Raw genomic sequence first — 57671 nt, forward strand, 5'->3', positions numbered from 1 at the left:
ATTCCGGCACAGCTTCTGCATTGCCAATTTTACCCAAAGCCGATGCCGCGTAGTATCTCACGTCAGATTCAGAGTCCTTGAGGGCGGCGATTAATCCCCGCACAGCTTCTGCATTGCCAATTTTACCCAAAGCCGATGCCGCGTAGCCTCTCACGTCAGAATTAGAGTCCTTGAGGGCGGCGATTAATTCCGGCACAGCTTCTGCATTGCCAATATTACCCAAAACCGATGCCGCGTAGCCTCTCACGTCAGATTCAGAGTCCTTGAGGGCGGCGATTAATTCCGGCACAGCTTCTGCATTGCCAATTTTACCCAAAGCCGATGCCGCGCAGCCTCTCACGTCAGATTCAGAGTCCTTGAGGGCGGCGATTAATTCCGGCACAGCTTCTGCATTGCCAATTTTACCCAAAGCCGATGCCGCGTAGTATCTCACGTCAGAATTAGAGTCCTTGAGGGCGGCGATTAATTTCTGAGACATCTGCGGATTGACTTTTCCCAATGCCACTACAACCAATTCAATAAAAATAACGTTGGGGTAACGTCGCCACAACTTGTAAATTTTCTTGATTATCTCGGCAATTAATTCTGGATTTTGGCTGATTCCACCAGAAGCCTCTCTATTCTGCTGAACTTCAACAATACATCTCCCCGCTAATAATAACAGCGTCTGAAAAATATCATCCTTTTCTTTAAACAACGCTTCTATCAACAGCATGGGACTATTTATTAAACTTGCCAATAAAGTCAAAGTTTCATGAGAATCATATTCCCAAAATAGTTTTTTTGCTAAAGCAATACCATCACTCTGATTATTTGCGATGGCTTGATTGAGATAATATGCTGTGAAATATTCCTGAAAAGTGCGATGTAAAAATAAATATTGCTCTCCCTCTCGTGAAAGCTTTTGAATAATTCCATCTGCTTCCGAAAGTTCTTTAATTAATTCCTCAATAGTCTTCTTTTGGAAATCGCGGATTTCTTGCTTGTTTAAAGATTTTTCAATTCCATTATGCAATTCATCACGAGAAAAAACTTCTTTGCCTTCGCTGCTAAAGTTATATGCCAGTTCAGCCAATAATTTCTTTTTAGCAATCACATTTTCGGAGGATAATCGATTATTATCATTCCTCCATTGATTCAACATATAATCTACAGCTTTTTCATAAACCTGGGCGCGACGTGCGGGAAGCGTCAGCCCTTTGGTTTGATATAAGCTACACAGCAAAGATAAAAGTAGAGGATTTTGCGCTAAACCAGCAATTTGTGGTTTATTTTGTATTTCAACAATCAGCCCTTCTGCGGAAACAGAATCATCCTCAATATAACCAGCCGCATTTTTAAACCAAATTTGAATATATGCTTCTGTTTGCTTTTGACTAAAAGGAACAATTTCAACTTCCTTAGCACTATCTACAAAAGCACCACTATAACCGACAATTCTGGAAGTGCAAATAATTGGACAGTTATAAGTTCTCAGAAAACGGTTGAGCCTTTCTTTTAAACGAAGGCGATATTGTTGTGGAACTTCATCCAAAGCGTCTAAAAGTAAAAGACATTTACCATTCTTTAATTTATCTTCTAATAAATATTTGATAGATTTTGCTGTTATTGGATAATCTCTCTCAATAATTCGAGGAATAGCATCGATAATTTCTTCTTTAGCTTCAGCCAAATCAGATAACCGCAAAAACAAGAGTTATCGGAAATTTAGAAAACGAGTATTAATTATGGCGAGGAGAAAACGCAATTCACGTAGTTTGGGCAAAGCTGAAGTACGTTTAGCAAGCATTAAATCTATTAGTCCAACTCTCGATGTCGGAGAAAGTTTAACAGTCAAAGATTATACTGAGAAAATTGAAAGCCTCCGAAAATCTCTAGAAGCATATAATACCACCCTCTCTACTATTGATGTCTTACTAACCCAGCTCATCGAAAATGAACAAGATTTAGCAGACTATTCTGAGAAAATTTTGCGTGGTATTGCTTATAAATATGGTAACAATAGCCATGAATATCAGATGGCTGGAGGTACTCGTAAAAGCGATCGCAAGCGTACTGTGCGTCAAAGCGTGGTTTTGTCCAAGTAATACCATTTTGGATTTTAGGTCGCACCTTTGGTGCACTGAAAGCGCAACGCCAGATTTTGGATTGAGAATTGCTGTCTGCGTCTAGGTTTGTCAATCCAATCTCGGCTTTGTCTGCAAAGCGATGGCGTACCCGCCCTTTCCGATGGCGATCGCAATTGGATTAATATTGTACCAAGTAAAAGTGCGATTGCATTCCAAATGCAAAGCTGAATTAACAGCTTGAGTTTGCGAGGTATAGGAGAGGTAGCAAACTCTAAGAGTAGGCGATCGCTAACGCACATAATTAAATCATCCCCTCTATTTCACTCACTATGGCGATCGCAACTCAACCCCAACTAACTTTAGAAGAGTTCCTGAAACTGCCAGAAACTGAGCCAGCATCAGATTTTATCAACGGAGAAATTATTCAAAAACCAATGCCCCAAGGTGAACATAGCCGACTACAGACTAAATTTTGTAATGTGATTAATAACGTAACTGAAAGTCAAAAAATTGCTTACGCTTTCTCAGAACTGCGTTGCACCTTTGGCGGTGCTTCTATCGTCCCTGATATGTGTGTGTTTCGCTGGGATAGAATTCTTAAAACTTCATCTAGCAGAATTGCTAACCGCTTTGATATTCATCCCGACTGGGCAATTGAGATTCTGTCCCCAGACCAAAGGTTAAAAAAAGTATTGAGTAAATTATTGCATTGTTCACGCAATGGTACTGAACTCGGCTGGTTAATCAACCCAGAAGACGAAAGTGTGCTGGGGATTTTTCCTGGACAGCGATTGGAATTATACGAAGGTGCTGATAAATTACCCATCCTGGAGGGTATCGAATTAGAACTGACTGTAGAACAAGTTTTTGGCTGGTTGAGTTTGACGTAAAAAAGCGATCGCATTTCCTAGAGAAAGTTGGAAAGGATTGTATCTGTAGGTTTATTGTAGAAACTGGACGGTACAGCGCAAATTCGTATGTACCATAAAAATTTGTATGCCGTGTTTTTATGGAAAATCAACTAGGATTTGTTCTGAAACTGCTTTTACTCTCGGCTTTGTTATCGGTATTAATTAAGTATGCAGGGCCAAGTCTATCAATTCTGCCGACAGCAACCAATGCGCTGATTATAATATTTTTGCCGATTGTGATTATGGCGATCGCGCTACTGTGGCGATTCCAAGCACAGAAACAAAATTAACTCAAACCATTTACGCACAAGTTACTAAAATCAGCTAACCTAGCTGAATTACAACAAAATTGCATCTCGCCAACCGTTGGAAGTCAGCCTGTGAAACTCGGTCAATGGATCGGCTTAATCGCCATAGTTCTTTCTTTATACATCCTGTGGCAAATTCGGGAAGTACTTTTGCTCGTGTTTGCCGCAGTTGTGTTAGCCACCACCTTAAATCGGTTAGCGAAACGCTTCCAACGCTCAGGTATGAAGCGTGGATTCGCTGTCCTTCTCTCAGTCGCTATCTTTTTTGCCGGAATCGTGGGTTTTTTCTGGCTAATTGTGCCACCTTTTGCCCAGCAGTTTCAAGAACTAACCTATCGGGTTCCCCAAGGTTTTGGACGCTTTAATAGTTGGCTTGACGGTCTGAGAACCCGCATTCCTACTGAATTGATTCCTTACATCCCAGATTTAAACAGTCTGATCCAACAAGCACAGCCCATTGCCAATCGGGTATTAGGAAACTCCTTCGCCTTTGTGTCTGGCTCCTTGGAAATTGTCCTCAAGGTTTTACTAGTGCTAGTTTTAACCGGAATGACATTAGCCAATCCTGTGGCTTATCGCAAAGTCTTTGTGCGGCTTTTCCCCTCATTTTATCGGCGACGAGTCGAAGGGATTTTAGATCAATGCGAAGTCTCCTTGGGGGGATGGGTAATAGGCGCTCTCATTGCTATGGGTGTAGTCGGGTTGATGAGTGTAATTGGCTTATCTATTTTGGGTGTAAAAGCAGCACTTGCTTTAGGGGTTTTGGCAGGATTTTTGAACTTAATTCCCAACCTCGGCCCAACGCTGAGTGTAATACCAGCAATGGCGATCGCTCTGTTGGATGAACCCTGGAAAGCAGTTGCTGTCTTGATTCTCTACTTTTTTATTCAACAGATTGAGAGTAATTTCATCACGCCGATTGTCATGGCGCATCAAGTCTCATTGCTACCAGCTGTAACCTTAATTTCCCAGTTATTTTTCGTGACTTTCTTTGGCTTTTTAGGATTATTTCTAGCACTACCTTTAACTGTCGTCGCTAAAATTTGGGTGCAAGAGGTGTTAATTAAAGATGTTTTGGATCAATGGGGAAATAACCATAGAAAAGAGACTGAGTTTGTGATGGTTTCTGAATCTCCTGAAGTAGATGACTATTGGACAGCAGAAAGTCCTGATATTAAAAAGGAGCGACCGATTGATCATGATATCTTGCAAAAAGAAGATTAGTTATATAGCAATCCGATTTGATTTGTGAGAATTGCAACCCTTAGATCCCCGACTTCTTAGAGAAGTCGGGGATCTTGTTTCTGCGCGTTTGATATCATGTCCGGTAAATTACTTGTGATTCCTACCTCACCTCTCAACAGCAGTCCCTCCCCTAGTGGCTACCGTGTAGATATAAGTCGGAAAACTTTACATATTGGCTTGGATCTCGTAGGGAGCATTATGGACATTAGTCCTAACGCATCGAAAATCTGTGATGGTGCAGTACTTTCAGGAATAACACTAATATAGCGATCGCTTTCCTACTCTTGGGGTAAACCGAAAATCTGGGATAGTGCCGTACCCTCAGGAATAATACACCCTAAAAAATTAGGTTTTTAGGACTTGTGTATACACCGTAGTATTTTTTGTGTTTCTTAGTCTAAGGTTGCTTTGAGACAATCGGTTCAGCTGCAATATCATCTAAATGGATCTGATCTAACAAATGCCGCCACTCTGCTTGCAGTGCTGCATCTTTAGGATTTTTCTGACGCAGTTGAGCCAGTATCGTCACTGCGTCGTACCATATCCCGTTTTCAGCATAAATAGCATACTGCTTTAGAAGTTCTGGTGTTTGTAGCTTTTTGACAACGGTTGGATTTAGTTCGACTCGGACAATCACCCCTTCGACGAAAGTCGGGGGGGAAATCGTTTGCTTGTTACAGTTAATGGTGAAAAACCAGCGATATTGTTTGTTTAGTGCCAAAGCAGGAGCAGTGGAAGGTAGAGAAATGCGGATGACTCCTGGTTTATCTGGTAGAGCGATCGGTGGGCGGGAAATCTCGTTAGAGTCCTGATCTTGCAGCACAAATTCAACTTCATAGGGCGAATCTTTGGTATACGGCACATAGAAAAACCAACTTGGGCGTTCTAGGGTTGTCTGTCCCCAGACATTGATCACTGAGTTAGCTGACTCAGTAAAGGGCACTAAAGCAGTCAGCTTAGGTTTAGTAAGTGGACATATCGGTTCCCCACGCTTCGCTCCACCACGAACCCGACCTCCAGGAGGGGGGCCAGGTGGAAGTGGAGGTAGATTAAAGCTTGTGGCTTGAGCAAGAGTCGTTTTAGCATTACGATCGCTAAGTGAAGAACTAAGAGTTGGTTTTGCAAGGACTGGAGTCAGGCTAACTAGTAAACTAGTGCAGCTAAAAGCTACTACTACAAACAGTTTTATCGGTTGTGAATTTGACTTCATAAAAACCTTCCCTTAAATATGTAAATCTTCTAGATTTAGCTGCTGATTCTCCAAAAATTTAATCAAAAAACCTTTCCTTATTCCCTATTTCTGGCTCATCGCCCAATGTTTTATTTTTGCATTATAAATTGACATCAAGCCAAGCGTGGCTACCAACGATAAAGCTGACGGTACAAACGGCACCCAAGCACCCAAAATTAACAGACTAAAGCAAACTATATACAGAACACTAGAGGCAATACTGGCTCCCAATGCCAACCAAAAAAACGAAAGCTTTCGGCAAGCCAGGATTCCCCCTAAGAAAGACCAGCCCCAAATCCAGCCCACCTCAGCCCACAGTGACCAAACCCGCAGCAACGGCCGCCCATCCTGGACAGCACTGAGGATCTGGCTGATCATATGGGCTTGTACTAACACTCCTGACATTTGCTCATAAAAAGGAGCGCCATAAGGTGTAGCCCAGGTGTCTGGAGAATCCCCCTTTGCTGTCACACCAATCAAAATAATCCTGTTTTTGATAGCACTGGCGTCAATCTGACTAGATAAAAATTTGGTTAGGTTTACCTGTTGGGCTATCTCCTTTGAAGAACGGTAGTTAAGTAAGATTTGACCGCCATTAGCATCAATATTTTGATAGCCGCCAGCGTGAGATTTCAGATTTGGAAAAATAGTTTTACCCACCTGCAAATTCCCTTCAGGGGTGAACTTTGTTTGAATTCCTAAAGGTCGCAAATAAAGATCGGCTAGTTTGAAACTGAAGGCATACTCAGCAGGACACAACGATGTCGCCTCCGGGTTCATGAACAGGAGATGCCGACGTATAACTCCATCATGATCATGAATAAAGTCACTGAATCCCAGATTTGTTTTGGGGATTTCTGGTGGCGGCTTAGTGCCTGCAATATTTACTGTGCCATCGCTCCCCTTACATACGCCAATCAAGTTCTGAGTTTTTTGCAGACGAGTAATTAAATCTTTGTCCTTGGCTTTGAAATCACGGTAGATATCCAAGCCGATCGCTCTGGGTTGGTACTGATTCAGTTTTGCCAGGAGTTTATTGAGTGATTTTTCGGAAATGGAAGCTCCAATCAAGGACTCGCCATTTTGTCGTTGAATTTCCAGATCATTATCATCAATTGTGATTACCAGCAGGCGCGAATCTCGTCCTTCCGCAGGGCGCGATCGCATCATCTGGTCAAAGGCTTGCATCTCTGGACTTTCCACCAATCCTAACCATCTCACCCCACAAACCAAGGCTGTAATCGCCAAACTCGATAACAAAGTTATCGTAAATCTGCGTTTGTGAGAGTAAGCTAAATTCGGTATATCTTCAGTTTTTGTAGACCTTAATTCATCCCAAGTAGGTGGTGTCTGGGCTGGATTTTGGCAAATCATTGGTAGCCAAGTCGCACAGGGAAATCGATCCTCAAGTCCTTGCAATCGTTCCCGCCCTTGGCGTACCGCTTGATATAAAGACTTCCCATTGGCAAAGCCTTCGAGAAAATACTGTAAAAACTCCTTAGCAACCTGGTCTGGAACCGGTTCGCGCATGACGATCATTTGAGGAATTTGCAAATCAGCTAATTCTCGCGCCAATCCCAATCCATCACAGGAGTTGAATATAGCTAGTTGCAAACCGTTTTCAATGGCTTTCCTAAGAGCGTACTTTAACTCGCCAATGGTAAGGCTATCAGTTTTATTCAGGTAAATTCGTCCACTTTCTCCATTTTTGTTACTGGAACTGTGCCCAGCAAAGAAGAGAATATCCCAGTTTTTTCCCCAGAGATGGTCAGTCAATTCCTTACGTTGTGGTTCTACCAGAAAGCTGACCTTTGCATTAGCACACTGTTGCAGTAAAGCTAGATCAGCCTGGGTGTCAATCCCCTGACTATTGCCCACAATTGCTAAAATGTTGACTAATTTATTTGGAGCGCGTGGCTTGTGAATGCGATCGTAGGATGGTGAAGAAAGGGCGATTTCAGCCTTGGGGTAGCGTTCTAACAAATCCCACAGATGCCAGGGTAATAGTTGCAATTGGCTATTTTCTGTTTGCAGAATCACCCGCACTTCTTCCGTGGACGACAATCTTTCTAACCATTTTTCCCTCAAAGGGCGAAACTCCTCTGCTCGCAGCCAGGTATTAAAACGTGCCCGCAAAATATGGGAAGTGTTTTCGCAGTCTTGAATCATCGATACATTCGTCACCTGCATTTGGTCAGCATGGAGGCGATAACGATTGCCTATCTGCCGATAACTAGACTGCCAATGACTGTAATAGAGCGGCATTTCAGGGAATGAAGGTAGCCTCCCCGTGATTTCTGTTGCAGCACGCTCGTGTTCTTCACCAATTTGGAGAGTAACAGCAAACCCCTGCTCAAAACTACCCTCTCCGAATTTCAGAACCACTAACTTACCCATGACTGTCACTAATCTCCCTGTGCAAAATCATGCCCTGTTCTAATGTCTCATAACAAGCTCCACAAGCTTTTACAGAATTTTTGAAAAATCCCTAAAAGCTGGCTTGAATTTTTCACTTTTAATTTTTAATTAACCAATTACCACTTAATAAATTACCAACAAACAGGGAAAATAGCTATATGTTTCAAATCCGAAAATATTCGGTAATGCTAATATCATTGATAGCTACCCTAACGCTAAATTGCTCTGTAGGTTCACCGCGAAACTGCAACTGAATATAATTGTCTAATTTTCTCGATTGAGCATTTAGAAATACTGCTCCCGAACTATCTAGAACGGTGAGATGAACTCCTGGGGGCAAGTAGATTTGATTCCCAGTGGCGTGCAATTGGAGACGAATACTGGTTTGTTGATCTTCTTCTAGGCTGATTTCCACAATTAACATGACGGGTTGGTTGAGAATTTGGATACCCAAATCAATCAGTTTTGCCCGTTTAGTAATTGATTCTGGTTCGTTAAGGGTATTTAGTTCCAAAGTTTCAGTACTGCGAAAGGCATAACCTGGTCTGAGTTCCGGCACGTTCCACAGGGATTCAATAGTCTGCCAACCTGTCTCAAACATACCAGCAAACCACTGACTTAAATTGACCAGTGAACTAACTGGGGATTGGCGCAGTTGACTCAGGTGGTCGATAAACGCTTCCAATGGTTGCAGTTGTTCTAAAGGCAGTGTTTCAGTTGCGACACTAGGCATAAAACCAAGCAGCCTCGCTTCTTGGAGCGATTCATCAAATTGAACTACTAAATAACCTACCCGTTCTTCCCAGGTTTCTGGAGGAATGGAACATATCTGCTGGTGTTCCTGTACAGGACGACACTCTAGACGACCAACTGAGGGCACCTCTAAGTCAGCTATATTCCCACAGAGGCGCATGATGGAATTCCAGCTGTCACTAGCTTGGAGGTCAGTAGGAATATCCATCATTTCCAAGTAGTCATTCACCACCCACACAGCCAGCGTATTTAGCCGAACTTGTTCTGCTTTTTCAGGATTTGGCTGCTGGTTAGCAAATTGCTGGGCAGTTATGTGAGCTGATTGGGAAATCGGCAATGTTAAAGCGAAATCGTCTAGCTCATAGGTGGGGTTATTCATAAGTCAATCCCTAGCGATCAATGCTGCTATATACATATCACCCGCATTCACTAAATTTATGCCACAAAATAGAGAATGATTATTAGAAAATTGGGGATTGAGAGGTTTGAGGTTCTGAGGTGGATGAACGGAGTTCTTAAAGAGATGAATGAGTCTCTAATTTTCTTTGTTCCCAGTCCCCAATCCCCAAATCACAACCAATTGCCAATTAACACATAGGCAGACCAAAAGCTAGGTGCCTTGTAGTTAGGATGTTGCAGCAGTTGTAACTGGGCAAGGTGGACAGCTTTGGCTTTGGTGATTTTGCCACTGTTGAGTTTTTGATAGAAGGCACTAACAAACATTGCTGTCGATTCATCATCAATCTGCCACAGCGAGGCTATGGTACTGCGTGCCCCAGCTCGGACAGCTGCTCCTGCAAGACCCAGTGTTGCACGCTTGTCTCCTGTTGCTGTTTGGCAAGCACTCAAAACTAATAGTTCTACTATGGTTTTACCCTGATTGCTGAAGAGAGTATCAAAATCCTTGACATTGATCTCACCATCAAAATCCAAAATAAAAGTGTCTTCAAGGCGGGAACTAAACTGGCCGTGAGTTGCTAAATGCACTATGTTGAATGGAGCAGCACCAATCTTACTCTCTAAATTCTTTTTCTTAAAATCTTTATCTAGTAAGCTAGTTGTCGAGATTCCTGCTTTGCTAATTCCGTCGAATTCAGATTCGATCGCAAGCAACGGTGCAAAGTTGGAAAAACCTGGTGGCGGCTTAGTCAGTCCTGCGGTTAGCGCTCTTAGTTGCTGTTTTACCAGTGGTTTAGGGCTGAGGAGTTGCAGACCCACGCTCAGAGCAATTGCATATTTCTCTACCAAGTATTTCTTGCCATCGTAGAGAGCTGCCATTGGTAAATTGCGTAACGGACCATCTAAGACGAACACTAGGGTATCTACCCGACTTTTTTGCAATTCTGACTCAATCGGTTTGAGTAGCCAGTTATAAACTTGGTGCGAGTGGGTTTGGACGGCTTTGGTAGCGGTGGGATCTACAAGATTTTTTTGCAGTTCTAGTAAGAGTTTCTCTACTTCTGTTCGGGAAATCTGAGTAGTGTAGCTTTGCAAGGGTTGTTTGGGAATTTTGACAATTACCTGGAGTTCTTTTTGAAGAATAATCGGATAGAGGATGGCAGCCGTAGCATTTTCTTTTTCTACCACTTGATCGAGGGCTACTCTCTGACCTTGCAGGCAAGCTTCCTGGAAGAAGTTGTCCAATTCTGCTAGTTGGAGTGCTTCAATCCGCTCTCGTGCTTTCTCCAATATTTTTTCATCTGATTTTTCTTTTTGGGATTTCAGCAGTAACTCTACTGACTCTCGGTAGACGGGTTCTACGCTGTCCCGGAAGGTGAATTGCACATCCTGATTCACTACATTACTGACTATTAAATCTCTGCGGAGAGACTGAAGGGTTTCCACAGCAAGATCATATGCCCTAATCGCACCATTAATATCTTTTTGTGCCCGAAGCAATCTACCTAACTGCCACTCCAAGGTATAGATAATTTCTGGTGCATTGCTGCTCTGTGCCAAAGCTAATCCTTGCAGGGTCAGGTCTTGCGCTTTTGACCACTGTCCGGTTTCTTCGTACAAACCGCCTAAACTTTTCAGAGCATAGGCTTCTGCTTGCTTGTCCCCTAAACTGCGGGATTGCTGGATGGCTCTGGCAAGTAATACTACTGAGTCTTTTGTGCTGAATCCAGAGTAGTAATTCTGGCTAGATGTTGGTAACACACCACTCTTGATTTTTAAGATACTTTGTGAATAGTTAATTTTAGCGTAAATACTAGCACGGCTGAGGGGGAGTTGATCGAGTTGAGACTCAATCAATGGTGAGAGAGTGTGAACCTCTGCCCATCGTTGATCTTCAATGAGTAGGCTCAGTTGATTGAGTTGCGCTTGGACTTTTGTCAGGGATGAAGGAGATGCTGTGACTGTTCGTTGATAATAGGCGATCGCTTGTATATTGTCTTGTTTTTTACGGGCATGATTCCCCAGACTGAACAGACTTGCCGCAATATCAGTGCTTGATTGCAGATGTTGAGCAATTATCAGACTTTCTTCTAGCGCCTGGTATGAATCTTTCAAATTTCCCACTACCAAAAGGGCATCACCGAGCGATCGCAAACTCACTGTCTTTTCTCTAGAGTCTGGTTGAGATTTTAACGTCTGACTTATCTCTTCGAGTGTTTTCACAGCCCGAGGGTAAAGTCCTTGGCTTCGCAACGCCTGTGCTTGATTGATTAGCGATCGCACCACACCGCTTTGATCATCTGCTTGCCTGTAAATTTTTTCCGTCCGCCGCCAAGTTTCTAAAGCCTCCTCGACCTGTCCCATTGTTAGTTGGAGACGACCTTGAATATCCAGTGATTGGGCAAATATTTTTTGCAGATTTTGGTTTTCATCCAGTCCTTTGAGCAAATTTAAGCTTTCTGTAATTGCCTGCTGTGCCTGAATCCATGCACCCAGTTGCTGGTAAGCTAGGGAAAGATTACTTAGTGTTACTGCCAGGCTGAGGCTGTCCCCTTGCTGCTTAGATGCTTGGACAGCCTGTTGTAACACTTCTACCGCCTTAGTAAAGTTTCCAACATTGTATAAAATTTGACCCTGCTTTAATAGTGAGGCGGGGTCAGCGGCCACAGCCAGCGACATAAGACTATTAATTGGTAGTTGGGATGAGGAATTAATTGAGCCAGGAACTTTTGCCAGTACGGGTGAACTAAGGATGCATAGCAAAGCTATTAGGAAGTACAAAGGCAAACGTAAAAAGTGAGCTAGCGTGGTCTTCTCCCAACACCCTGGCTGCTTTTGCCTTTTAATTTTTACAGAATTCGCGCCAAAAATCGTAGTTGGTTTAGTCACAAGCATGACAAAAGATAAGTGATAACCAAGAACGCACAGGATTAACTGTAGGTGTTTGGGCTACCAGGGTAATGTTACCATTCACATCCATTACTTATCTCTGAGCCTTCCACAATCTTATTTTTCGTGGGTTGGATGAGGTTTTACTGGCTAAAATCTCTACTTACCCGGAGCCGTTCGATTTAATTTGGCGGTGGCTTTTTCCACTACAGCCCAGACACCAAAACCGTGCTGTTGCCAGTGTGTAATAAAAAATTTTAACATTTCCTGTGTTACTTTTTTGACCTGATCTTTTGGTATCGGCCCTCTGGGTGAATACCTCATAACTGCTGGGTTGCTCAAAATGGGAGCAAGTTCATCCAGGTCTTGAGGAGTATATGGTCTTAGTAGCAGTCTTGCAGTTTCTATCTCAGGCATGATATCAGAGCAGGAGGCCAAACACTACTTTAAACAAGCGTATTTTTTTTTTGCAAACATTAATATAATGCTCTTACTATGAGCATCTACCAATCTCTGAAAAAATCTTATACACAACATCGCCGCAGTGAAAATGACTGGCGGTTGTTTTTGCGTTTAGTGCCTTATGCCCGTCGTAGTGGAGGACTGTTAACGCTGTCGATGTGCCTACTCATACCGATCGCGCTAGCTAATGCCATACAACCACTGTTGATTGGCCAAACTATCTCCCTAATTCGCAATGAACCAAGCACTTACGAATTTCTCAGGAATCGCCCCTTGTCGCAAGGGCTAAATATCCTAGAGGGATTATTGGTAATTTCGATCGCAATCCGATTGATTGTGACAGGCTACCAGGGTTATCTAGTCCAGAAGTTAGGGCAACAAATCACCCTAGCAATTCGCCAAGACTTATTCCAGCATGTGACATCTTTAGCAGTACGCTTTTTTGACCGCACGCCCGTAGGTAAATTAATCACCAGAATTACCAGCGATGTGGAAGTGTTAGGCGATGTCTTTTCTACTGGGGCAATTGGCATTGTGTCCAATTTGTTTTCTATGCTGGTGATTTTGGGTTTAATGTTTTCCATCCAATGGCAACTCACTTGCTTGCTGCTATTGATGTTGTTACCAGTTACGTGGTTAATTGTTTACATTCAGCAACAGTACCGCAAAGCCAATTACAAAGGACGGGAAGAACTTTCTACCCTGAACTCACAGCTACAAGAAAATGTCCTCGGTATTAACGTGGTGCAGTTGTTCCGCAGGGAAAAATTCAATGCCGAATTGTTTCGCGCCACGAACAGTCAATACACTCAGCAAATGGATCAAACCATCTTTTATGATTCATTTATTTCAGCAACCTTGGAATGGATTGGTCTGATTGCGATCGCAGCTGTTTTGTTGGTAGGTGGTTGGTTACTATTGGGAAAAAGCTTGACTTTTGGAACTTTATCTGCGTTTATATTGTATGCCCAGCGATTATTTGACCCTTTAAGGGATTTTGCGGAAAAATTTACGGTAATTCAAGCTGGTTTCACTGCCATTGAACGCGTAGGCGATATATTAGATGAACCGATAGAAATCCGCGATCGCGCCAATGTGCGCTTCTCAATATTTGATGCTAAATTCGGCTATATAGACGAGATAGTTGCAAATCAAGAATCCCCAGACCTGACTTCCCCGCCTGATCTGGGAGAAATTCGCTTTGATCACGTCTGGTTTGCTTACAAAAATGATGATTACGTAATTAAAGATTTAGATTTCACCATTCATCCTGGTGAAAAAGTGGCATTAGTTGGCCCCACAGGTGCGGGTAAAACATCAATCATCCGTCTTTTGTGCCGCCTCTACGAACCCACCCAAGGACGCATTCTCATCGACGGTATCGATATTCGGGAGGTACCACAGGCAGAATTGCGGCGCTACATGGCGGTAATTTTCCAAGAAGGCTTTTTGTTTGCTGGCGATGTTAAAAGCAACATTTCTTTAGGAGATGGCTATACTGTTGAACAGATTCAACAAGCAGCAGAGCAAACCAATGTTGCCCAGTTTATAGAAGAACTACCCCAAGGGTATGATACTCAACTTCGAGAACGGGGTACAAATATTTCTAGTGGTCAAAAGCAACTTTTAGCCTTTGCGCGGGCTGCCATTCGCAATCCCCAAATTTTGGTACTAGATGAAGCTACTGCTAGTTTAGATGTTGGCACAGAAGCTTTAGTTCAAGAAGCATTAAACGAGCTTTTGCTCAGACGTACTGCGATTATTATCGCTCACCGCCTGTCTACGATTCGCAATGTAGACCGGATTTTTGTTCTGAAGCGTGGCGAATTAATCGAGCAGGGAAGTCATGATCAACTACTGCAACAGGGAGGACTTTACGCTACTTTACATAACTTGCAGATGTTGGGAACTTAGATTGGGAAAGGTCGTATCATCGGGGTTGGTATTTGTTTGCGTTAGCGCGATCGCAATCTGCACTCAATCAACCAGAAGCAGCACTGGTGTTCGATATACAACACTACTGGCACTTTCAGCAAACCTGTAGACGTGCTGAAATCATCTATCTCCAGTGTGCGATCGCAAGTTGGCAACTATCCATTTAGCAACCATGCTGCGACGTTCTTGCTTAATTTATTTTACCTAAATCATTGTAAGTTTTAATCTCTCAATTAACTAGACAAGCTAAAGGGCAAAATCCCCTTGTTAAAAGTAGGTAAACTTATGCCACAGTGTACTAGATACCCATGTGACCTACGACTTTTGGCGCATCCACCCGCAGACTCATCTGCTCACAACGCACAGTTAACCAAGGCTGACCTAAACCTATTCCAGAAAAAGGACTTTCGGCGGGGATTTCTAACTTAGAACTAATCAAACCCAATATAGACTCAAATGCAGCAGGGAATATCAGCAAATCAGCACCCTTGGTGCTGAAAGTAGAGGCACTTAACCATTGTCGCCATGCCAAGTTCTGCCGATTATAGTTAAGACTACACAGCTTCCGGTTTTCCTGATGCACAGTAATACGCTCTCCTTGTTCCCAGGTAAACTCAGCTGGTTCCTTCGGTAGTCCCCAAATTTCTCGACCACCAGCCACTGAATCAGCATTATCTACATAAATGTGAGAAATCCAAGCGCCGATTTTGCTCTGGTAATTAACCAAAGCGGGGGCAATAATTAACTCACTGTACTCCAGTACCGAGCCTGACTGATAATTAGATAAATACACGCTAGCGAGAGTTTTACCAGGCCATACAGAAAGAATTTTTAGCTCTAAAGGAATCAAGGGGCGCACTCGGTCAATATTTACCAAATGCAGAGTTTGGATCGCGTAGCCTTGAAGTGTCCAAGGTGCTTGTGGATATGGCATAGAACGATTTTAGATTTTAAATTTTGGATTTTGGATTGAGAAAGTAAAAAGTAAAAATTTTTACTTTTGCTTTTTATCTTTTAACTTTTGCTCTACTTATCACCCATAGTACTTACGTAGATTATACGATTTATTGGCGTTCTTTTCTGACCAGAGGCGTTTACGTAGTGTCTTCAAGAGTTGGCGGTTCGAGAAATTAATTAAGAGCGATTTTTGTGTAAGTTCTAACCTATTATCTCTTAGCAAATCGGCATATAAAAAAATCCCCACCCAGGCATTTGCATGGGTGGGAAATATGAGGTGGGACAAAATAATCTTCCCAAAAGAGGTGGGGGAATTATTTGCTCTCTGTAAAATCAGCGTCAATCACATCGTCGCCACTACCAGAGCTAGATGTGGAACTGGAACCGCTATCTTGAGGTTCAGTACCTGGTGTAGCACCGCCACCAGCTTGTTGATAGATATTGCTACCAACAGCGAATAGGGCTTGTTGCAATTCTGGGGTGAGCTTCTTGATTTGCTCATCGTCTTCTTTAGCAACTGCTTCCCGCAGTTCTTTCACCAAACCTTCAACTTTGGTCTTGTCAGCAGGGGGAACTTTATCGCCCAATTCTTGTAGCTGCTTCTCAGCTTGGTATGCTAAGGAGTCGGCTTGGTTCTTGCGTTCAATCTTTTCACGCCGTTCTTTGTCAGATGAAGCGTTTTGTTCAGCTTCTCTCACCATCCGGTCAACGTCATTTTTATCCAGGGTGGAAGCACCAGTTATACTGATGGACTGTTCTTTAGCAGTACCCTTGTCCTTAGCGGTGACGTTAAGGATACCGTTGGCATCAATGTCGAACACTACTTCAATTTGAGGAACACCGCGTGGTGCAGCAGGAATACCATCGAGGCGGAAGGTTCCCAAGCTCTTGTTATCGTTAGAGAATTCGCGTTCACCTTGGAGGACGTGAATTTCTACGTTGGTTTGACCATCCACTGCGGTGGAGAAGACTTCCGATTTTTTGGTGGGAATTGTCGTGTTGCGGGGGATAATTTTGGTCATCACGCCGCCTAAGGTTTCTACACCCAAAGATAACGGTGTCACATCTAACAGCAAGATGCCAGTTACATCACCAGCCAGTACCCCGGCTTGAATGGCTGCACCAACTGCTACGACTTCATCAGGGTTGACGCTTTGGTTGGGGTCTTTACCCAATACCTGCTTCACAATCTGTTGGACTGCGGGAATGCGGGTAGAACCACCAACTAACACCACTTCATCAATATCGCCTTTGTTTAACTTGGCATCCCGGAGGGCGTTTTCCACAGGAATACGGCAACGGTCGATTAAGTCAGAGCAAAGTTCTTCAAACTGGGCGCGAGTCAGGGTTGTATCCAGGTGCTTGGGTCCATCCTGGGTAGCGGTGATAAATGGCAGGTTCATTTCTGCTTGGCTGACGCTAGAAAGCTCAATTTTGGCTTTTTCTGCGGCTTCCGTCAGACGCTGTAAGGCTTGTTTGTCTTTCCGCAGCTCAATGCCTTCGGCTTTCTTGAACTTCTCAGCTAAGAAGTCAACTATTTTTTTATCGAAGTCGTCACCACCGAGGTGGGTATCACCAGATGTGGCTAGTACTTCAAAAACTCCATCTCCTACTTCCAGCACAGATACGTCGAAGGTACCACCACCAAGGTCAAATACGAGAATGGTTTCGTTACTCTTCTTGTCAAATCCATATGCCAGAGAAGCAGCGGTAGGCTCGTTGATAATCCGCAGAACTTCAATACCTGCAATTTTACCAGCGTCTTTCGTCGCTTGCCGTTGGGAGTCGTTAAAGTATGCCGGAACGGTGATTACAGCTTGGGTTACGGTTTCGCCCAGGTATTTACTGGCATCTTCAACTAGTTTGCGAAGAACTTTTGCAGAAATTTCTTCCGGAGCAAACGGTTTACCAACTATAGGACAATCTAATTTAACATTGCCGTTGCTGCTGAGGACTTTGTAAGAAACTTCTGTAGCTTCGTTACTAACTTCGTCGTAGCGGCGTCCGATAAAGCGTTTGACTGAGTAAAACGTATTTTCGGGGTTCATCACCGCTTGGCGTTTGGCGATTTGACCAACCAAGTTGTCACCATTTTTCGCAAATGCGACCACTGATGGCGTTGTCCGAAAACCTTCAGCATTAGCAATTACTGTGGGTTTACCACCTTCCATCACTGCCACGCAGGAGTTCGTTGTTCCTAAGTCAATTCCAACTACTTTTGCCATTTTTAGGTGCTGGCTCCGTATAACTACAAATGAATGAATGAGAATATAAAGGACTAAATTTTGAACCAACAGGGTCAATAAATCAGCCAGTTCAGCATGAAGACCTTTGGTTTGGCTTTCCTGGGGTTAAAACTCCAGACTATGCTGATATATATACTGAAGCTTAGTGGTAGCCAGTCCATGAAGGGTGGTTTCCCGAACCTTGCTTAGGACGGTTAAACTAACTAAATAGTTTTTTTAGTTGGTTCATGGATTGATTTCCTTTTCTTTGTCTAATGTATGAGAATTAATACTTTCAGTAATTAGGGTGAACCGTAACGGCAGAGTGGTGTTTGCCGTCTTTAGAGGTAATAAATTACAAAAGCACTGAGGATAGAACGAGATTAAAAGGGGCGTAGGCGTAGCCCGTTGCAGGCATCGCTTCCGTAATTACGTATAATCGGCAATATTTGTGGATTGGGCACTTGTACTGAGCGACTTGTACCGAGCGAACGCAAGAGCGTCTCGTAGAGAAGTCGAGGTAAGCCGTAAAGCCTGCGGCATAGCTACGCTTAGGGCGCAGCCTCTCCAAGAGTTGTATAAGGCATTGGATAAAATATTACTCAGCACTGGCTCAACCATAGCTATCCGCTAACAGCACTCACTCAAGCCTAGAGAAAAGAGTTTCCCAATCAATCACAGGTGGTCTTTGTCCTTGGTTGACGAGTTCAAAGATTTTCCTAGCACTACTTGGCTGAAAAAGGCATTCCACACAAGCGCTGGCTACGTCAATCCGGCTGGCATCACCCGAAAGTGTATCCCCTGTACCTACTACCACACCGTATTTACCCCCTGTTTTTGCCTTCAGGAGGGTATTGAGGTCGTATGAGGTATAGGGCCCGTCAATGAGGCGTCCTGCGCGGATAACAGTGTAGGGTAATCCAGAATTAATAATGGACTCCTCGCCCTTTTGTTTGGCATCCAAGACGCCAAAAGCATTAAGAATACTAAAAGGAAACTTATCTTTACGGAGAATTCCACAAGAAGAGACGAAAACGAATCGCTTCAAATTCCGGGGTGCTGCTGCCACTAGGTTGCTTACACCTTGGGCATCGACCTTTGCCGGACTATTCTTTGCCTTTGCCTGACTAGATTGGGGGTTAAGAAAAATTGTTCCCCATTCAAGCAAGTTCGGGGATTGGTCAAAGTCCCATTTCGTAGAGGGAAAGGCAGTGGTTCCAGTACAATTTATGATGTGGGTGACATCTGGCATGGCGGCTGGCAGTGTAGCTGGCTGGCGGATGTCACCAACGGCAATTTCCACTCTTTGGTTAAACATCTCTTCAGCTTTTGCAGCATTGCGTGTCAAGACGCGAACTTTCAAACCCTTTTCTAGCAGCTTGCCTACCACCAGTTGCCCCACTCCACCAGTGGCACCAGCAACTAGTACCAAATCTTCAACTGAAGTTTCAAAAGAAGTCATAAAGTGCCTTAGAGATAGTCTATTGCTAATTTACTAAAAAATGCGATGTCTACGACGGGCACAGCTGCGGCACATCGCAAAAATAGACCCAGATTAAAAATTTTGCTAATGGCTGTTAATTCTGTAGCTTACAGGCTGACAACTGGGAATTTTAGAATCAGGGCAAACTCCCTAAAACTAAATCAGCACAGTAGCCAGCACTTGAGGTTTCGAGCAAGCAATGAAAATTAGCCAAAAATTAATTTCGGGTATTTTAGGAATGGCTACTCTCTCAGGAACTATTGGTGCAATTAGTGCCAATCAGCAATTGAATATAGCTAAGTATCTTGCTGAACAAGAGGCTGAAGAAGTTGCTGGACTACTGGGATATTTCGTAAGTCATGAGCTTGAGTCACAGAAGATGCGATCGCCAGATCAGATGCTAGCCCAGTTGCAAGAGTATGTTCAAGCACTACACAAGCAACGTCAGCATGATCTGGAGATTGTAGACCGCAATAAAATCATTCTGGCAGATGTAGTTCCGGAAGACATTGGTACGCAATTAAATCGCGATTTAAATAATGAAGTTGGTAAAACTATTTACGATGGTATACCAAGAACCTATGTTGAGACCAGTTCTGAATACCCAAAGGGGATTCAATTGATTGCTGTTGCTTTTAAGACTAGCAACGGTGAAACTATTGGTGCAGTAATTTTGGAATATACACCACTTTACAAAGCAGCGCTAGCAACAGCCCATAAAAATATTGTTGTCACGTCAGTGATTAGTTTGGGATGTGGCATACTGGCATTATCAGCAGGCTATTTAATCTCTAGAAGCATCTCCAACCCGATTAAACAACTCCAGCAAGCTGTGGTGAATCTGGCTGAAGGTAAGCTGGACACCAGAGTTAGTATTTGCTCCCAGGATGAAATTGGCGAGTTAGCTACTTCGTTCAACAAAATGGCGGACGATCTGCAACATTCCAGAGATGAGTTGGTCAATGCTAACGAACAATTGCGAGACGAAATTACCGAGCGCCATCAGGCAGAAGCAGAACTTCAGCAAGCTCTAAAAGACCTGCAAAAAACCCAAATCCAATTAATTCAATCGGAAAAAATGTCGAGTCTGGGTCAACTAGTGGCGGGAGTTGCCCATGAAATCAACAATCCGGTTAATTTTATCTACGGCAACCTCCAACACGCTGATGATTACACTCAACAGCTGCTGCAATTAATTAAGCTTTATCAAAATTATTATCCCTACCCAGAGCCAGAAATTAAAAATGCTAACGAAGAAGCAGATATTGAGTACCTAACAGAAGATTTACCTAAAATATTAACCTCAATGAAGATGGGGGCTAGACGCATTCGGGAAATTGTCTTCAGTCTACGAATTTTCTCTCGTTTGGATGAAGCTGAATTTAAAACAGCTGATCTCCATGAAGGAATCGACAGTACACTGTTAATTTTGCAACACCGAATCAAAGCACAAAATAATCGCCCTCAAATTCAAGTAGTCAAAGAATATGGTGAAATTCCTCAAATCCAGTGTTTTGCAGGGCAAATGAATCAGGTATTTATGAACCTCTTGGCAAATGCAATCGATGCTTTAGAAGAGGGTTTCCACAAAGAACTTTGTCCAAATCCCTTGATTCGTATTTCTTCTGAACAGGTAAATGAAAATGCCGTGATTCGGATTGCTGATAATGGAGCAGGAATTCCAGAAGAAATCCAGTCGCGTTTATTTGACCCTTTTTTCACCACGAAACCAATTGGTAAGGGGACTGGTATGGGATTATCGATCAGCTACCAGATAATTACTGAAAAGCATGGTGGATCTTTGGAGTGCATTTCATCACCGGGACAGGGTGCAGAGTTTGTAATTGCAATCCCGATTCGAGTCGGGAAATTAGCACAATTATCAATCAGCGATCGCCATGATCGGGTAACAAGGTAAGCGCGAGTGTTTTTCAGCCTATAAATAACTACGTAGGCGTAGCCCGTCGTAGACATCGCACTTAGAGGGGAAATTGCGCTCGAATTGTTCGGTTCTACCACTGTCATCAGTACACAAATAGCTATAACCTCTTAAGTAGTAGTGAAATGTCTACCTAGACGCTGTTAGTCACTCTTGAATTAAGGGGTGAAAGCCTGTGTACAAATGGATATTGCCAAGCCTGAGCGAAATCTTGGCTGAAAATCAATCAAGTGTAGCTGAATGTTCACCTGCTAAAGCAGAGCGGCAGTGGCGTGTCAGCCTCGCAGCGACAGAACATTTGCTATCAAATACTTTAGTAGGTGGTTCAAGAAACCTAACCCAAGGATTAGTTTTAGCTGCACCAGCGCCCTTATTTAGTCAGCCAAAACTGACTCAAAGTTTACAGACTGTAACTTTTACGGCAAAACCATTTAACCCCTTGGCGCTGATGCCATTTCAGATGCCAGATGCGATGCCTACAACGGACTACGCCAACGCATCTGTGAATGAAGAAATTGCTCCCCATGAATCAGTACTTCCCTTATTACCTGCCGATCCGCTGGGGGCAGAACAGTTTTGCTTAGTTTTCACAGATAAATTTAGATTAGTGCTAGTTTTAGCGACACACAAAAACGGTAAAAAAACCTTTTCATTTTCTTTTGAGCCAGAAGTAGTGCAGCAGGCTTGGCGATCGCTAGGAGCAAGGGTAATGCTGGCTAATCCAGAATTTTTTGCCCGCTTGGATGCATTAGTCCAACAGTATTCCCCGGTAGCACCAGATTGCCGCGTCGTGCTTGAGTTTAGCCAATTGTTGCTTCAGGAATTAACAGAAGTAGAAGAGACTAGGGACTCTTTACTAGGGACTGGGGAAGAAGCTTTTGAGCAGGGGAGCAGAGTTTTCCCCAATACAACTCTTGGAGAGGCTGCGCCAACGGCAACTCTTAGAGACGCTACGCGAACGCTCAGTACAAGTGCCCAATCCCCAAATCCTGATGTGGAATTGCTCCAAGCCTTCGCTCACGAAGTCCGCACACCTTTAACAACTATTCGCACCATGACTCGCCTGCTGTTGAAGCGGCGAGACTTAGATGCCAGCGTGATCAATCGTTTAAAAATTATCGATCACGAGTGTACTGAGCAAATTGACCGCATGGAGTTGCTGTTTAAGGCAGCAGAACTGGAAACTACTGCCTCAGTAAAATCTTCAAAAACTCAACTCACGCCGATGTCTTTAGATCAGGTGTTGCAACAGAGCATTCCCCGTTGGGAACAAGCAGCGCATCGGCGGAACTTAACTTTAAATGTTATTTTACCCCAGCAATTACCAACAGTGGTAAGCAATCCCACGATGCTGGATCAGGTACTCAGTGGGTTGATAGAGAATTTCACTCGCAGCTTACCTGCTGGTAGCCATATTCAAGTACAAGTTATTCCGGCTGGAGATCAACTGAAGTTACAATTATCGCCCCAATTCAGGTGCAAAGATTCCAATAAAGCTGCCACACCTGGAACGCCACCAATTCGCAAAGCACTTGGTCAATTACTGATGTTCCAACCAGAAACGGGTACGATTAGTTTGAATATCGCCGCAACCAAGCATTTGTTTCAGGCGATCGGTGGCAAACTGATTGTACGCCAGCGTCCACACTATGGGGAAGTTTTGACGATTTTCCTGCCTTTAGAAGTTAGCAATAAGCACAAGTCAGGAACTAAAAGCTAGGAGCCTAAGAGTAGGCCTTCCCAGTCGGAGACTTCTTTTCGAGACAACAAGACAATCTCTAAAAGTTAGTTCTAGACTGGTTTTAACGAATGCCATGCCCCTACCAATGTATTTGTATGATTATTAAAGTGAAATGGTGTAACCCGTCGAACTCACGTTAATTTATGCGAACATACTAGACCCGTCGAACTCACGTTAAATTAAACAGTAATTAAATTTCTCTGACTTGCCATCTGTAAAAATGGATGTAAATTCTCGCTAAGAGCCAAGCATACATTATTTGCAAAAATCAAAAGGAAAATATGGCAAGTTTTGAAGTAATTGAACGAAAAAGTTTACGTTTAGTCAAGGCAACTTTGCAAAACGAAACAGTCAGGACTGAATCTGGTGCTATGTACTATATACGTGGTAACATTCAGATGCAATCTAAAGCCCCTTCAGCAGGCGGGTTTTTAAAATCCCTAGCCACGGGAGAAAACATTTTCCGTCCTACATATACAGGTACAGGTGAATTATATTTAGAGCCTTCTTTATCGGGATATCACATCCTAGAATTAGACGGTAGTGAATGGATTTTAGATAGTGGCGCTTATTGGGCTAGTGATGGCACCGTAGAAGTCGGAATTGAACGAAACAAATTTTTATCAGGCTTAGTTGGTGGCGAGGGCTTGTTTCAAACAAAAGTCAAAGGCAGGGGTACAGTGGTGATGGCAGCACAAGGCCCTGTAGAAGTAATAAATTTACGAAATGACCGCTTAGTCGTCGATGGAAATTTTGCGATTGCTCGCACAAATACCTTAATTTATCGCGTTGAAAAAGCTACTAAATCTCTCTTAGGTTCAATGACTTCTGGTGAGTTTTTCGTCAATAGTTTTGAGGGAACTGGTACTGTATTGCTAGCTCCTGTACCTTATTGGCAAGTCATGATGCTGCGCCAAATTTCTGCCGCGCTACCAAAAACTTCTAGCTAAGAATCATCAGTAAACTTGGGGAAAACAAGGAATTAAAAATTAATTATTCACAATTTAACTAATTAGATTTTTCTTAAAATTTTAATTCCTTTTATTAACTTTCTGAGCCAGACAGATTATGCAAAAGTTTGTGATGCTGTTTTCTGGTTAATTTTAAATAAAGATAAAATTAGATAGCACCACAAAGTTAACTTAGGGAATAATCATAACTGATCACTCATTTTCTATTGCGATCGCTCTTGGGGTATTGCCAACAGTTGGCAGTTGGACTGTAAATGTGGAACCTTCATATAATTTACTTTTTACAGAAATAGATCCGCCACAGCGCAGCAACAATTGCTGTACAATTGTTAACCCCAACCCAGCACCTCCATAATTTTCAGTTGCTGCTGTACGCACACGATAAAATCGGTCAAAGATTTTGGGAATTTCGTTTTCAGCAATACCGATACCTGTGTCGCGGAATTCTAATTGAACATAATCGCCTTGAATCCGGGCACGCACCCATACTTGACCCCCATTGGGAGTAAACTTAATGCTGTTGTGCAGCAGATTAATCACAATCTGCCTCAACCCACCACTCACACACCAAATAGATGGAAGTTCAGTGGGTACGGTGTAGGCTAGCATGATCCCTTTTTCTTGGGCTACAGGTTGGTAGGTACTGACTACTCCAGGTACAATTTCTGAGACCTGCACCGATTCTAAAGCCATCCCCTCTAAATTTCGTTCTATTTGCACCAGTTCCAATAAACCAGTAATTAGGGAATTTTGCTGATCGCACTGGGTATTTAACATCTGTAAATAACGTTGTCGCTGCGGGGGTTTGAGATTAGGGGAATTCAATAACGAAAGTGCTGTCTTCATATGCGTCAGGGGTGTACGCAGTTCGTGACATAGATTATTCAGATATTCATCTTGGAGTTGGTCTTTGTTGTGCAATTCTTGATTTAGCTGCTGCAACTTGGTAGTGCGGGCTGTGATGATTTGACGATTAATTTCATCTTGTCGCAGGAGTTGTTTTGTAAACAGTTGATTCATCAGTGCGGCTTGGGGCGCAGTTGGACAAATAAAATCAATAGCTACTGGGGATGATTCTGGCGTAATCGCTTGTTGGATACCATTTAATACTTGCTGAATTACTCTTCCCTCAACAGTAGTTATAATCAGCAACGGCTGGTTTTTATTAGTATTTAGCTTCCCCGATGTCTGATTTTTGCGTTTTTTAAGTGGTCGATGAGCCAAAATTAAACTGCAAAACTGGGGCGATAACACCATCAGAAAGCTTTCCCGTCGCAGTTGGCTATCTGGTGGTAGGTGAACGGGGACATCATAAGCGGATAAGGGAGTATTTTCTTCCCCTGTTCCCCCATTTCCCCCTTTCCCACTCTCCTCAATCTGGCAAGTATAAATGAAACTAGATGCACCTACGGAGGATTGATAACGCGCTAATTCTGATTGCCAAATTTTTTCTGGTGGTAGCTTCACCCATAAAGTAGCTGCAATTTGCTGCTCAATTAGTAAGTCAATTTGCGCTCTCACCAGTGATAGCAGAGTAGCAGGACTGAGGGACAATGGTTTTGGAGGCACTTGCACTCCCATAACCAGTTGATAAACAGACAGATCCTTAGCCAGAGAAACATTCATGAGTCAAGCACAACAAGGATGAACCAAGAAATAATTCTGTCTTCGATTTTCACCTTTATATGTGCATTTTTTACAAAATTCCCACGGAAAGAAACATGAACTATGAATTATGGGCGATTTTTGTTGTGTAGAATACACATTTTCGGGTAGCACAGCTGTGCTACCCTACTTGGAATTAGGCTTGTATGTTCAGTCTTTGGTGTAATGCGTCGCGTGCGTGTTCTCGGTCGTCAAAATGGATTTTCTCAGTACCGAGAATTTGATAGTCTTCATGACCTTTACCAGCAAGCAATACTCCATCACCGGGTTGTGCTTGTAAAATAGCGGTACGAATTGCGATCGCTCGATCGCAAATTACAGTTGGCTGAACTGTGTCAGCAATTCCCGCCAAAATATCTTTCAAAATCCGTTCTGGGTCTTCAGTCCGGGGATTATCCGATGTCACCACAGCTATGTCTGCTAATTCAGCAGCAATTTTACCCATTTTTGGGCGCTTAGTGCGATCGCGATCGCCTCCACAACCAAACACGCAAATCACCTTACCAGGTATAAACGGACGTGCAGCTTTCAGTAAATTTTCCAAACTATCGGGTGTGTGGGCATAATCTACAATTACGCTAATATCTTGGTCAGGACTAATCTCTACCCGTTCCATCCGTCCGGGGACTCCGGGAAACTCAGGTATTACAGATCCGAGTAACTGCAAATCTAGCCCTAAGTGTAAAACTGCTCCTGCGGCTGCTAGAAGATTTTCTAAATTATATTGTCCGACTAGGGGCGATCGAAAAGCCACGTCACCTTTTGGTGTATGTAATGTACCACTGACACCATTCGGCTGGTAACTTAAATCACTCATCCATAAATCAGCGCTGTTATCATTGACACTGTAACTCCAAACGCGTTCGGAATCCAACGAGGCAATTAACCGCTTCCCGTAGGAATCATCAGCATTAATTATTGCCCGTCCCTTGAGATAATCAGGGCTAAATAACAACGCTTTGGCAGCAAAGTAATCTTCCATGTCGCTGTGATAGTCGAGATGGTCTTGAGTAAGATTACTGAACACCGCCACCTCAAATTGACAACCCAACACTCTACCTTGCGCCAAAGCGTGGGAACTTACTTCCATCACCCCGAACTCACTACCAGCATTTACGGCTTCTGCTAGCTGCTGTTGCAGTTCCACGGCGAAGGGCGTAGTGTAGGCAGCAGTTTGCTCAAAACCTGCCCAACGAGTGTAGAGAGTTCCCATCAAAGCTGTAGCTAGATTAGCTTTGATCAGCAGAAATTCAATTAGATGAGTAGTTGTAGTTTTGCCATTTGTACCAGTTACACCCACCAGCTTGAGTTTTTGTCCCGGATAACCGTAAAAAGCACTGGCTATCTGGGCACAAGCTTGAGTTATGTTACTTGCACTGATCACCACAGCCTGATTTGTGGGAGGATTTTTTTGTGCAGCTTCCGGGGAGACGATCGCAGCTACAGCCCCTGATGCGATCGCACTTTGCCAAAATTCTCCACCATCAACCCGCCCTCCTGGCATTCCAATAAACAAATCTCCCACACTACAAGCATGGGAATTCGTCTTCAAACCCCTAACTTCCACATCCTCTATCGGATGGCTAGGCAATTGTTCAACACTGTCTACCGCCGTTAGTAATTCCCGCAATTTCATTTTGTGAACCTCGTCACATTCTTAATCTTGCGCTTATTCTGCATTATTTTTTTTTAATTGGCTAAATACTTACGCAACATTTGCTCCAACTGTTGCACACTAGCACGAGGAGAAGGACGTGGCAATAGTTTCTTACTCCCCTCCTCTTCCTCCGTGCCCTCTGCGCCTCTGTGGTTCGATAAATAAAGTACTGGCACCTCATACTCATACGCACTGAACCAATCTTCACGAGTCGTAATATCCCTAATTTCCAACTCGAAACTAAGATTTTGGATTTGTTCTAGCTTTTCTTGCAAGCCTTCACATAAATGACAGCCGGGTTTACTGTATAAAATTAATCGCATTTGTAAATTAATTACCATGAACACTATTTTACACATCACCAAAAGCGAACAATGGGAACAAGCAAAAATCCTCGGAACCTATCGGGATGATACGTTAGAGTCGGAAGGATTTATCCACTGTTCGATAGCAGCACAAGTTATCTGGGTTGCGAATCGTTTTTTTGTTAATCAAAAGGGTTTGGTAATTCTTTGCATTGATTCTGATCGAGTTAAAGCTGAAATTCGTTACGAAGCTGCGGAGGTAGATAATTTATTTCCTCACGTTTATGGTGAGTTAAATATTGATGCTGTGTTTCGGGTGGTTGATTTTGAGGCGGGGGAAGATGGGTTTTTTGTGTTGCCGAAAGAGGTTATAAGTTTAAGATAACCAACCGCAGAGGCGCAGAGGGCACAGAGGAGGAGAGATGAGAAGAGAAGAGTTTAATGTATGTGAGTATGTTGATCAAATGGCGTTATTGTTGGATTTAGAGATAAGAGATGAGTATCGTGATGGTGTGGTGGCAAATTTTGAGAGAATTAGGGCGATCGCTAATCTTGTTAATGAGTTTCCTTTGGCTGAAGAAATTGAAGCTGCACCTATATTTGAACCATAATAGCTAACTTTAGTTGAAATGCCAGTCTGTGAGGGGTTTGAAGTTCCTTTGCTAATTCGGTGTAACAAAACCTTTTAGAAGTGTGCAAACCACTCGAAAACCGAAGTCGGGCGCTACATCCGAATTGCTTCCATCTAAACGGGCAGATGAACGGCAGACGCTTGACTGACTGGACCATGAACCACCCCGCAGCAGCCAAGGATTATTATTTCCACTTACCCAAGCACTTCCATCAGCAGGCATTCCACGGTAATCATTGTGGTATTTGTCTTGGCACCATTCCCAGACATTACCATGCATCTCATACAAACCAAAAGCATTCGCAGGTAAACTACCAACATCCACAGTCTCCTGACGATTTTCACCCTGGGGAGCAGAACCATAAGTATACTCGCCATTATAGTTAGCTATCTTAGTCGTAATCGTCTCACCAAAATAGAACGGGGTAGTCGTTGTCGCACGAGCTGCACACTCCCACTCTGCCTCGCTGGGTAAACGATAACTTTTGCTAGTCATGAGCGATAGCTTTTGACAAAAGTTAACTGCATCATTCCAACTTACTTGTTCGACAGGTCGTTTAGCCCCTTGGAAGTTAGAGGGGTTGTTGCCCATAACTGCTTGATACTGTTCTTGAGTGACCGTAAATTTACCCATGAAAAAAGGTTTAACGGTCATAGGATGCTGCGGCCCCTCATTGGGGTTTCGCTCTTTTTCTGTTAGTGGTGAGCCCATGAGAAACTGACCGCCAGGAATTTCTACCATCTCCAGTGTATTACCGTTACCAAGGTCTTCTATAAAAAAATTTGCCTGACCAGGACTGATTGTGGTGCTGTTTCCTTGCTTATCTACCTTCATGACTTCAAATTGGAAGGTTTTTAAAGCAAATTCCTTGGGATTTACACTTTTATCGGGTAATGCTGGAGTCTCATTCGGGGACGGTACTGGAATATTATTTGCGGGAATAGATGAGGTTGATGGCAAAGCTTTTTTCTGGGCGGAGTTGTTGAGCAAGAGTTTCTCAACCACAATTGCAAAGCTAAAACTAGCTCCCATTAACCCCACGGTTTGAATAACTCTGCGCCGCGACCAGTTAACTGGTTGTTGTGGTGGTGTTGGCGGTGGAGGCAGTTTTTTTGAAAGGTCTTGTAGCACTTCGGTTGCGTTGGCGTAGCGTAAACTGTAATGACGACGCACCATTTTGGTTAACACATTAGCTAGATGCTTGCTTACCTGTGCTTTATGACGCCAGAGAATTTCACCTGTTTTGGCATCCTCTTCAAAGTCCACTGCCGAAATACCCGTCAATGCTTGAATCACCGTCACTCCCAAGGCATATATATCACTAGCAAATATGGGTTTAGCATTCTTTTGCTCATTAGGCATATAGCCAGGAGTACCTATGATCACACTGGAAGTCACTTTACCTTCTACATTTACTATCAGAGCGCCAAGTTCCTTGACTGCCCCAAAGTCAATCAGAAAAATCTTCCCATCCTGATGCCGTCGCATCAAATTCTCCGGCTTGATGTCGCGGTGAATTACCTGCTGATTATGTACGAAGGACAAAACTTCCAAAACATCTTGTAATAGCTTAGTGACATAGCCTTCACTTAACTGCTTACCTGGAATGATTTCTTGCTTCAGGTCATGTCCTTCGATAAATTCTTGAACAATATAAAGGTTCTTATTTTCTCTAAAATGCGCTAATAATTGAGGAATTTGGGAATATTTACCCAACTTTTCCAGAACAGTCGCTTCTGTTTCAAAAAACTCCACAATCCGAGGCTCATTATGTTCAGGACGCAATTGCTTGACAACACATAACGGCTGACTGGGTTGTAGATAATCCTTTGCTAGAAAGGTAATTGCAAAGCCGCCGCCACCCAATTCACGAATAATTTCGTAGCGTCCAACCAGCATGCCCACAACAATCTTAGACTCCTAGAAATCTGATGAATTTGAGCATAATTGTTACTAACCGCATTTTACAAATCAACTTGACGTATTATACCAATTTTTCTGTATAATACCCTTCTTTAGATGTAATCAAATAAATGCACATCTCTTAATATTCCAGCATGAATTTTGATTCAGCCGATGCCATAACAATATCAGCTGCTGTGCGTGAAGCTAAAGTAAGTGCGGTGGAAATTACTCAGGCTGCGTTAGTACGAATAGCAGCGCGGGATAATCAACTCAACTGTTTTACAACTGTGACTGTTGAGACAGCTTTAGTAGATGCAGCACGCATTGACAGGGAAATTGCTCAAGGTAATAACCCTGGAATACTTGCTGGTGTCCCTTTTGCGGTGAAAAATCTCTTCGATATCGCAGGGCGAACGACTCTGGCGGGGTCGAAAATCAATGCAGAAAACCCAGCAGCTACCCAAGATGCAACAGCAATAGCGAAGCTGAAACAAGCGGGTGCTGTGCTGGTTGGCGCTTTGAATATGGATGAGTACGCCTATGGGTTTGTAACGGAAAACTCCCATTACGGTGCTACTCACAACCCCCATGATTTACAACGATCTGCTGGTGGTTCATCGGGTGGTTCGGCGGCGGCGGTTGCAGCTGGGTTAGTACCGTTGACATTGGGTTCTGATACTAATGGTTCAATTCGCGTTCCGGCGGCGTTGTGTGGCGTTTTTGGTTTTAAGCCGACTTATGGAAGGTTATCTCGGGCTGGGGTAGCTTTATTTTCTAGCAGTTTTGACCACATTGGCCCTTTTGCGCGTTCGGTGCAAGATATCGCTACGGTGTTTGATGTGCTTCAGGGAGAAGACGATCGCGATCCAATTTGTACAAAGCGTCCACCTGAATTGGTTTTACCACAACTTAATCAAGATATCTCTGATATCAGAATTGCTATTGCTGCTGATTATTTCACTAAAGGTACAGAAGCGGAAGCTTTAGCAGCAGTCCAAAAGGTAGCTGATGCAATAGAAGTCACTGAATACGTAACTATACCAGAAGCACACCGCGCCCGTGCAGCAGCTTTTGTGATTACAGCTAGTGAAGGCGCAAATCTGCATTTGGAAAAATTGCGTAGGCAAAGCCCACCGAAGGTATCGCGTCCCCAAGATTTTGATCCAGCGACGCGCGATCGCTTTTTAGCTGGGGCGTTAATTCCAAGTAACTGGTATCTCCAAGCCCAACGGTTTAGAAAATGGTATCGCGATCGCCTTCGGGAAGTCTTTCAAAATGTCGATGTAATTCTTGCCCCAACTACACCAATTTCCGCACCGCTAATTGGTCAACAAACGATGATTTTGGATGGTGAAGAAATTCTTGTCCGTCCTCATTTGGGATTATTTACTCAACCATTATCTTTTATTGGCTTACCCGTTTTATCAGTACCAATTCAGCGTCCAAATGCCTTACCTTTAGGTGTGCAATTGATAGCAGCACCATATAATGAAGCGTTAATTTTACGGGTTGCAGCTGCGTTAGAGGCCAAAAATGTAGTTTCAGCACCAGTGATTTTCAACGCTCTCAAGTAAAGCTAATCGTTTACGATGCTGTGAATCAGGTGATTATAAAATGGAAAAATTACGCCTTCGATTTCCTAGCATTGAGTCTTTTCAGCAGGAGGAATATCTACTGCTAGTTTCAAGGTTGAAGGGATCTGAATTCCCTGCACTGCAATTCTAGTCACTATAAACAAAGACATCGCCAACCATAACAGATGAACACTCTGCAACTTCCAAGCAAGGGCTGCTGTGGGAATAAACCCTAGCCCAGTTGCGATAAAAGCCGCATTACGGAGGATTAATCCTTCTGCTAAACCAAAGAAATAAGCTTCAATTGAGACGGCAAACGCATACAGTCCCAGCACGCTCATTAGCCAGGGAATGTAGGGATCGATTTGGGTGGTTATTTCTGTATGATTTGTGAGTAGTCCAAATACGGTTTGCGGAAACAGGATGCAGGTAAGGGACATGATGACTGCAAACATCAGAGTCACGCCTATAGAAACGCCAAGCAGTGGCACCATCTGCCCCTGCTCGTTTGTGCCATGAAAGTTGCCCGTCAATGTTTCCGTTGCATAAGACAAGCCATTGAGTATTTGAATCCCTAGCGTCATGAACTCAATCAGCAAGACATTTTCTGCAAAGGCGATTTTTCCCATCCCAGCAAACAGATTAGTAAAAGCCCAAAAGGTAAACCCGATCGCCAGTGTCCGGATAAAGAGATCCCGACTCAGGGCAAAAGTCTCATTCCAGGCAGATTTGTTCCAAAGCTGAGGCGCCACGGCACGGATCTCCTGCCACTGGATTTCACTCTTAACCCAAATTAGTCCTAGCATCATCATCAGAAATTGGCTCAAAGCTTGTGCCAAGCCTGCTCCCATGCTTTCCCAACCTGCTCGCACAATCATCTGGTAACTCAAGATGATGTTGACAACGTTGCCAAAAACCGACAAGACTAAGACTTTCTGGCTTTGTTCACGCCCCATCAGCCAGCCGAACAGTACCATATTCACCAGAACCGCAGGTACACCCCAAATCCGCGTGTTGAAGTAGTCCACCGCAGCCGCTTTCACCTCTGGAGTATTGTTCAAAACAATAAACCCCAACTCTCGCAGTGGGTATTGCAGGAGCAAAACAACAAATCCCAAGCCCAGGGCGATTAAAACATTCCGTAAGCCTAGCAGCAGCACTTCCTCTTGATCATTTCTTCCAGTCGCCTGGGCAGTCGTGCCGGTGACAGAGAGACGCAAAAAATTCAATGCTCGATAGAAGTAATTAAACACAACCGTCGCCAGTGCAACGCCAGTTAAATGACGAATGTCTTGCAAATGCCCTAAAAAGGAAACGCTAACCATTCCAGACAGCGGTACCATTAAATTGGAGAGCATATTGGCGATCGCTAATCTGAAATAGCGAGGAATCCATCGGTCTTGCAAATCATTATTTACTAACATTTGGAATCGATTAGCTGATGCGATTGAGCTATTTAACTAATTACTAATTCCTAATGGGCTACACCCCGCTACGTACCCCTACGGGGATCTTGCTACGCAAAGCGTCTTGTAGAGAAGACCACGCTGCCTCACTAAATTATCAAATTGGTGGTCTTGAATTAGTTGTAAATAAATCCTAAACTAATTTAATTACGAATTATGTAGCTTACTTCTCATTTTTGGCGCTACGTTAAACTCCAGGGGACTTTCCACGGGGTTTGGGAGGAACAGCAGGTATCCCAATTGCCGCGAAAACTTCTCCGGTTTATATCATCCGCCTATTTACTTAAGTAGCGGCTGAATAGCCTTGGCCCACTCATCAGCCATCTTATCGTAGCCGTGCTGCGTGGGATGTATTTGATCAGAGCGAATATCATTCTTTGTAAGTACGCGATTCATGTCAACCAACTTAATACTATGACCATGCGCTTGCTCATAGCTGACAATGTTCGGAATCCCTGCATTGATTTTTTGAATTCCGGCATTATATTTGTCATTAGTAGAAAGCCCAATTTTGGCAACTAGTAAATGTACTTTTGGAATATCATAAAATATCTGGTTAATCAGCGATTGTAGTCGCTCAGGTGCATTGATTAGATTGTAGTTTTGTACCGCATCATTAGTCCCAATGTACAATAGAATTATATCTGGATTGTAAGTAGCAAGCGCATGATCCACCAATGCGGCAATCTGATCAATGCGATAACCCGGATGGCCCTCATGGTGTTTGTCGCCGAGGCTTTTGGGGCCATTAGATTGGGAGCCGACAAAATGAATCTTCCATTTTTTTGCCAGCGCTATATTCCACAACTTAATGCGATAGCCACCTCCGTTAGGAACGCCAGCAGTGATAGACGCCCCCAGCGGCATAATTCTGTAGCCGTTAAGTGCTGCCTGAACTGGTAGATGGGGTGACAGGTTCTCAACGGTCAAATTGATTATAATTGCAAGCAAAACTCCTGTTAATATACGAAGTACAAATTTTGTCATTATTAAACATTTAGTACAAATTGATTTAGATTACATAACTAGAAGTTACGCACTACTGTTTAGTAGCTCAAAGGTAACGCCGACGCAATATCCAACTAATCCCAATTACACATATACCGAATAGTGTTGCTGCTGTTCTTGGTTCTGGAATTTGCTGTGGTGTCTGGAAAGAACCACTCAAAAAAGCTTGACCTCTTAAGGGACTAGTTGGATCTTGATTGAGTGACTCAATTTCGCTCAAGTTAAATATGCCTGTAGCACCACTGAACCTACCTGCACCACCAGTGATAGTTATAGTACCAGAACCTACTAATTTGCGGTTAATAAAGTCAAATGCAGCAGTCGCGCTACTCCTGCTAAATAATTTGTCATCGCCACTGCCAAAAAACTCATCTCTGCCGATTGGCAAGCCTTGTAAACCAAATTTTGTTGCGTCTTGAACAAATACGAGATTACCAGTATTGGGGTCAATTCGGCTGTAGTTGTTTATGCTAAAAAAGTTACTCAGACCATAGGGAGCATCAGAATTGAAACCTGAGACAAATGCTTTAGATACGTCGGTCGATGGGATAGGTGTGAGAGTAACTTCCGTGTCGTATACTACGTCAAATGGATAAATCGTCTGGGCGTTTGCTTTTGTTGTACTCGCACCGATACTGAGTAAACAGAAAACTACCGAACCAAGAAATATACTATGCGATCGCATATTAATTTTTATCACCTAAAACCCCTAATATTAATTTCTAACTTATCAGAGATTGTTATAAGCTTTATGCAACTTTAAGAAAAAATTAGAAAACTCGCTATTTTACTTGAGAGCGATCGCAGTTACAGATACCCCCTACTTCGCTGTATCGGCTTACCAGTTTTAAGATAATACATTCGGAACACTCAACTTGTTATAAGTAAACTTGAAGCTGTAGTTAATACAACTTAAGCTGTGGTTACAAATGCTCATGATATTATAAGTAAACTTGAAGCTGTAGTTAATACTGCTTAAGCATTATTTATAAATGCTCCTGATGTTATAAGTAAATTTGAAGCTGTAGTTAATACGGCTTCAACTGTGGTTATAGATGCTGAAGCTGTAGTTAATACAGCTTCAGTTGTGGTTATGAATGTTGAAACTGTAGTTAATACAGTCTCATGTTATCTCCAGGCGATCGCGCCAGCAAGTTAGTTTGCCATTGCTGAAGCTACTTGCGATGAAAGCGATGAAACGCCACCTGCGGCTTTAATTAAATCGGCTCCTTTCTCGCCGATCATAATCGTGGGCGCATTCGTATTGCCCCCGACCAGAGTTGGCATGATCGATGCATCAACAACCCGCAACCCCGTAACACCGCGTACCCGGAGTTCGGGATCGACAACCGCCATTGGGTCAGTTCCCATTTTGCAAGTGCCGACAGGATGATACCCTGTAACGCAAAATTCCCGGATGTAAGCTTCGAGAGCTTCATCGCTAATCACCTCAGTACCGGGACTGATTTCCTCACCTCGAAACTGATCAAAGGCACTTGTATGAAATAATTTACGCATTATTTTAATCCCTTCAACTAGCTTTTGCACATCAGATTGACTTTGTAGAAAGTTGATCCGAATAATCGGTGGGTCTTTGGGGTCAGCCGAGGGCAAACTGACACTGCCAATGTTTTGAGGATGAGTCAAACTGACTGTAACAGTGAATCCCAAACCAGAGAGGGTTTTGCCAGGAGATATCCACAGAATGGGACCGAAGAAAAACTGTAAATCTGGCGTGGCATCCAGATTACCTTCGGTATGCAAGAATAATCCGGCTTCAGCGTTACCGTTACTAGTAATTGCCGGGTCTAACGCAGCAATTACCTCCTGTGCCACAGGACTGGTAATTATCTGGTGTGCCACAGGAACGAGAGAGTGGTCTTGGAGGTTTTGACCAACACCTGGCAAATCAACGACGACAGGAATCCCCATTGCTTGCAGTTGTTCTGCATCACCAATGCCAGAAAGCATCAGCAGCTTGGGCGAATCGAATGCACCAGCACTTAAAATCACTTCTTTGTTAACCTTGGCTTGGTGCAGCCTTCCCTCGTGCATATATTCCACCCCAACGGTGCGGGTTCCCTCAAACAATAACCGAGTCACTAACGCTCCTGTTGTTATTGTTAAATTGGGACGCTTGAGAATTGGCAAGAGAAATGCAGCAGCAGCACTGTGACGTTTACCATCCTTTACCGTCAACTGATAAATTCCCGCACCTGATTGCTGTATCCCATTGAAGTCAGGATTGTGGTTATATCCGATCGCCACGGCTGCTTCTACAAATCGTTGCGATGCCACAGTAGGGGGTTGAATATCGCTGACGTTCAACTCACCATCAATCCCGTGGTATGCGTCGGCACCGCGTTGCTGGTTTTCAGATTTCTGGAAATAGGGTAATACATCTTGGTAACTCCAACCAGGATTTCCCAATGACTGCCAGTGGTCATAATCGTGATGATTGCCCCGGATATAAATCATGGAATTAATCGAACTGCTGCCACCCAAGACTTTGCCACGGGGACAAAAGATTTTGCGGTTATTCAGGTACGGTTCTGGTTCAGAGAAATATTTCCAGTCCAGTTCCGAGCGAGGTAAGTTGGGGGATTCTAACGGGATTTGAATCTCAGGTTTAGTATCTGGATTGCCAGCTTCGAGTAATAATACAGTTGTTTCACTATCTTGTGTCATCCGGTTGGCGACAACGCAGCCTGCCGAACCTGCACCAATCACAATATAGTCATATTGAGCCATGACATCCTCGCTTCTAAATTCAACTACTTTAAAAAATGGTAATACTAGCAATGAACGGGAGAGTGACGATGTTAGGAATCTCGCGTCATTTTAAAACCAATTCCATAAAAACCCAGTTTGCTCGATGTTCTAAAGGAATCTCTGTTTTTTCCAAATACGGCTCGATATCTTGAAAGCCAAATATCCGATAAAGTGCCTGTGCTTCCTTTGCAAAAGGGGCACTGTCTAAACGTATCCTTGATTCAAGAGGGAGTAGGGATCTTAATTAGGGAGTAGGGAGTAGGGAGTAGAGAATAGGGGGAAGAATGGGGAATAATAATTACTGCGTAATGACAATTCTTGGGATGGGGAATATATCTTACTCCCTACTCCCTCACCCCTACTCCCTACTCCCTCGTTAAGTTTTATGTCTCGTACTACGGATCTCGACATAATTCTTTTATTCTAGGGGGCTTTAGACCCGAAAATGCAAGTTTTTAAAACACTACTCCCTACTCCCTACTCCCTACTCCCTGTTTTTGTAACCAATGTAAACAGCTTCATTGATGATAGCTTTTAATAAAGACCGACCGATTCCTTTTGAGCGAAATTCTGGTCTTACATACATCCTTTTAATTTCGCCAACATCTTCACCAATCTTTCGTAAGCAAGCGCAGCCGAGTATTTGTGCCTCGCATTGTCCCAAAAGCAAGCGTCCTGAAGGGGGTATAAATTCGTGAAGTTGAGTCATATATTGCTCAAAGAATGTATTTACATCTAAATTAATGCCGAACTGATGGCTGAATATCAACTTAGTCTCGATAAAATATTCCCAAAACAGTTTCTGTATATGAGATTTATGTTCGTCAGTCTCTGCCTGCATAATTTTAAGCAAAGTTTATGCCTCCGCTAAGTAATTAAATAAGAATCGGTATTAAGAGAATTTACTTATAAGTTAATTAGTGCTAATTAAAACCTAATATTGAGATTATCCCAAGGGTGAGGGACATTATACATCATAAATTTCTGTTGCAAATAGTCCGGCTAGAACTAGCGTAAAGTGGACAATTTGACAATCTTTAATACTCAAACTACTTGGCGTATAGTCATAATCTGTCCGCACGCAAGACACTTGATATATGGTTCAGAATCTCGAAAGAACACGCCAGAGTGCAAAGTTTCCTGAAACTGCACCGGCTGCTAATCCCGTATTTTTTAGAACCTATAGCCGCCGGACAAAGGCGGGACTAAGGGAAACATGGGATGAGGTGTGCGATCGCACTCTACTCGGCTTAGTCGAGTTGGGCAAGCTAACTCAAGAAGAAGCTGTCATACTGGATCAGATGCAGCGCAACTTGAAAGCTATGCCTAGTGGGCGCTGGCTATGGGTTGGTGGTACAGACTGGATAACCAAGCCTAAGAACTTCTCTGGGGCTTATAATTGCACCTCTACCAATCTCGAAGACTGGAGTGCCTTCGGATTAATGATGGATTTGGCAATGATGGGCTGTGGCACTGGAGCCGTCCTAGAACCACAATTTATTAACCAGTTACCCCCCATCCGTAATCAACTGAATGTCACTGTAAAAGGTGAAATTGGCAGCACTCCTGTGCAACAACGGCGTGAATATACTGAAACTCATATAGAAGGCAATAATGTCACTATTCACGTTGGAGATAGCCGTGAAGGTTGGGTTGAATCATATCAAGCCCTATTAGAACTTTCCACTGATGAACAATTTTCAGCACAAGTTGAAGTATTAGTTGATATCAGCGATGTCCGAAAAGCAGGAGAAACACTTAACGGCTTTGGAGGAGTTGCTAATCCTGTCAAATTGCCTGGACTTTATCAGGGTTGTGCATCTATTCTTAATAAAGCTTTAGGACGACAATTAAATTCAGTTGAATGTTGTCTATTAATCGACCAAGGTGCTGTCACAATTGTTGCCGGTAACATTAGGCGCTGTCTACCTGAAGATGCTTTAGTTCATACTTCCAAAGGTCTTATTCCTATTTGCGATATCCAAGTGGGTGATCTAGTACAAACTCCTTTAGGATTTCGGCGAGTTGTTGATAAATTCGACCAAGGATTTCAGGATGTCTATGAAATTGAAACTAATGCGACTTACCCTAGAGCAACTTTAAACCACAGACAAGCAGTTCTTGCAGATGCTCAAGGGGGAATTACCTGGAAGTCGATTGCAAGTCTAGCTGAGGGCGATCGCCTGCTGCACAACACACAAGTTCTACCTGGTACAGTTACCCATCTAGCCCCTGATTTTACTGAATCTCGACCCTTAAACAGTCGTACAGCTAAGTCGTTTGTAATTCCCGAATTGACAGCGGAGGTTGCTTGGCTAATTGGGTTAACCCACGGTGACGGCTATATTGCTCTCGGTCGAAATAAGTATGATAAGCCTTATGGCCGGGTTGAATGGGCAATGAACAGTTTAGATACGGAACTCACAGCCAGAGTTCAAGCTAAAATAGATGCCGCTTTAGCTTTATTTGGATTGACTGCTACTCATGGCATCATCAAGGGTGAAAACACTGCAAAATCAATCTGCTCATCTGTTCGATTAGCTGAGTACTTCCATCGCTATATCAAGCAGCCAAATATTCACCTAGCAATTCCTAGTTTTATTTTGCAGGGTTCAGTAGATATCAGGGCGGCTTACTTAGCTGGATTAATGGACAGCGATGGTGCTGTGAATAACCGACCCCCTCACTTAGTTACTTCAGTCTATCGGTCATTTATTAGACAAGTTAGTGCAGTTTTATCCAGTTTGGGTATTGCTGGTAGAATTAGCATTTCCCATCCACAGCAGCCCGGATGGCAAGTTAAGTACAACCTCACAATTCCAGCCTTCAAAGAGCGTTATAACGCCCTTATTGCACCTCACTCAGTTAAAGGGTGTGTGAAAAAAGGATTGAAGATGTATGGTTTCACCCTTCCTGCTGCCATCATGCGGGAAGCTTACACCTATAGCGAGATGCGAGATATGGGATTTCAAGGATCTCGCACTGTTGATGCCAATTATGAACGCTATATCGTTGAAGCTGATATCTCGTTAGATATTCCAGTCACTGTTAAAGGACTGGGGAGTTATGATCATGTCCACACTTACGATATTGAAGTCGAAGAAGCTCATTGTTTCTATTGTGATGGCTATCTGACACATAATAGTGCTGGCATGAGGCAAGGTTCTGGTGAAGATACTTTGTTCGCCGATGCCAAAGATAACTTATGGCAGCAAGATGAAAGTGGCAACTGGCGAATTGATCCAGAACGCGATGCACTCAGGATGGCAAATCATACCAGAGTTTTTCACCGCAAGCCAACCCTAGAAGAATGTCTTAATGCCGTCCGCAAACAATATTATAGCGGTGAGGGAGCGATTCAATGGGCTGGTGAAGCTGTAGCGCGATCGAATATTGATTTGCTACCAACACAGGCTCTGAAAGTTAATTTTTTGCAAGCTTATGAACAAGGAACAGCAAAACAATGGTTACAGGAACGCTATCCTCAGCTTGATGCTAATGAGCTAGAACATCGTTTAGCTCGCTATGGGCTAAATCCGTGTGGTAATTGATTTTGCCTCACGTTAAAAACCTCGCAAAAACGGGGAAAGCTGAGATGCTAATCCCGTGGTAATCAAAGGAACTAAAAAGTCTTTGACACCGTACAGCGTAGAGAGTGAAACTAGATTACCCTAAAAATTGGTGTCTAGAATATAATTTCTCCAAGAGTGCGGGGGCGTATGTGAAAAACACTTTTATTATCTAAAGTCACATCTGCAAAATGTACGCGGAGCTACTGCAAATAATCAAGCAGTAGAACTAGGGGATAAAAAGCCTCTAGGGTAACAAATCTGGAAATCATTGGCAGTAACTTTCACTGTAATTTGTCTGAGGTTCACCTTAATCAAATCGACCCATATAACTACAAAGAACAAGAAGAGGCTTTCACTGCTGGAGCGCTATCTGTAGCAGCACTTTTAAATCACAAATTTCTGGAACCACGCTATCAATACAGCCGTGAATTAGACCCGATTGTGGGAGTTTCTTTTACAGGATTATTTGATTTCTTTGTCCATGCTTTTGGTGTTGATTGGCTGCGCTGGTGGGCAGAAGGAAGACCTGCTACGGCACAAGGATTAGCTTTCAAGCGTGAGGAAGAAAAATATCTAACTTTCTGGAAAGATATTGTACATCGGGTTGTTTGGGATTACTGCGATCGCCACAATTTCAAACGCCCAAATCGTTGTACTACAGTTCAACCTAGTGGCACGAAGGCTTTATTAACTAATGCTAGTTCAGGATGGCATCCCCCAAAAGCGCAAAGATTTATTCGCCGCATCACCTTCGGCAAAAATGACCCAGTAGCCTTAGCTTGTATTGACTACGGTTACAACGTCATTCCCTCTCAATCAGATAAAGATGAACAGGGCAATTTGCTCAACGATCCCTTTGATCCACGGGTGAGTGAATGGTTAGTAGAAATCCCTGTTTCTGTATCTTGGGCTGATTTACCAGGTGCTGATGAAATTGATGTTTCTAAGTTTTCAGTCTTAGCCCAATTTGATTTTGTCCTCCAGGTTCAACGTTGGTATGTGACTCACAACACATCAGCTACTTTGGAACTTCGCTCTGATGAAATCGAACCTTTGGCACAACGGATATACGAAACTATTCAGAATGATGAAGGATATATTTCAGCAGCTCTTTTAGCTCGTTTTGACGACCTGCAATCATTCCCACGTTTGCCATTTGAACCAATAGATAAATCAATCTACGATCGCTTAAATCAAGAGGTGAAAGCACGGCGCAAAACAGATGATTTTTGTGCAGTTTTAAGCCGTTACGATTCAGGCGAAATGACAGAAGCTGGGCCTAGTGGTTGTGACTCTGATAAGTGTATGTTTCCCGATCAGCAACCAAGCTCATAAGGCGAAATGACTATCAACTTCGGGTAGGTACTATTTATCTATAATAAAAAGCAGTGGTTTCATATAATATTTAACCACTGTTTTTTATATCAACTCAAATTTCCCCTTTACCCCAATACAGTTCAGTTAAGGCTTAACTCTTTATCAAAGTCAATTTTTTAACGAACCGCTAAGGGCGCATTCGCGTAGCGTCTCCAAGAGTTGAACGCAAAGGAAGAAAAGAAAGAGAACGAAAAAATGCTTAACTGAACTGTATTGCCCTTTACCCTTTTCCCCTCCTTGGTAATTATTTGGGTGGAGAAAAGCAGCACAAAATTGTTCTCCACTATGATCTTTAGCAAAAGGAGTCCGCCAATGAAAGCTTACGAAATTCAAAGCGATGCCGGGATTGATGCCCTCGCATTAGTCGATCGCCCTGAACCAAAACCAACTGCGGGACAAGTTCTGATTCAAGTCAAAGCAACATCCCTAAATTACCGTGATCTACTTATCGCCGAAGGAGCTTACGATGCTAAACAGAAATATCCGGTAATTCCCGTGTGTGACGGTGTGGGGGAAGTCGTGACAGTGGGGGAAGGTGTTACACGCGTGAAAATAGGCGATCGCGTCGCGGGTACTTTCTTCCAAGGCTGGATTTATGGCTCTTTCACCAGAGAGAAAATGAAATCCGCTCTCGGAAGTGGTAACGATGGAATGCTGACTGAGTATGTCGTATTACACCAAGATAATTTGGTGATATTACCAGACTATCTATCCTACATTGAAGGGGCAACTTTGCCCTGTGCAGGTGTCACAGCTTGGCAAGCACTGGTGACAGAAGGCAATATTCGCGCAGGTGATAGTGTTTTATTACTCGGTACTGGGGGAGTTTCGATTTTTGCTCTCCAGTTTGCCAAGATACATGGTGCTAGAGCGATTATTACTTCCAGCAGTGATGATAAATTGGCACGAGCTAGACAACTTGGTGCTGACGAGACAATTAACTACAAAACAACACCAGATTGGGAAAAGCAAGTTTACCAATTGACTAATCGCATAGGTGTAGATCATGTAGTAGAAGTAGGCGGTGCAGGCACTTTGCCAAAATCACTACAAGCAGTCCGCATTGGGGGACGTATTAGTTTGATTGGCGTATTATCAGGTAGAGGAAGTGAAATTGACCCCAGTCCAATACTTTTTAAGAATTTAACAGTTCAGGGAATTGAAGTTGGCAGTCGGGAAATGTTTGAGGCGATGAATCAGGCGATGCAACAGCATCAAATCAAACCGATTATTGATCGAGTTTTTCCATTCACTGAAGCACGAGAAGCTTATCATTATCTCAAAAGTGCGGGTCACTTCGGTAAAGTAGTTATCAACCTAATTCCTAATTAACTCGTTCTCATGCTCTGCGTGGGATGCATTCATGTGGGCTGCTACTTCAAGTCTAAAGAGGCAGAGCCTCTAGAAACCCATTCCTTGGCAGCAGCCAAGGAACGAGAGGACATAATTATTAATTACGTTTAAACAGCAGCGAGAGTAGGCGCAGCGAATTTAGCATATCGCTCGATGTAGAATTCCTTAGAGTGAGCGATCGCCTTCACAGATTCACGCTCTTTCAAAGCACGTTTCCACTGGCGTACACGGGTAAATTCCTCTGGCACCCCAAAGCCTCGATACTGCTTCAGTGCAGCCCAGCGCTCAAACCAGGGGAAATAGGTGAAATCGACCAAACTGATGGATTCACCAAACCAGTAGGGGCCTTCCCCAGATAGCTTTGCCAAACCTTCGTTTTCAATGAATTCCAGGTGTTTGTATAGTTCCTGTTTAGCTTCTTCTTGTTTTTGGGGATCTGAACTCCGCAGCAGGGTAGAAAAAGCGGGAACGAACCTGGTGTTAGCAAAATCAATCCAGATGCGAGCCTGTGCCTTTGCAATCGGGCTGTTGGGTAACAGTGGTGGATTGGGAAATACCTCATCGAGATACTCATTAATCACTGCTGACTCCCAAACTGGCTCATTACCATGAGTTAGCGCAGGAACTTTACCATAGGGGGATACTTTGGTAAACCCTTCAGGCTTATTCTGCAAATCAATTTCAATCAAATCGAAGTCAATGCCCTTCTCTTGGAGTACCAAACGGGTACGGTGAGCATAAGGACAAACAACTGCACTGTATACTTTGATTTGGGCCATGTTTAAGTTCCTTGGTAAATAGGACTTGTTAATCGGTATTGGGAATTGAATTTTCATCCAAAATCCCAAATCTTAAATTGTTAATGTCCTGAAGCCCTTTTGAGGCGGGTGTAGCGTGAAAAATTCTCGACACTAACCAAACTTTTAAATTTGACTACTAGATAAGGCTGGGACATTGGGCATTGGGCATTGGAAATTGGGCATTGGGAATTAGTTATTATTTATCTCTCCCCCTGCTCCCCCTGCTCCCCCTGCTTCCCCTGCCCCCTGCCTTTTCCTAAAGCCAGGGCACTTCTTCAGGTGCATAACGGAAAGCGCGGAAGACTGTATTTTGCTCCCCACGAGTTACCAGCGATTTCTCACCTGGAATATTCCGAGATGCAAAGTGGGGATTGATGTATTCCCAAACAATTTCTCCTGCAACTGTCACCTCGAATATTCGGCCATAAGCACCTTCTGTAATCAAGGTATTGCCATTCCCTAAACGTTGCGCTCCTGATATATAGGAACTAAAGAAATTTTGGGGCGGGTTGTCAGTATATTCCCAAACTATCTCTTTTGTTTGGCGGTTCACCTCAATTACACGGGAGAAATTAAGAGCGATGTGACGACGATGTGCGCCATTGTCGAAAATCAAGATATTACCGTTAGCTAGTTCGTTCGGGAAGTGCTGCTGTGCTAGCACGTCATCACCCAACGTCCAGATAATTTCTCCGGTTTTGCGATCGACAATGACAACTGTAGAGATATTGCGAAAGCTGACTATAATATTGCCATCAGCGAGTTCATCCACAGTATTCCCATGAGTCCATTCATGTCGATGATCCTGGGGTGTAATCGTAAATATATCTGGATCAAGGTGTTCGTGGGCGTGCCAAGTCCAAACAATTTCCCCTGCTGGAGTCACTTCATAAAGCACATCAGCATAAATATCACCATCTGCTTCCGTACCTGTTACGCCGCCTTTGATGCTCTTGACCAACGACTGAGGTATCTTTTCAATGGCTAGTAGAATTATGTTGCCATTGGCTAGCCTCCGTCCATCGTGATGATGGTCTGGATGCTTATATTCCCAGATGATATTCCCTTTGGGATCTGCTTCTAAAACAACGCCACTTTTGAATGCAGCCCACAAGGCAAAACGTAGTGGCTCTTGTGGTGGAGTCTTACCGTTATAAAAGAGGTTGCCATTGGGTAAGAGATAACCGTATAACCCTGGTGGATAAGGCAGATTCCACTGGTGTACTACTTCTCCTTCCAAGTTCAGGAGATAGACTTCACCTTGACCTGTCAGGGGTGTGAAAAGTGTGTATCCTTTGAATACTTTTTCGGGATTGTAAGCCTTTAAACCAGTACCCCGACGACGAATAGTATTTTGGTCAACCGATGTTGCCGTAAAAGTCATATTTTACCTACTAAATATCTAGTTTTTAATCTAAGAACTGGGACAGAGTGCATCGCGCACCTCTACTCGTTTCTGAACAATTCCCTGTTTGTATATCCAATCAGCAGCACTTTGTAAATCAGCAATCACTTTCGGTTCTAAGGGAAGCACTCCATCAACAGGTCGGCGATCAAATGTCCGCTTCACAACTTCAGGCGGTAAACCTGATACTTTTTGGTATAGTTTTTGATTCTCCTGGGGATGTTTATTTAGCCATTCACCCTCTTTAGCAAGAATCGCGATAACTCCCCTAATTGCCTCAGGTTTTTCTTTTAGTGCATCCCTATCCACCATATAAAGGGAGTAATGCGGGACTTGTGCAGGTAAAGGAATTTGGCGGGCATTGTACTTGATTTCAGCACTAGCAACCCAAGGGTCCCAAACCGCCCAAGCATCGACATGATGCGATACCCAAGCGGGTAGGGCTTCATCAGGTTTCATGTAAACGCGACTTACTTTATCTTTGGGAATATTTTCTTTTTCTAATAGTTTCAAGAGCAAATGTTCGCTGATTCCACCTCGATTCACAATGACCTTTTTACCAATAAGATCATCGAATTTCCGAATGGGGGAATCTGCATGAACTACAATCCCTTCTGAGTTGCGATTAGCTGGTCGGTAGGCAATGATGCAAGCATTAATCCCACCAGATAATGCAGACAAACCAGCAATATCGCCACCGGCTCCTAAATCAGAACTTTTAGCATTGATTGTTTCTAACACAGGTGCAAAAGATGGGAATGTACCAACCCACTCAACTTTAATATTCTTGGGGGCTAGTTCACGCTCTAAAGTACCGCGTTCTTTTGCGATCGCAGACAAACTTCCCTTAATATAACCAATGCGAACTACTGTCTGTTTCTCAGATGCAGAACTTTGTGCTGTTGAGGAACCTTGATGGTCACTCACAGGTTTAACACTGGAATTAGCAGAGTTAGTCGCACTACATCCAGAAACTATCAAACTCAAGCCCGATTGTGCTACCAAAAGCCAAACTACTGCTTTTAAAGTACACAGCAAATGAGAATTTTGATATTTCTTCATCAATGATTTACTGCTCCATAAAACTGAGACAATTCCAAACAAACGGTCAATTAATAATCAGAGCCAGAGGCTCTGGAAAGGCGTTACCAGGCTGGAGCCTGGTAACGAGGCAATGGAGATTATTTATTTCTCTTTTATCTTTAATTTTGAATTTTGAATTTTGAATTTTGAATTGTTAAGGTGCTGGGTTTGGAGACTGAGTATGAGCTATATCCAACTCTTCCAAAATGTCTTTGTCGAGAACTACATTTACACTTTCCAAATTCTCTTTGAGTTGTTCGAGTGTCGTAGCACCAATAATTGTGCTAGGCACAAACCAACGACTCCGCACGAATGCTAGGGCCAAATGCGCTGGACTTAGTTGATAGCGCTTGGCAATTTCCACATAAGCTGCTACTGCTTCACTTACTTTTGGTTTCAAATAACGCTGACCAAAATTTTCAAACAAAGTGACTCTTGCTTTCTCTGGTTTGCCGTTTAGGTATTTACCAGTTAAGAAGCCAAATCCCAAAGGACTATAAGCTAGTAACCCAATTTCTTCCTGATAAACTGCTTCTGCTAAGGCTCCGTCAAATACTCGATTCAGCAAGTTGTAAGCATTTTGAATCGAAACAACTTTAGGCAACCCTAATTGTTTAGCAGCGTTACTAAATTGGGCGACTCCCCAAGGTGTTTCGTTACTCAAACCGATATAACGAATTTTCCCTGCCTTAATTACATCGGCAAAAACTGCTAGCTGTTCAGGGATGGGAACCGTTTCTGCCACCTGAGTCGGTTCAAATACCGTTTGCCCAAACCGTGGCACGTAGCGATCGGGCCAGTGGATTTGGTACAGATCAATATAATCCGTTTGTAATCTTTTTAGACTATCATCTACGGCTTGTTTGATATTATCACGGTCAATTGCTTTGGCTCCACCACGTACCCATTTAAAGCCTCGACCAGGGCCAGCAATTTTAGTAGCTATAATCAGTTGATCTCTTTGTTGACGCTTTAACCATTCCCCAATGTAAGTTTCAGTTAATCCATAGGTTTCGCCACTTGTTGGGACAGGGTACATCTCAGCCGCATCAATAAAGTTGACTCCTTGAGCAATGGAATAATCTAGCTGCTCGTGAGCTTCTTCAATAGTATTTTGCTCTCCATAAGTCATAGTGCCCAGACAAATTTCAGAAACTTTTAAGTCACTCTTGCCAAGTTGGTTATACTTCATAATTTTTGCGTTGCTTTTCAGTTTATTCAAAAATAATATTTTTTTCGATATTTTGCATTTTTCTCAAGGCGCTCTTTTTAAGTAAATTAGCTCCAAATAACACCGAATTTGGTACTAAACCAATATAAGTTTTTCAGCAAATTAATATTTAGCTATTACTACTAAAAACCGATAGATAAATCGTAATTAACGGACATAGTTGTTTATTATTGCATAGATGAACCAGATAAGTAAGCTAGTTGGGAGTAAGAAAAAATCTAAAATTGTAGTAGAAAATACTTGCTTTTATTGAGGATTTGTGAAATGGAGTATTTTAGTCTGAGTCTATATTACTATAAATCAATAGATTTACCGTAGTATATCAGAAAGTTTTAAAATTATTTTATAATTAAGTCTTAATAAATGTTCATATTAATATATTCAGTCCTAAGTATATTGTCTTCACGACAATCAAAATATACTAGATATACTTGGAAGAGTTTATAACATCTGGTACAATGATAAAGATTTAGGGTTTTAAGGATTTGTATAACCAGGAATTTTTTGCTGCGATCGCTTCCAACAATTTTAAAGCTAGTTTCGCTCCAAGTTCCGCAAATCCTTCACGAAGCAGGCGAACCGATTACACAAGTATATTTTCCTGATAAGTCAATGATTTCTATAGTTACCACTATGGAAGATGGCTCAACGGCGGAAGTCGGGATAGTGAGCAGTGAAGGTCTGGTCGGTATCCCGGTAATTTTAGGAAACAGGATTACAACCACAACATCATTTGTGCAGATTTCAGGCGCTGCTATGCAGATGAATGCAGATATACTTAGAGCCGAGTTCAATCGGGGTGGAGCTATTCAAAACCTGCTGCTGTGCTACGTACAAGCTATATACTCGGAACTGTCGCAAGCAGCTGCCTGCAACCGTCTGCATACACTGGACGAACGGCTGGCTCGCTGGTTACTGACAGTCGCTGATCGTGTGCAATCAGAAGATTTTTTGCTCACGCAAGAATTTATCTCCCAGATGCTAGGTGTACGTCGTTCCGGCGTGACAGTAGCGGCTAGCACCCTTAGCCAAGCCGGAATGATCAGTTACAAACGTGGTCATATTAGCATTCTCAACAGAGAAGATTTGGAAGCAACTTCCTGCGAGTGTTATCGAGTCATACAAAATGAATTTGCTCGGTTATTGGGCAAAATGCCCAATAACCGAGTCAAAAATTTTTTTTGAGTTATGTGTGCGAAACCGAACAGACTCGCAAAAGTAACTTGATTTAAAGTATTTTGAGCAAATTTATTTTTTAATGTTCAGTGAGCGAAAAGACTCTTAAGCCGCAAGTAAATAGGTTAGTTGCGGCTTTGCCAACTAGTGATTATCAGCGTCTTGTTCCGCACCTGAAGTTGATTTCGCTTCCGACTCGGCAAGTCATTTACGAACCAAAAGAACCGATCGCACACGTCTATTTTCCCCTAAACGGAGTAGTTTCTTTAGTCAGTAGTATGAAAGATGGCTCGATGATGGAAGTTGGGATAGTGAGCAATGAAGGCATGATCGGTATCCCAATAATTTTAGGAGGTAACACAACAACCACAAAAGCCTTTGTGCAGGTTTCGGGTACTGCTATGCAGATGGATGCAGATGTACTTAAAACCGAGTTCAATCAGGGTGGAGCTATTCAAAACCTACTGCTGCGCTATGTACAAGCTGTATACACTGAACTGGCGCAAGGATGTGCCTGCAACCGTTTTCATACCGTAGAGCAGCGGCTGGCTCGTTGGCTACTGACAGTCTCTGACCGCTTGCAATCAGAGGATTTTCCGCTGACACAAGAATTTCTCGCCCAGATGCTAGGTGTACGGCGCTCCGGTGTGACAGTGGCGGCTAATAACCTGAGCAAAACCGGAATGATTCGCTACCAGCGTGGTCATATTAGCATCCTCGACCGAGAGGAATTGTCAGCAACTTGCTGCGAGTGTTATCGGGTCATCCAAAACGAATTTGCTCGGTTGCTGGGGAATTAGCCAAGGCGCGTAGGCGTAGCCCGTCGTAGACATCGCCAATGAATAATTTTAAGTTTTTATGTCTGAAACCGGACAGACGCTTGCCAATTAGTTCCATTAAGATTTAGTAAAGTAGGCATCAAATAGTATTTACAAATACCTGCCTTTTGATGCGATTGCTACCTCAACTATTTGAGCTACGCAGCAGTGAGAATAATGTCTAATCAATCGATGTCTTTTGAAGGTCTGCGATTGCTGGTTGTTGATGACGACCTTGATACGAGAACATTACTTACCTTCCTGTTTGAATTAGAAGGAGCAGAGGTAGTCACAGCTGCTTCAGCAAGCGACGCTCTAGCAATAATGTTATTTTTTAAACCAGATATCCTAATTAGTGACATTTATTTACCAGATGAAGACGGCTACTCACTGCTTTTGAAGGTCAGAAATCTGGAAGCAAAGCGAGGGAGAAAGATTCCAGCTATTGCTATGACGGCATCTGCTTTCGAGGAAGACCACAAACGTGCATTATTAGTAGGTTATGATATATACCGATGCAAGCCGATAGATTTAGACGAGTTAGCTTCTGTGGTTGCTAGTTTAACTGGACTCAAAGAATATGCTTGACATATTTAGATGCAATAAGTCAGAAGCCAGTAAGCAAGAAAGCTTTAACTAAATTTTATTTATTTTGAAATGTGATGTCTACAACGGGCTACATCATCGCCTGGTGATTTAGTATAAAAATCACCAGGCGATGCATTTTCTCAGGAATCTTTTGACTAATTTTATTTTTTATTAATTCTGCCACCAGTAAAAACCTTGTTAAAAGGTAGTGATATAAAATATACTAAGAATAAATACAGAGAAAAACTAAGTAATTCTCTGTGAGTACTCATTTTTTCATATAAAGGAGCGCATTATGGAATATCTTGCTTATTCCCACATGTTTATTGCTCAAGAAGAGGCATCTGCAAACACCAAATATAATCCGCCTAAATCTCAATTAAATCGGAAAAAACCTCTTAAATCTTCTGACATAGTTATTACTAAAAAAGAGGTATCTGGAATCAGCAAATTTAAATTCAATTGGAAAAAACTACTTAAATCTTCAGCTTGGTTAGCTTTAGCTGGTGTTAGTGTATTACTTATTGCTGCTAGCCAAATTCAAATGAGTTCGGCTGCATATGTAAGGACTAACGGCAGTTGTTTACGTATCCGTACAGGTCCAAGCACTAATTATTCATCTGTTGACTGTGTATCAAATGGCGCAACACTTCCAGCGATTGAAAGATATGAAAACGGTTTTGCTAGGCTTTCTACGGGTAGATACGTTTTTGCGCGATGGGTTGGTGATAGACCTAATTATGCTCCTGTGACTAGACCTGGTGGCGTTGGGGGTTCAGTTATTCTTAGCCCTGGTTCTAGAGGTCTGCTTGTAAGAGACGTTCAAACAGCTTTGGGTAATCTCAGAATTGATGGAGTTTACGGTCAAGAAACTGCTAGCCGAGTCCGAAGCTTTCAGGCAAGTAAAGGTCTACTTGTAGATGGTGTGGTGGGTCCCGAAACTAGATCAGCTCTGGGCATTTAGCCAATATGAATGCGTTGCACCCTAACCCGTCGTGCAATATAGCTATTTTCAATTCGGTGAGGTATAAGACCTAACCCCCTAGCCCCCTTCCCGAAGCGGGAAGGGGAAAAATTCCATTCCTCTCTCTTTTTAAGAGAGAGGAATGGAAGTGAGGTTAAAACTGTACCTTACTTGGTCGAGAACTGCTATAAATTGATTGCTCATAGCTTAAATGCTTTTGAGTCTACTTTAGTAGACTTAAGCTATGAGCTTGGGAATTGATTCCTAAGCGGGATGAAAGCGAAAGGACAAGACTTTGAGGACTTTTGTCAGTCAACCAAAAAGCCACCCTTGGAAAATCTCGTTTCGAGGTTATACCTGTTTTCTTGTGAGATGGAAATAAATCTAACTAAAAAAATAAAAACCGGGAGAAAAGCCGGTTTTTTGTACCCTAAAAAACAGAAATTTTGCACTTTGTTTAATGTAACTTTCTAAGTTGATTCTGATGAAAGACCCAAGTAATTTTGCACAATCTGCAAAATGCGCTCTGCTGCATGACCATCTCCAAAGGGATTAATTGCATTTGCCATTGCTTCATAAGCATCTAGATCACTGAGTAACTCAGCAGCAGCTGCAAAAATGTTCTGACTCGTAGTGCCTACAAGTTTGGCTGTACCGGCTACAACAGCCTCTGGTCTTTCGGTGGTGTCTCTCAAAACTAGTACTGGTTTTCCCAAGCTAGGGGCTTCTTCCTGCAACCCACCAGAGTCAGTGAGCAAAAGATGCGATCGCCCAATTGCTCCCACCAGTTGGCCATAATCTAAAGGATCTGTTAAGAAAATTCGGGGATGATTCCCTAAAAGCTCTTGTAATGGGACTCGCACTGTTGGATTGCGGTGCAATGGTAAGAGCATTGCTGTATCAGGAAACTTGTCTAAAATTTGTAAAAACCCCTGAGCGATCGCTAACAGAGGTTCTCCCCAATTCTCCCGACGGTGAACTGTTGCTAACAGAACGCGATATGAATCCCACTCTAAACCTGGTACATTGCAAACTGCTTGGGTTGCAGCTACATTCAACAGCGCATCAATTACCGTGTTACCCGTCATGTGAATTTCACCCAAAACACCACAACGATGCAAATTTTCCACAGCCCAAGGAGTCGGCGCAAAGTGCAACTGAGTAATTTGAGAAATCAATCGCCGATTAGCTTCTTCTGGGTAAGGATTGAAGATATCATCCGTTCTTAACCCTGCTTCTACATGACCAACAGGGATTTTTTGATAAAAAGCTGCCAAAGCTGCCGCAAAAGCCGTGGTAGTGTCTCCCTGCACGACCACTAAATCTGGCTTTTTCTCCTTGAATAAATTTTCTAACCCTTGTAAACTACGGCAGGTAATATCATTTAGAGATTGCTGAACCTGCATAATTTCTAAGTCATAATCTGCCTTGATGTTGAACAGCTGCATAACTTGCTCAACCATCTCCCGATGCTGTCCAGTTAGAATTACTTGCGACTCAAAATCTGAAGACTTCTGGAAAACCTGAATCACCGGAGCTAGTTTAATCGCTTCCGGACGAGTACCCAAGATAATGTAAACCCGTTTTTGATTAGTCATTAGTCATTAATCATCTGTCATTTGCCAATGGTTATAGTCAATGGTCTATGATTAATAGTCAATAGTTGGCGATAAATCATCACACAAATCATAAATATAAAAGGATAAATCACACAAAAAGTATGAAAAAACCCGGCTTAACCGGGCAAATGCACTATTTCTTGAATAAAACTCTAATTACTAAATCTTGATCTCCAATGTTCAAATCACAAAAAGCATGAAAAAACCCGGCTTAACCGGGCAGACGCACTGTTTGTTTGTCGAATTCACCTGTAATGACTATATTTTAATCTCACAAGTTAAAGGGCAAGCAGCGTAAACAGTAGTCTGCATTTGGTCTGCCTCTCCATGCAGCCAGCTTAACCATTTAATTTCATTAGGATGAACTCCTTTAAGAGTTAGTACACCCGCAGCCAATACAACTGCCATGACATTAAACATGATTAAAGCGCCTGCTACAAGCAAAACAGCACTAACAGGCATCACAGATTGCAAGACAATTGACAACAGACATCCGACCGTAGCCATCAAGACAACTAGTGGAAAACCGACAACCAACAAGCATACTGCTAATGTAAAAGTCCATATTAAAAAGCTTTTAATCATCAACAAGGAGTAGGTCTTTCCTTGATTAGAGCTTTGAGCAGAAACCATGACTTTTCCTCCTAAAAATACACAGCAAATTTGAATTTTCAGTCATATCTCGCTTTTGGCGAGTAAACTTAATTTGTTTCTCAGTGAAATTCAGTATATAAAAACTAATCGGAAAAATGAGCATTTATTTACTAAACTTTACAGTTAATTTTTTGTAATTGTGGATATAAAGTCAAGTTTATATCTATTAAAAAAACTTCTCTTCTGCATCTCTCTTCAGGTATATAACCTAAAAGGTATGAGCTTTTAACCTTGATCCCCTGGATATTGCTCCTATTCAAATTAACATTTCTTATAAAAATTATTAGTGGTTCTCATAATTCATAGATGGGTTAAATAAATGATCTGCTAGCGTTTGTGCTGTTAATTGCTGGCAATTTGTGTCCATGCCTGGGATAAATTTCTCATCTAAAGGCTTATAATATTTATATTTCAATTTTTGTCTTAAAAAATACATATTTACCTCAATATTTTTACTGAAGCGTTTTAACTCATTGCGTGTGTTAAATCAGGTTATATAGGATAAATAACTTTTCTAAATCTTTTGAGTAGTGGAATCTCAGGAAAAAAAGATACTAATTGAGGTGGATGAAATGGATTGACCGTGGTTCTAGAGTCTCAATCGCCCCCCATTACCGCTAGGGCTTGCACGCAAGCATTCTCCAAAAGTCATCGAAGCAAGTGACTAGACTTCTCGCTAATTCAACTTTTTAACTGCCAAATGTGAAGATATATGACAGAATCACAGTCTCCATTAAATTCTAACCCTGCTGCTGGACGTAACCTGCCACCAATGCCGCCACCACCGCCAACCTTTAGTACGCAGCGGCAGATGACACAAACATTGGATATGTCAATGGATAGAAGCAGCAACGCTCCTGTTGCAGGTCATCGTCCGGGTAGTCCACCGCCCATACCTAGTTCACTTCGCCCTAAAAACAGTAGTCCGGGACTCACTTTAGCGCAGTTAATTAGGGAAGCTTACGATCAGGGATATTCTGACCTTCACCTGGGTGTAGGTGAAGTACCCCGCTTCCGCAACCGAGGAGAAATTCAAGCAACGGATCATCCAGAAATAGATAAAGAAACTTTGATGAATTGGTTGCGGGAGGTGATGACTGAGGGGGAAATTCAGCGCTTTGAAGAACATTTAGAATTTGATGGAGCAACTCAGTATGACTTTGCTCGCGTGCGGATTAATGTTTTTGGCTCCCTCAAAGGGCCTGCAATGGTCTTGCGGTTGATTCCGCTGAAAATCTTAACTATGGAACAGTTGAATTTACCTCCAGTTTTTCGGGATATTTGTCATCACCACAAAGGTTTAATTTTGGTGACTGGGCCCACTGGTTCTGGTAAATCCACCACAATGGCAGCGATGGTTGACTACATCAATAAGGAGATGGCCAAGCATATCATTACCATTGAAGACCCGATAGAATTTGTTCATCAAAGCCGCAAGTCTTTAGTCAAACAGCGGGAAGTGGGAATGCACACCCGGAAATTTGACAACGCTTTGAAAGCAGCTTTGCGGGAAGACCCAGATTTAATTCTGGTGGGAGAAATGCGGGATAAGGAAACAGTTAACACCGCCCTAAAAGCTGCTCAGACTGGTCACTTAGTCATGGGAACCTTGCACACCAATAGCGCTGTCAAAACCATTGAGCGGATTCTCAATCTCTACTCTGGTGAAGAACAGGATGCAATGCGGGTGGCAATTTCTGAGTCTTTAGTGGCAGTAATTGCTCAAGGGTTATGCCGCACAACTGACGGGAAGCGGGCTGCTTTCCACGATGTCTTGATTAACACTGAGGCAATTAAAGAATGGATCAAAGATGGTAAATATGATGAAATTGGCGAGTTGATGAAACAAGCTGGCTTTGACGGCATGATCACGATGAATCAGTCGTTGCTCAATCTTTATCAAGACGGTCGGATTACTGAAGAAACTGCTTTGGAGATGTCACCAACTCCTAACGAAATGGCACAGTTTCTCCGAGGTCGAGTTTAAGTCTGTTCCTCTTCGCAATGAAGATGATTGTCTTGTTCCCAGTCTCCGACTGGGAATGCCTATTGGTGGGCTGCTGCCTCCGGTTCTAGCGGCACCGCAATCAAAAGCATTTCCAGTCAGGGAGTGGAAACGAGATTTACAGGATTTTTGATGGGTTGCCAATTTTTTAGGTGATCCTGGTTGAGGTTATAGCTAAGGTAAAAGGTAAAAGAGAGAATTTTTACTTTTAGCTTCCTAGACTCTGTGAATAACTTGACGACAAACAAACTATCTACACCCCAGTTGTTTAAAGGCATTGCGCTATTTACACCTGGAGGAGATTTAATTTACTGCATCGATCCTAGCAAGCAAGGTCGATGGCATTTGCATTTGTGTTCGGCTTTGCAAGAAATCCTAGATTTACCAGAGCCACCGCATTTTTTAGTGCCTTGTTATACTGCAACTATTGACCACTGGTTAGATCCGCGCACTCAACAAGTGCGAACTTTTGCTGAAGCTTATCCGGCTGTAATTAGACATCAAGCTTTGCTTAATGCCATTTTTGGCACAGGGGAGTTAGTATGGCAAGCAGCTCCCTGGCAGGAGGGGTTGTGCGATCGCATGGTGTTAACAACTTATCGTTCCTCATTTGGGCAGCTTTGGGAAGATCACGATTTAATTGTCCGTCTAGACCTTTCTGAACCTGTACCAAAATACAACCAACCAATGATAGTACAAAAAAAAGAAGTTATCACACAAGGATATGTTCTGCGCTTGTTTGTTGCAGGACATAGCAGTACCACCGAACGCATTCTGCAAAATTTACACGAATTGTTAGAGCGATCGCTCGGACACCCTTATACTTTGAAGGTTATTGATGTTTTAACTCATCCAGAACAAGCAGAACTCAATCAGGTTTCTGCAACTCCTACCCTTGTAAAGGTTTGGCCTCACCCAATTCGGCGAATCGTTGGAGAGTTGGATCATGTAGAAAAGATTTTACAGATGTTAGCTCCTAAGGAAAAATTTTAAGTTTTATAACGATATCATCATCCACTGGGAGTGCATAAGCATAGCCCAATTCAGATATCCCTCTGAACTTAGTTAGATACAGCTTGGCGTAAAACTGTAACAATTGAGGGTTAATAGTGAAACGCAGAGGTAACGCAGAGGTTTGATTTGTGGCAATTGTTTTCGCTAGGAATGAAATAAAGTGTGTACTAAGCTTATGTTTTTTCAAGAGCTACAGGCATAAACGGAACTCCTGCGATCGCATCGCAATTGATAATCGCTATAGCAATATACAGATAATTATGGACTCACTTAGCAAATTGATCAATCCAAGCGATCGCTTGCAATACAGTATAGTTGTGAACAAATATTGGATGGTAACTTTAGGGCGATTTTGTTAAAGTATAAAATCTGTCAGAACGCATCTGAGTCCCATTTCGCCAAACTTCCACTCTTTCAGGGCTGACTAAATAATAAAAACTACCATTATCGGCTCGATATCTGCCTTTGCCAATATTCAAAGCTGATATCTTTATAGGCTTACTTGGGTCTTGTTTCAACTGCCCAATATAAAATAACTGACCATTTTCTTCACAGACTTTTACACGAATACTTGCAGTCTCACCCTGAATAATGGTAACTCCATTGCATTCAGTATCAGTGCTTACAGGTGCAAAATCTATTGGAATTGGCTGTGAAGATGAAACTTGCTTTGCCATTGGGGGTGTCGAGACTGGGCGGTTCGGGTTATCCGCTTGCTGAACTTTAGAAGCAGGAGCAACACTTGCAGTTAAGGATGTCAATAGATGAAGGGGGTCAACTGCTATTCGACCATTTGGATGAACTTCAAAATGCAGATGAGGTGCTGTACTATTGCCTGTAGATCCCATCTCGGCAATAATTTGACCTTGAATGACCCGTTGACCCTTGCTCACTAACAAACGGCGATTGTGACCATAAACAGTGATGCCCCCGTCAAGATGTTTAATAGTTATAGCATTGCCTAATCCCCAATTATCCCAACCTGCTTTAACAACTGTACCGGATGCAGCAGCAACAATAGGAGTCCCAGATGCCCCTGCAATATCAATTCCTTCATGTTGATATTTGTGGAAGCCTTGAGAAATAAATCCT

Annotated in this window: 46 protein-coding genes and 1 pseudogene (1 of these 47 running past the window's edge); 21 read left to right on the forward strand and 26 right to left on the reverse strand. The window is 42.8% G+C overall.

Annotated features, from left to right (window positions below):
• On the reverse strand, positions 1 to 1672 hold a 1672-nt coding region (locus V7K46_RS02400), incomplete at its 3' end, for an NACHT domain-containing protein (RefSeq protein ID WP_335110690.1).
• A 55-nt stretch (positions 1673 to 1727) separates the two neighbouring features.
• Here V7K46_RS02400 and V7K46_RS02405 point away from each other — a divergent pair.
• Positions 1728 to 2087 (forward strand): hypothetical protein, encoded by a 360-nt coding sequence (locus V7K46_RS02405; RefSeq protein WP_335110692.1) that lies wholly within the window; start codon positions 1728 to 1730, stop codon positions 2085 to 2087.
• 14 nt (positions 2088 to 2101) lie between these two features.
• Here the strand turns inward: V7K46_RS02405 and V7K46_RS02410 are convergent, their stop codons facing one another.
• Entirely contained in the window at positions 2102 to 2368 is a 267-nt protein-coding gene (locus V7K46_RS02410) for a hypothetical protein (RefSeq protein WP_335110694.1), read from the reverse strand.
• Between the two features lie 30 nt (positions 2369 to 2398).
• On the opposite strand from V7K46_RS02410, the gene V7K46_RS02415 reads away from it, so the two are divergent.
• The 3 genes from V7K46_RS02415 to V7K46_RS02425 all read left to right on the forward strand — a co-directional run bounded on the left by V7K46_RS02415 (position 2399) and on the right by V7K46_RS02425 (position 4512).
• The gene (locus tag V7K46_RS02415) at positions 2399 to 2959 is read left to right on the forward strand and encodes a Uma2 family endonuclease (RefSeq protein WP_335110696.1); all 561 of its coding nucleotides are present in this window, start codon (positions 2399 to 2401) and stop codon (positions 2957 to 2959) included.
• Positions 2960 to 3078: 119 nt separating this feature from the next.
• Positions 3079 to 3270 (forward strand): hypothetical protein, encoded by a 192-nt coding sequence (locus V7K46_RS02420; RefSeq protein WP_335110698.1) that lies wholly within the window; start codon positions 3079 to 3081, stop codon positions 3268 to 3270.
• 90 nt (positions 3271 to 3360) lie between these two features.
• On the forward strand, positions 3361 to 4512 hold the full coding sequence (locus V7K46_RS02425) for an AI-2E family transporter (RefSeq protein ID WP_334975193.1): 1152 nt from the start codon (positions 3361 to 3363) through the stop codon (positions 4510 to 4512).
• Between the two features lie 418 nt (positions 4513 to 4930).
• Here the strand turns inward: V7K46_RS02425 and V7K46_RS02430 are convergent, their stop codons facing one another.
• The 5 genes from V7K46_RS02430 to V7K46_RS02450 all read right to left on the reverse strand — a co-directional run bounded on the left by V7K46_RS02430 (position 4931) and on the right by V7K46_RS02450 (position 12640).
• The gene (locus tag V7K46_RS02430) at positions 4931 to 5743 is read right to left on the reverse strand and encodes a DUF928 domain-containing protein (protein ID WP_335110700.1); all 813 of its coding nucleotides are present in this window, start codon (positions 5741 to 5743) and stop codon (positions 4931 to 4933) included.
• 84 nt (positions 5744 to 5827) lie between these two features.
• Positions 5828 to 8161 carry a CHASE2 domain-containing protein gene (locus V7K46_RS02435; protein ID WP_335110702.1) on the reverse strand — a complete coding sequence of 778 codons (2334 nt, stop codon included), beginning with the start codon at positions 8159 to 8161 and terminating at the stop codon, positions 5828 to 5830.
• Between the two features lie 184 nt (positions 8162 to 8345).
• Positions 8346 to 9314, reverse strand: coding sequence for a DUF1822 family protein (locus V7K46_RS02440; RefSeq protein ID WP_335110704.1), 969 nt, complete (start codon positions 9312 to 9314; stop codon positions 8346 to 8348).
• Between the two features lie 191 nt (positions 9315 to 9505).
• Positions 9506 to 12229 (reverse strand): CHAT domain-containing protein, encoded by a 2724-nt coding sequence (locus V7K46_RS02445; protein ID WP_335110706.1) that lies wholly within the window; start codon positions 12227 to 12229, stop codon positions 9506 to 9508.
• A gap of 153 nt (positions 12230 to 12382) precedes the next feature.
• Entirely contained in the window at positions 12383 to 12640 is a 258-nt protein-coding gene (locus V7K46_RS02450) for a GNAT family N-acetyltransferase (protein WP_335110708.1), read from the reverse strand.
• 78 nt (positions 12641 to 12718) lie between these two features.
• Between V7K46_RS02450 and V7K46_RS02455 the strand changes: the two genes are divergently transcribed.
• Both V7K46_RS02455 and V7K46_RS02460 read left to right on the forward strand, forming a co-directional pair.
• A complete protein-coding gene (locus V7K46_RS02455) occupies positions 12719 to 14599 on the forward strand; it encodes an ABC transporter ATP-binding protein (protein ID WP_335110710.1) in 1881 nt (626 codons plus the stop codon).
• 32 nt (positions 14600 to 14631) lie between these two features.
• Entirely contained in the window at positions 14632 to 14787 is a 156-nt protein-coding gene (locus tag V7K46_RS02460) for a hypothetical protein (protein WP_335110712.1), read from the forward strand.
• Between the two features lie 131 nt (positions 14788 to 14918).
• Here V7K46_RS02460 and V7K46_RS02465 read toward each other — a convergent pair whose 3' ends face one another.
• The 3 genes from V7K46_RS02465 to V7K46_RS02475 all read right to left on the reverse strand — a co-directional run bounded on the left by V7K46_RS02465 (position 14919) and on the right by V7K46_RS02475 (position 19264).
• Complete coding sequence (locus V7K46_RS02465; protein ID WP_335110714.1) at positions 14919 to 15554, reverse strand: acetoacetate decarboxylase family protein; 636 nt, start codon at positions 15552 to 15554, stop codon at positions 14919 to 14921.
• A 337-nt stretch (positions 15555 to 15891) separates the two neighbouring features.
• Entirely contained in the window at positions 15892 to 17802 is a 1911-nt protein-coding gene (gene dnaK, locus V7K46_RS02470; protein WP_335110716.1) for a molecular chaperone DnaK, read from the reverse strand.
• A 640-nt stretch (positions 17803 to 18442) separates the two neighbouring features.
• Positions 18443 to 19264: an SDR family oxidoreductase gene (locus tag V7K46_RS02475; protein WP_335110718.1), complete on the reverse strand. Its 822-nt coding sequence runs from the start codon at positions 19262 to 19264 to the stop codon at positions 18443 to 18445.
• A 220-nt stretch (positions 19265 to 19484) separates the two neighbouring features.
• Between V7K46_RS02475 and V7K46_RS02480 the strand changes: the two genes are divergently transcribed.
• The 3 genes from V7K46_RS02480 to V7K46_RS02490 all read left to right on the forward strand — a co-directional run bounded on the left by V7K46_RS02480 (position 19485) and on the right by V7K46_RS02490 (position 23915).
• On the forward strand, positions 19485 to 21203 hold the full coding sequence (locus tag V7K46_RS02480) for an ATP-binding protein (protein ID WP_335110720.1): 1719 nt from the start codon (positions 19485 to 19487) through the stop codon (positions 21201 to 21203).
• Between the two features lie 196 nt (positions 21204 to 21399).
• Positions 21400 to 22944 (forward strand): sensor histidine kinase, encoded by a 1545-nt coding sequence (locus tag V7K46_RS02485; protein WP_335110722.1) that lies wholly within the window; start codon positions 21400 to 21402, stop codon positions 22942 to 22944.
• A 302-nt stretch (positions 22945 to 23246) separates the two neighbouring features.
• On the forward strand, positions 23247 to 23915 hold the full coding sequence (locus V7K46_RS02490) for an AIM24 family protein (RefSeq protein ID WP_335110724.1): 669 nt from the start codon (positions 23247 to 23249) through the stop codon (positions 23913 to 23915).
• 213 nt (positions 23916 to 24128) lie between these two features.
• Here V7K46_RS02490 and V7K46_RS02495 read toward each other — a convergent pair whose 3' ends face one another.
• The 3 genes from V7K46_RS02495 to V7K46_RS02505 all read right to left on the reverse strand — a co-directional run bounded on the left by V7K46_RS02495 (position 24129) and on the right by V7K46_RS02505 (position 27599).
• Positions 24129 to 25562, reverse strand: coding sequence for a DICT sensory domain-containing protein (locus V7K46_RS02495; protein WP_335110726.1), 1434 nt, complete (start codon positions 25560 to 25562; stop codon positions 24129 to 24131).
• Positions 25563 to 25737: 175 nt separating this feature from the next.
• Positions 25738 to 27237, reverse strand: coding sequence for a UDP-N-acetylmuramoyl-L-alanyl-D-glutamate--2,6-diaminopimelate ligase (locus V7K46_RS02500; RefSeq protein ID WP_335110728.1), 1500 nt, complete (start codon positions 27235 to 27237; stop codon positions 25738 to 25740).
• A gap of 53 nt (positions 27238 to 27290) precedes the next feature.
• Positions 27291 to 27599: a glutaredoxin family protein gene (locus V7K46_RS02505; RefSeq protein ID WP_442939798.1), complete on the reverse strand. Its 309-nt coding sequence runs from the start codon at positions 27597 to 27599 to the stop codon at positions 27291 to 27293.
• Here V7K46_RS02505 and V7K46_RS02510 point away from each other — a divergent pair.
• Together V7K46_RS02510 and V7K46_RS02515 are read left to right on the forward strand one after the other, a co-directional pair.
• Positions 27598 to 27948, forward strand: a complete 351-nt coding sequence (locus tag V7K46_RS02510) for a DUF952 domain-containing protein (protein WP_335110730.1) — start codon at positions 27598 to 27600, stop codon at positions 27946 to 27948. The genes V7K46_RS02505 and V7K46_RS02510 overlap by 2 nt on opposite strands.
• A 37-nt stretch (positions 27949 to 27985) precedes the next feature.
• Positions 27986 to 28174, forward strand: coding sequence for a DUF4089 domain-containing protein (locus tag V7K46_RS02515; protein ID WP_335110732.1), 189 nt, complete (start codon positions 27986 to 27988; stop codon positions 28172 to 28174).
• Between the two features lie 51 nt (positions 28175 to 28225).
• Here V7K46_RS02515 and V7K46_RS02520 read toward each other — a convergent pair whose 3' ends face one another.
• Positions 28226 to 30094 (reverse strand): bifunctional serine/threonine-protein kinase/formylglycine-generating enzyme family protein, encoded by a 1869-nt coding sequence (locus tag V7K46_RS02520; RefSeq protein WP_335111303.1) that lies wholly within the window; start codon positions 30092 to 30094, stop codon positions 28226 to 28228.
• 158 nt (positions 30095 to 30252) lie between these two features.
• Here V7K46_RS02520 and V7K46_RS02525 point away from each other — a divergent pair, with 158 nt between their 5' ends.
• Positions 30253 to 31674 (forward strand): AtzE family amidohydrolase, encoded by a 1422-nt coding sequence (locus V7K46_RS02525; protein ID WP_335110734.1) that lies wholly within the window; start codon positions 30253 to 30255, stop codon positions 31672 to 31674.
• 65 nt (positions 31675 to 31739) lie between these two features.
• Here the strand turns inward: V7K46_RS02525 and gntT are convergent, their stop codons facing one another.
• The 5 genes from gntT to V7K46_RS02550 all read right to left on the reverse strand — a co-directional run bounded on the left by gntT (position 31740) and on the right by V7K46_RS02550 (position 37773).
• Entirely contained in the window at positions 31740 to 33098 is a 1359-nt protein-coding gene (gntT, locus tag V7K46_RS02530; RefSeq protein WP_335110736.1) for a guanitoxin biosynthesis MATE family efflux transporter GntT, read from the reverse strand.
• Positions 33099 to 33419: 321 nt separating this feature from the next.
• Positions 33420 to 34127: an SGNH/GDSL hydrolase family protein gene (locus tag V7K46_RS02535; RefSeq protein WP_335110738.1), complete on the reverse strand. Its 708-nt coding sequence runs from the start codon at positions 34125 to 34127 to the stop codon at positions 33420 to 33422.
• 67 nt (positions 34128 to 34194) lie between these two features.
• Complete coding sequence (locus V7K46_RS02540) at positions 34195 to 34848, reverse strand: hypothetical protein (RefSeq protein WP_335110740.1); 654 nt, start codon at positions 34846 to 34848, stop codon at positions 34195 to 34197.
• Positions 34849 to 35303: 455 nt separating this feature from the next.
• Positions 35304 to 36899, reverse strand: coding sequence for a GMC family oxidoreductase (locus tag V7K46_RS02545; RefSeq protein ID WP_335110742.1), 1596 nt, complete (start codon positions 36897 to 36899; stop codon positions 35304 to 35306).
• A gap of 505 nt (positions 36900 to 37404) precedes the next feature.
• On the reverse strand, positions 37405 to 37773 hold the full coding sequence (locus V7K46_RS02550; protein ID WP_335110744.1) for a GNAT family N-acetyltransferase: 369 nt from the start codon (positions 37771 to 37773) through the stop codon (positions 37405 to 37407).
• A gap of 244 nt (positions 37774 to 38017) precedes the next feature.
• Here V7K46_RS02550 and V7K46_RS02555 point away from each other — a divergent pair, with 244 nt between their 5' ends.
• The 3 genes and pseudogenes from V7K46_RS02555 (at position 38018) to V7K46_RS02565 (ending at position 43201) form a co-directional block, all read left to right on the forward strand.
• Entirely contained in the window at positions 38018 to 40471 is a 2454-nt protein-coding gene (locus V7K46_RS02555; RefSeq protein WP_335110745.1) for an LAGLIDADG family homing endonuclease, read from the forward strand.
• Between the two features lie 282 nt (positions 40472 to 40753).
• A pseudogene (gene nrdJ, locus V7K46_RS02560) lies at positions 40754 to 41827 on the forward strand (ribonucleoside-triphosphate reductase, adenosylcobalamin-dependent); the annotation flags it as partial.
• A 354-nt stretch (positions 41828 to 42181) separates the two neighbouring features.
• The gene (locus tag V7K46_RS02565) at positions 42182 to 43201 is read left to right on the forward strand and encodes a zinc-dependent alcohol dehydrogenase family protein (protein WP_335110746.1); all 1020 of its coding nucleotides are present in this window, start codon (positions 42182 to 42184) and stop codon (positions 43199 to 43201) included.
• 128 nt (positions 43202 to 43329) lie between these two features.
• Here the strand turns inward: V7K46_RS02565 and V7K46_RS02570 are convergent, their stop codons facing one another.
• From V7K46_RS02570 to V7K46_RS02585, 4 genes are all read right to left on the reverse strand, one after another.
• Positions 43330 to 44001, reverse strand: coding sequence for a glutathione S-transferase family protein (locus V7K46_RS02570; RefSeq protein WP_335110748.1), 672 nt, complete (start codon positions 43999 to 44001; stop codon positions 43330 to 43332).
• A gap of 277 nt (positions 44002 to 44278) precedes the next feature.
• Positions 44279 to 45406, reverse strand: coding sequence for an aryl-sulfate sulfotransferase (locus V7K46_RS02575; RefSeq protein ID WP_335110750.1), 1128 nt, complete (start codon positions 45404 to 45406; stop codon positions 44279 to 44281).
• 30 nt (positions 45407 to 45436) lie between these two features.
• Positions 45437 to 46489: an aliphatic sulfonate ABC transporter substrate-binding protein gene (locus V7K46_RS02580; RefSeq protein ID WP_335110752.1), complete on the reverse strand. Its 1053-nt coding sequence runs from the start codon at positions 46487 to 46489 to the stop codon at positions 45437 to 45439.
• 175 nt (positions 46490 to 46664) lie between these two features.
• A complete protein-coding gene (locus tag V7K46_RS02585; RefSeq protein WP_335110755.1) occupies positions 46665 to 47702 on the reverse strand; it encodes an NADP(H)-dependent aldo-keto reductase in 1038 nt (345 codons plus the stop codon).
• 543 nt (positions 47703 to 48245) lie between these two features.
• Here V7K46_RS02585 and V7K46_RS02590 point away from each other — a divergent pair.
• The 4 genes from V7K46_RS02590 (at position 48246) to V7K46_RS02605 (ending at position 51287) form a co-directional block, all read left to right on the forward strand.
• Positions 48246 to 48926, forward strand: coding sequence for a Crp/Fnr family transcriptional regulator (locus V7K46_RS02590; RefSeq protein ID WP_335110757.1), 681 nt, complete (start codon positions 48246 to 48248; stop codon positions 48924 to 48926).
• Between the two features lie 80 nt (positions 48927 to 49006).
• Entirely contained in the window at positions 49007 to 49717 is a 711-nt protein-coding gene (locus V7K46_RS02595) for a Crp/Fnr family transcriptional regulator (RefSeq protein ID WP_335110759.1), read from the forward strand.
• 195 nt (positions 49718 to 49912) lie between these two features.
• Entirely contained in the window at positions 49913 to 50323 is a 411-nt protein-coding gene (locus V7K46_RS02600) for a response regulator (RefSeq protein WP_335110761.1), read from the forward strand.
• Positions 50324 to 50618: 295 nt separating this feature from the next.
• On the forward strand, positions 50619 to 51287 hold the full coding sequence (locus V7K46_RS02605; protein WP_335110763.1) for a peptidoglycan-binding protein: 669 nt from the start codon (positions 50619 to 50621) through the stop codon (positions 51285 to 51287).
• 470 nt (positions 51288 to 51757) lie between these two features.
• Here V7K46_RS02605 and wecB read toward each other — a convergent pair whose 3' ends face one another.
• The gene (wecB, locus tag V7K46_RS02610) at positions 51758 to 52885 is read right to left on the reverse strand and encodes a non-hydrolyzing UDP-N-acetylglucosamine 2-epimerase (protein WP_335110765.1); all 1128 of its coding nucleotides are present in this window, start codon (positions 52883 to 52885) and stop codon (positions 51758 to 51760) included.
• A gap of 279 nt (positions 52886 to 53164) precedes the next feature.
• Positions 53165 to 53539: a hypothetical protein gene (locus V7K46_RS02615; protein ID WP_273769148.1), complete on the reverse strand. Its 375-nt coding sequence runs from the start codon at positions 53537 to 53539 to the stop codon at positions 53165 to 53167.
• A gap of 733 nt (positions 53540 to 54272) precedes the next feature.
• Between V7K46_RS02615 and V7K46_RS02620 the strand changes: the two genes are divergently transcribed.
• On the forward strand, positions 54273 to 55547 hold the full coding sequence (locus V7K46_RS02620) for a type IV pilus twitching motility protein PilT (protein ID WP_335110767.1): 1275 nt from the start codon (positions 54273 to 54275) through the stop codon (positions 55545 to 55547).
• Positions 55548 to 55790: 243 nt separating this feature from the next.
• The gene (locus V7K46_RS02625; RefSeq protein ID WP_335110769.1) at positions 55791 to 56558 is read left to right on the forward strand and encodes a circadian clock KaiB family protein; all 768 of its coding nucleotides are present in this window, start codon (positions 55791 to 55793) and stop codon (positions 56556 to 56558) included.
• A 362-nt stretch (positions 56559 to 56920) separates the two neighbouring features.
• On the opposite strand, the gene V7K46_RS02630 is transcribed toward V7K46_RS02625, so the two are convergent.
• A protein-coding gene (locus tag V7K46_RS02630) for a M23 family metallopeptidase (protein ID WP_335110771.1) crosses the window boundary here: on the reverse strand, positions 56921 to 57671 show its 3' portion. 164 nt of this gene lie beyond the right edge of the window; only the last 751 of its 915 coding nucleotides appear in the window; the start codon falls outside the window, past its right edge — the gene reads right to left on this strand; its stop codon occupies positions 56921 to 56923.

The organism is Nostoc sp., assembly GCF_036917395.1.
Classification (GTDB): domain Bacteria; phylum Cyanobacteriota; class Cyanobacteriia; order Cyanobacteriales; family Nostocaceae; genus Nostoc.

What these genes read in the sequence shown, in the direction of transcription:
- V7K46_RS02480 (WP_335110720.1), top strand. Translation starts at nt 19,485, where the DNA reads ATGAAAATTAGCCAAAAATTAATTTCGGGTATTTTAGGAATGGCTACT.
- V7K46_RS02405 (WP_335110692.1), top strand. Translation starts at nt 1,728, where the DNA reads ATGGCGAGGAGAAAACGCAATTCACGTAGTTTGGGCAAAGCTGAAGTA.
- V7K46_RS02430 (WP_335110700.1), bottom strand. Translation starts at nt 5,743, where the DNA reads ATGAAGTCAAATTCACAACCGATAAAACTGTTTGTAGTAGTAGCTTTT.
- V7K46_RS02500 (WP_335110728.1), bottom strand. Translation starts at nt 27,237, where the DNA reads ATGAAATTGCGGGAATTACTAACGGCGGTAGACAGTGTTGAACAATTG.
- V7K46_RS02435 (WP_335110702.1), bottom strand. Translation starts at nt 8,161, where the DNA reads ATGGGTAAGTTAGTGGTTCTGAAATTCGGAGAGGGTAGTTTTGAGCAG.
- V7K46_RS02410 (WP_335110694.1), bottom strand. Translation starts at nt 2,368, where the DNA reads ATGTGCGTTAGCGATCGCCTACTCTTAGAGTTTGCTACCTCTCCTATA.
- V7K46_RS02515 (WP_335110732.1), top strand. Translation starts at nt 27,986, where the DNA reads ATGAGAAGAGAAGAGTTTAATGTATGTGAGTATGTTGATCAAATGGCG.
- V7K46_RS02455 (WP_335110710.1), top strand. Translation starts at nt 12,719, where the DNA reads ATGAGCATCTACCAATCTCTGAAAAAATCTTATACACAACATCGCCGC.
- V7K46_RS02615 (WP_273769148.1), bottom strand. Translation starts at nt 53,539, where the DNA reads ATGGTTTCTGCTCAAAGCTCTAATCAAGGAAAGACCTACTCCTTGTTG.
- V7K46_RS02605 (WP_335110763.1), top strand. Translation starts at nt 50,619, where the DNA reads ATGGAATATCTTGCTTATTCCCACATGTTTATTGCTCAAGAAGAGGCA.
- V7K46_RS02440 (WP_335110704.1), bottom strand. Translation starts at nt 9,314, where the DNA reads ATGAATAACCCCACCTATGAGCTAGACGATTTCGCTTTAACATTGCCG.
- V7K46_RS02575 (WP_335110750.1), bottom strand. Translation starts at nt 45,406, where the DNA reads ATGACTTTTACGGCAACATCGGTTGACCAAAATACTATTCGTCGTCGG.
- V7K46_RS02450 (WP_335110708.1), bottom strand. Translation starts at nt 12,640, where the DNA reads ATGCCTGAGATAGAAACTGCAAGACTGCTACTAAGACCATATACTCCT.
- V7K46_RS02420 (WP_335110698.1), top strand. Translation starts at nt 3,079, where the DNA reads ATGGAAAATCAACTAGGATTTGTTCTGAAACTGCTTTTACTCTCGGCT.
- V7K46_RS02475 (WP_335110718.1), bottom strand. Translation starts at nt 19,264, where the DNA reads ATGACTTCTTTTGAAACTTCAGTTGAAGATTTGGTACTAGTTGCTGGT.
- dnaK (WP_335110716.1), bottom strand. Translation starts at nt 17,802, where the DNA reads ATGGCAAAAGTAGTTGGAATTGACTTAGGAACAACGAACTCCTGCGTG.
- V7K46_RS02580 (WP_335110752.1), bottom strand. Translation starts at nt 46,489, where the DNA reads ATGAAGAAATATCAAAATTCTCATTTGCTGTGTACTTTAAAAGCAGTA.
- V7K46_RS02525 (WP_335110734.1), top strand. Translation starts at nt 30,253, where the DNA reads ATGAATTTTGATTCAGCCGATGCCATAACAATATCAGCTGCTGTGCGT.
- V7K46_RS02565 (WP_335110746.1), top strand. Translation starts at nt 42,182, where the DNA reads ATGAAAGCTTACGAAATTCAAAGCGATGCCGGGATTGATGCCCTCGCA.
- V7K46_RS02495 (WP_335110726.1), bottom strand. Translation starts at nt 25,562, where the DNA reads ATGAATGTTTCTCTGGCTAAGGATCTGTCTGTTTATCAACTGGTTATG.
- gntT (WP_335110736.1), bottom strand. Translation starts at nt 33,098, where the DNA reads ATGTTAGTAAATAATGATTTGCAAGACCGATGGATTCCTCGCTATTTC.
- V7K46_RS02490 (WP_335110724.1), top strand. Translation starts at nt 23,247, where the DNA reads ATGGCAAGTTTTGAAGTAATTGAACGAAAAAGTTTACGTTTAGTCAAG.
- V7K46_RS02570 (WP_335110748.1), bottom strand. Translation starts at nt 44,001, where the DNA reads ATGGCCCAAATCAAAGTATACAGTGCAGTTGTTTGTCCTTATGCTCAC.
- V7K46_RS02505 (WP_442939798.1), bottom strand. Translation starts at nt 27,599, where the DNA reads ATGGTAATTAATTTACAAATGCGATTAATTTTATACAGTAAACCCGGC.
- V7K46_RS02535 (WP_335110738.1), bottom strand. Translation starts at nt 34,127, where the DNA reads ATGACAAAATTTGTACTTCGTATATTAACAGGAGTTTTGCTTGCAATT.
- wecB (WP_335110765.1), bottom strand. Translation starts at nt 52,885, where the DNA reads ATGACTAATCAAAAACGGGTTTACATTATCTTGGGTACTCGTCCGGAA.
- V7K46_RS02585 (WP_335110755.1), bottom strand. Translation starts at nt 47,702, where the DNA reads ATGAAGTATAACCAACTTGGCAAGAGTGACTTAAAAGTTTCTGAAATT.
- V7K46_RS02510 (WP_335110730.1), top strand. Translation starts at nt 27,598, where the DNA reads ATGAACACTATTTTACACATCACCAAAAGCGAACAATGGGAACAAGCA.
- V7K46_RS02465 (WP_335110714.1), bottom strand. Translation starts at nt 15,554, where the DNA reads ATGCCATATCCACAAGCACCTTGGACACTTCAAGGCTACGCGATCCAA.
- V7K46_RS02555 (WP_335110745.1), top strand. Translation starts at nt 38,018, where the DNA reads ATGGTTCAGAATCTCGAAAGAACACGCCAGAGTGCAAAGTTTCCTGAA.
- V7K46_RS02600 (WP_335110761.1), top strand. Translation starts at nt 49,913, where the DNA reads ATGTCTAATCAATCGATGTCTTTTGAAGGTCTGCGATTGCTGGTTGTT.
- V7K46_RS02445 (WP_335110706.1), bottom strand. Translation starts at nt 12,229, where the DNA reads ATGCTTGTGACTAAACCAACTACGATTTTTGGCGCGAATTCTGTAAAA.
- V7K46_RS02415 (WP_335110696.1), top strand. Translation starts at nt 2,399, where the DNA reads ATGGCGATCGCAACTCAACCCCAACTAACTTTAGAAGAGTTCCTGAAA.
- V7K46_RS02545 (WP_335110742.1), bottom strand. Translation starts at nt 36,899, where the DNA reads ATGGCTCAATATGACTATATTGTGATTGGTGCAGGTTCGGCAGGCTGC.
- V7K46_RS02520 (WP_335111303.1), bottom strand. Translation starts at nt 30,094, where the DNA reads ATGCTGGTTGGACGCTACGAAATTATTCGTGAATTGGGTGGCGGCGGC.
- V7K46_RS02620 (WP_335110767.1), top strand. Translation starts at nt 54,273, where the DNA reads ATGACAGAATCACAGTCTCCATTAAATTCTAACCCTGCTGCTGGACGT.